This is a genomic window from Pseudomonas sp. NPDC086581 (assembly GCF_044746165.1).
GTDB lineage: Bacteria > Pseudomonadota > Gammaproteobacteria > Pseudomonadales > Pseudomonadaceae > Pseudomonas.
Genome location: NZ_JBIVBR010000002.1, coordinates 611,497 through 668,135, shown reverse-complemented (window position 1 = coordinate 668,135; position 56,639 = coordinate 611,497). Strand labels below are relative to the sequence as shown.

Genomic DNA, 56,639 nt, shown 5'->3' with positions numbered 1-56,639 from the left:
GCTGGAAGCCGAGCGCAACCGCTACAAATGGCTGTTCGAGCACGCCGTCCACGGCATCTTCCAGGCCAGCCTGAGCCAGGGCATGCGCGCCGCGAATCCGGCGCTGGCGCGGATGCTCGGCTACGACGATCCGCAACAGGTGCTGTGGAACCTGCAGGACATGGCCAGCCAGCTGTTCGTCGGCGGCGAGGCGGAGATGCGCCGCATCCGCGCGTTGCTGCGCGAGCGCGACGGCCTGTTCGGCTACGAGACGCGCCTGCGCCGCCGCGATGGCAGTCACGTCATCGTCCTCATGAACCTGCTGATCAAGCCCGATGAAGAAGGCCTGGTGGAAGGCTTCGTCGCCGACATCACCGAACGCGTTCAGGCCCAGCAGCGCCTGCAGAGCCTGAACGAAGAACTCGAGCAGCGCGTCGCCGAACGTACCCGCGAGCTGGAAGGGTTGAACCAGCAACTGCGCGAGGCCCGCGACGCCGCCGAGGCCGCCAACAATAGCAAGGACAAGTACCTGGCGGCCGCCAGTCACGACTTGCTGCAACCGCTAAATGCCGCGCGCCTGCTGGTTTCTACCCTGCGCGAACGCCAGTTGCCGAATGCCGAGCAGGTGCTGGTGGAGCGCACGCACCAGGCGCTGGAGGGCGCCGAGGACCTGCTCACCGACCTGCTGGAAATCGCCCGCCTGGACCAGAGCGCAATCCGCCCGGACCTGGAGGTGTACCCGCTGGACGAACTGCTCGGCCCGCTGGTCTCGGAGTTCGACGAAGTGGCCCGCGCCGCCGGGCTTCGCCTGCGCTCACGGATTCCCTCGCTGGCAGTGCGCACCGATCACCGCCTGCTGTCACGCATCCTGCGCAACTTCCTCAGCAATGCCTGTCGCTACACCGAGCGCGGCAGCGTGATGCTCGGTGCGCGCCGGCGCGGCGAGAACGTCAGGCTGGAAGTCTGGGACACCGGGCGCGGGATTCCGGCGGACCAGCTGGAAGCCATCTTCCTCGAGTTCAACCAGCTCGACGCCGGCCGCGCGTCCAATCGCCGGGGCGTCGGGTTGGGGCTGGCGATCGTCGACCGCATCGCCGGAATCCTCGGTTGCCGGGTGCAGGTGCGCTCGGCGCCGGGGCGTGGTTCTGTGTTTTCCCTCGAGGTGCCGCTGGTGCGCGACCTGCCGCAGCAAGCGTTGGCGGAAAACGGCCCGCGCCCGGTGACCGGCGACCCGCTGCCGGGCCGGCGCCTGTTGGTGATCGACAACGAGGAGGCGATCCTTGCCAGCATGGCGGCGCTACTTGGGCAATGGGGCTGCGAGGTACTGGTGGCGACCAGCTATGAGGAAGCGCTGCAGGCGCTGGACGGCAAGGCGCCGGAGGTGATCCTGGCCGACTACCACCTCGACCTTGGGCGCACGGGTTGCGAGGCGGTTCGCGGGCTGCGCGAGTATTTCCGCCGCGAGCTGCCGGCGCTGATGATCACCGCCGACCGCAGCGACGACTGCCGTCGCGCCCTGCAGCGGCTGGGGATGCCGCTGCTGAACAAACCGGTGAAGCCGGGCAAGCTGCGCGCGGCGCTGAGTGTGCTGCTGACCCATTGAGGGGGAGCGGTCAGTCGTCCTTGCGCCCGAGCATGCCGTTGACCTTGTCGCGCAGCGCGTCGATGGAGAAGGGCTTGGCGATCATCGACATGCGCGTGGCCAGCTCGCTGCCATCGATACGGACGATTTCGGCGAAGCCAGTGGCGAACAGGATCGGCAGTTCCGGCCGGGCTTCCCTGGCGGCCACTGCCAGTTCCTCGCCGTTCATACCCGGCAGGCCGACATCGGTGAGCAGCAGATGGATCGTGGTGTCTCCCTGCAGGATCGGCAGAGCCTCCTCCGCGTCCTCGGCTTGCAGCACCTGGTAGCCGATCTCCTCCAGCACTTCCACGGTGAGCATGCGCACCAGGTCGTTGTCCTCGACGACAAGGACGCACAGTTGCTGCCTGGCGGGTTGGTTGGGGGGGGTAGGGGTGTCGGGAATGCTGACCACTGAGTTGCCTCTCGGGAAATAGAGTGTGACGCAAGTGCCCTGGCCGGGCTCGCTGCGCAGGCGGATGTGCCCGCCGGATTGTTTGATGAAGCCGTAGACCATCGACAGGCCCAGCCCGCTGTTGGGGCCGATGCCCTTGGTGGTGAAGAAGGGGTCGAAGACGTGGGTCAGGGTGGTCTCGCTCATGCCCTGGCCGTTGTCCTGCAGAGAGAGAGCGAGGTAGTCGCCGGCCGGCAGGTCACGCTCGCTGCTGACGATCTCCTGGTGCTGCAGCCTGATCTCCAGGCGGCCGCCGCCGGGCATGGCGTCGCGGGCGTTTTCTACTAGGTGAAGTATGGCCTTGTGCAACTGGTCGCGGTCGGTCAGTACGCTCTGCGCGTCGTCCAGGGCAAGCGTCACGGCGACGTCCGGGCCGGCGCGTTCGGCCAGCTCGTCGTGCCAGTCGCGCAATTGCTGGGCAAGGTCCACCGGGTGCATGGCCAGCGCCTGGCGCCGGGCGAAGGCGAGCAGGTTGTGGGTCAGCTCGGCGGCGCGCTCGGTGGCCTGGGTGGCGGCCTGGAGGATATGGCTCAGCTCTGGCTGGGCGTTGGCCGGTGCGCGGCGGGTGATCAGGTCGAGGCTGAAGCGGATGCTCGCCAGCAGGTTGTTGAAGTCGTGGGCGATGCCGCCGGTGAGCTGGCCGACGGCTTCCATGCGCTGGGCATTGGCGAGGGCGGACTGCGCCTGCTCCAATAGCTCGGCGGCGCGCTTCTGTTCGCTGATATCGCGGCCGCAACCGTAGATCAAGCCGTTCTCCTCGGTGGCGTGCCAGGAAATCCAGCGGTAGCTGCCGTCGGCGTGGCGCATGCGGTTTTCGAAGTGCTGCAGGCGCTCGCCGCGGGCGAGGGTGGCGCGGGTGTCGATGCTCGGCCTCAGGTCGTCCGGGTGCACCAGCTCTTCACTGTTGCGGCCGCTGAGCTGTTCCTCGCTCCAGCCCAGCAGGTTGCCCCAGGCCGGGTTGAAGCTGCGCAGCACGCCCCGGTGATCGAGCACGCAAAGCAGGTCCTGGCTGACCGCCCAGACGCGGTCGCGCTCCAGGGTGCGCTGGCGGGCTTCTTCCTGCACAGCCTCTTTAAGCTGGCGCTCCTGTGTGCGAAGGCTGGCGGAGGCCAGGGCATGGCCGAGCAAGGTGGCCAGTTCGTTGAAAAAGGTCGCGTAATTCTCGTCCAGGCGTCGGCGCGGGCTGATGCCGAATACTGCCAGGCTGTCGGCATGGCCTTCCAGCGGGGTGGCGTACGTGCTGTCGAGCACCTCCGGCCAGGGCGCGAAGGCGCGCATGTACTGGCTGCCCAGAGGGGACTGGTGGGCTTTCTTGAGACCGTTGAACAGGTGCAACGGGTCATCGTCCGCGCTCAGCTGCGCCGGCGCAAAGCGGTCGCTGGCATCGGTACCACAGGCGCCGAGCAGGATGCCGGCGTGGTAGAGCAGGCAGAAGGGCACGTCGTGGCTGGCTTCGGCGAGCAGGGCGAAGGCCTGGGCGCAGATTTGCGCGCTGTCGTCAGCCTGCCCGAGGCGTTCCGCCATGCGTGTCAGCAGGTGCTGGCGGCGTTGCTGGATGACGTTGCCGGTGGTCTCCACGGCGGTGTTGAACAGGCCGATGGGCTTGCCGTCCTGGCCGAAGATCGGGCTGACGTTGTAGGTGAAGTAGGCTTCCTCGACGTAGCCGAAGCGCACCATGGGCAGCAGGCGGTCTTCCTCGTGGGCGGCCACGCCGGTCTGCAGGATGCCGTTGTACATGGGGTCGAGAATCGACCAGATCTCCGACCACGCTATATGTGCCGGCTGGCCCAGGCAGGCTGGATGCTTGTCGCCGGGAATGACGCTCCAGGCGTCGTTGTACAGCAGGATGAACTCCGGGCCCCAGTAGATGCACACCGGCAGGCGCGAGTTGAGGCCAACTTCGAGGATGCCCTTGAGTGTGACCGGCCATTGCTCCATCGGGCCGAGCGAGGTGGTCGCCCAGTCGTACTGGCGGATCAGCGGCGCCATGGCGCTACTGCTGTTGAGGAAGTCGCCCTGGCCCTGCACTGGTGAAAGGGAGGTATCCCCTGGGGAGCTTGGCATCGAGCAAACCCTGCGACCGATCGGTCTTTTATGTCTTGTCGAACGTTGGAAAGGCGCGCCGACAGATAATTCCACTTTTCTCCGGCCCAGGCCGTGAAAAGTTCGAACGTCCCACAAGAGTGGCTGTCAATTCGCCAGTCGGTGTGTAGCCTACAACGCTTAGCGGTATTATTTCTGCCGTTTTAAGAACGTTCTTACAATAACTTCAAATACTTACCTGGCTTCTGTCGCGATCTCCGTCATACCGGCGGGGTGCCTCCAGGGAAGAAAGACCATCAGGGAATCCGCAGATGAACCAGAAAGCCATCGCCGACGAAAGCGCCTTCCGCCGCATCCTCGCGCGCAACATGGCGCTGCCGCTGGGCATCTGCCTATTGGGTGCGGTGCTGTTCATCGGCCTGATCCTGTACATGCTTGACGTGCTGGGCTGGGTTGAGCACACCGATCGGGTGATCTCCAGCGCCAACGAGATGCAGCGCCTGAGCGTGGACCAGGAAAGCGGCCTGCGTGGCTTCCTGATCACCGGCGATCCGCGCTTCCTCGAACCGCTGGAGCAGGCGCGCCCGCGCATCAACTCCGGACTCAAGAGTCTCTCCGAGCTGGTGGCGGACAACCCTCCGCAGGTCGAGCGCGTGGGCCGCCTGACCTCGATGCAGGACGAGTGGATGACCTTCGCCCAGCAGATGATCGAGCAGCGTCGTCAGGGCCAGGATACCTCCGACGCCATAAAGGCCGGGCGCGGCAAGAGCATGATGGATGCCATCCGGGGCCAGTACTCCTCGCTGATCAACACTGAGCAGCAGTTGCGCCATGACCGAAACCAGTTCGCCTCCAGCCTGTCCGTGGGGGTGATCGTCCTCTATCTGGTCTTCAGCATCGTGGTCGGTACGCTGCTCGCGTATTTCGGCCGCCGGCAATTGGTCAGCCTGTCCGAGTCCTATGCCGAATCCCTGCGTCGTCAGGAGCAGCATAACGAAACGCTGGCGCGCCAGGCCTGGTTGCGCGATGGCCAGAGCCGCCTTGGCGAGCAGTTGATCGGCCAGCAATCGCTGTCGGCTCTGGGGCGCAGCCTGATGGAATTCCTCGGTGCGTTCGTTGCTTCCCCGGTGGGCGCGCTTTATGTGCGCGATGATCGGGGCGGCCTGCGCCTATCCGGCACCTTCGGCTTCGCCGCCAGTGCGCTGGGCGAGGACTACTTCGCCCCGGATGAAAGCCTCACCGCCCAGGCTGCCCGTCAGCGCAAGCTGCGCGTGGTCGACGGCCTGCCGCCGGATTACCTGAAGGTCAACTCGGCGCTGGGCAACGGCCAGCCGGTGAGCGTGGCGCTGCTGCCGCTGCTCAACGATGGCGGCGTGGTAGGCGTGCTGGAGCTGGGCTTTCTGCGCCAGCTGGAGGAACGCGACCAGGCCTTCCTGCAGAATGTCGCCGAAACGCTCGGCAGCGCGATTGCCGCCGCCCAGTACCGCCAGCGCCAACAGGACCTGCTGGCGGAGACCCAGCAGCTCAACGAAGAACTGCAGGTGCAGCAGGAGGAGCTGAAGACCGCCAACGAGGAGCTGGAGGAGCAGTCGCGGGTACTCAAGGAGTCCCAGGCGCATCTCGAGGCCCAGCAGGCGGAACTGGAGCAGACCAACGAGCGCCTCGCCGAGCAGGCCCAGGAACTGGCCGCCCAGCGCGACGATCTCGACGGCAAGAACACCGAGCTGAACCAGGCGCGCCTGGACCTGCAGGGACGCGCTGACGAGCTGCAGCGGGCCAGCCGCTACAAGTCCGAGTTCCTCGCCAACATGTCCCACGAGCTGCGCACGCCGCTCAACAGCTCGCTGATCCTCGCGCGCCTGCTGGCGGACAACGAGCAGGGCAATCTCGATGACGAGCAGGTCAAGTTCGCCGAGTCGATCTACGGCGCCGGCAACGACCTGCTCAACCTGATCAACGACATCCTCGACATCTCCAAGGTCGAGGCCGGAAAGCTGGAAGTGCGCCCGGAGAACGCCAGCGTACGTCGCCTGGTGGAAGCGGTGGAAGGACTGTTCCGCCCGCAGGCCGACAATAAGGGCCTGCGCTTCGTCGCCGAAGTCGCCGAGGACGCCCCCGCGCTGCTGTTCAGCGACCGCCAGCGGGTCGAGCAGATCCTCAAGAACCTGCTGTCCAACGCCTTCAAGTTCACCGACAGCGGGGAAGTCACCCTGCGCGTGAGCGCCGCGCCCGAGGGACTGCGCTTCGATGTTCGCGACAGCGGCATTGGTATCGCCGAAGACCAGCTGCAGCGCATCTTCGAAGCCTTCCAGCAGGCCGATGGTGCCACCAACCGCCGCTACGGCGGCACCGGCCTGGGTCTGTCGATTTCCCGCGACCTCGCGCACCTGCTGGGCGGCAGCATTATCGTCAGCAGCGAGCCGGGCAAGGGCAGCGTGTTCAGTTTGCTGCTACCGCTGAACTACCAGGCGCCCGCGGAGGACCAGGTGGTCAGCGCGCCCGCGCCGATTGTTGCGATTGCCCCGGCCGCCGCTGAACCCCCGGTGGTGCGTGCGCCGGCTGCCGCGGCTTTCGCCGATGACCGCGAACAGCTCAACGTCGGCCAACGCTGCGTGCTGGTGGTGGAAGACGAGCCGAAGTTCGCTCGCATCCTCTATGACCTGGCCCGCGAGCTGGGTTACCGCTGCCTGGTGGCCATGGGGGCCGAGGAAGGCCTGCGCCTGGCCGACGAGCACGGTCCGGACGCCATCCTGCTGGACATGCACCTGCCCGACGAATCCGGCCTTGCCGTCCTGGAGCGCCTGAAGGCCAATCCGCGCACCCGCCATGTGCCGGTGCACGTGGTCTCCGTGGAGGATCGCAGCGAAGCGGCCCTGCACCTGGGTGCCATCGGCTATGCCTTGAAACCCACCACCCGCGAGCAGCTGCGCGAGGTGTTCGGCAAGCTCGAAGCCAAGCTGACCCAGGAGGTCAAGCGCATCCTGCTGGTCGAGGATGACCCGCTGCAGCGCGACAGCGTAGCGCGCCTGATCGGTGACGATGACGTTGAGATCACCGCCGTGGAGCAGGGCGAACAGGCCCTGGAACTGCTGCGGCAGAACATCTACGACTGCATGATCATCGACCTCAAGCTGCCGGACATGCAGGGCAACGAACTGCTGCGGCGCATGGGCGAGGAGGATATCTGCTCGTTCCCGCCGGTGATCGTCTACACCGGCCGCAACCTCACCCGCGACGAAGAAGCCGAGCTGCTCAAGTACTCGCGCTCGATCATCATCAAGGGCGCGCGCTCGCCCGAGCGTCTGCTCGACGAGGTGACGCTGTTCCTGCACAAGGTCGAGTCGCAGCTCTCCAGCGAACGCCAGCGCATGCTGCGCACCTCGCGCAACCGCGACCGGGCTTTCGAGGAACGGCGCATCCTGCTGGTGGACGACGACGTGCGCAACATCTTCGCCCTCACCAGCGCCCTGGAACACAAGGGCGCCCGAGTGGAAGTCGCGCGTAACGGCCGCGAAGCCCTGGAGAAGCTCGACGAGGTCGGCGATATCGACCTGGTGCTGATGGACGTGATGATGCCGGAGATGGACGGCTACGAGGCGACCCGCCTGATCCGCCAGGACGCGCGCTGGAAGAAGCTGCCGATCCTCGCGGTGACCGCCAAGGCGATGAAGGACGACCACGAGCTGTGCCTGCGCGCCGGCGCAAACGACTACCTGGCCAAGCCCATCGACCTCGACCGCCTGTTCTCCCTGATCCGTGTATGGCTACCCAAGCTGGAGCGCATCTGACATGCCTGATCGCAGCCAGGACATCGAGCTGCGCCTCCTGATCGAGGCGATCTACCTGAAGTACAGCTACGACTTCCGCGACTACTCCGGCACTTCGCTCAAGCGCCGCGTGCTGCATGCCACCAAGCTGTTCGAGTGCCGCAGCATCTCGGCCCTGCAGGAGCGAATCCTGCACGATCCGCACGCCTTCCATGAGCTGCTGCAGTACCTCACCATCTCGGTGAGCGAGCTGTTCCGCGACCCCAGCTACTTCCTCGCGTTGCGCCAGGAAGTGGTGCCGGTTCTGCGCACCTATCCGTCGCTGCGCCTGTGGGTGGCTGGCTGCAGTACCGGCGAAGAAGTGCATTCGCTGGCCATCCTGTTGCATGAAGAAGGCCTGCTCGAACGCACGCTGATCTACGCTACCGACATCAATCCGCGCTCGCTGGAGCAGGCGCGGCGCGGCATCTATGCGGTGGACGACCTGGCCCAGGCCAGCGAGAACTACCGTGCCGCCGGCGGCAAGGGTTCGCTTTCGGACTACTACACGGCGGCCTACGACGGGGCGCTGTTCGACAAGATGCTGCGCGCCAATGTGACCTTCGCCGACCACAGTCTGGCTACCGACAGCGTGTTCTCCGAGACGCACCTGATCTCCTGCCGCAACGTGCTCATCTACTTCAACCGCCAGCTGCAGAACCGTGCCATCGGTCTGTTTCACGAGTCGCTGTGCCACCGGGGCTTCCTTGGTCTGGGCAGCAAGGAAAGCCTGGACTTCACCGACTTCGCCTCGGAGTTCGAGGTGGTGAATCGCCGTGAACGAGTGTTCCGCAAACGATGAGCGCGCAACGGAAGGTCCAGGCCGTGGTCATCGGCGCCTCCGCGGGCGGCGTGGACGCGCTGTTCCAGCTGTTCGGCGGATTGCCGGCGGACTTCGCTTTGCCCATGGTGGCGGTGCTGCACCTGCCGGAAAACCACGAGAGCCAGTTGGTCGACCTGTTCGCCCGGCGCCTGGCGATCCCCGTGGAGGAGGCCCGCGACAAGGCGCCGGTGGAGGCGGGCAGGCTGTATTTCGCCGCTGCCGGTTACCACCTGTCCATCGAGCAGGAGCGCACCTTCGCCCTTAGCCGCGAGGCACCACGGAATTTCTCCCGGCCGTCGATCGATATCCTTTTCGACTCGGCGTCCGACGCCTACCGCGAGGGGCTGGCGGGCATCCTGCTCACGGGCGCCAACCAGGACGGCGCCGAGGGGCTGGCGCGCATCCACCGCCGGGGCGGGCTGAGTATCGTCCAGGACCCGGCCGAAGCCGCCGTGTCCACCATGCCGGAGGCGGCTATTGCGCTGCACGCCCCGGACTACATTCTTCCGCTGCGTGAGATTCACGCGCTCCTGACCCGAATGGGTACCCAACATGCTGCGTAACCAGGGAAGCAAACTGCTGATCGTCGACGACCTGCCGGAGAACCTGCTGGCGCTGGAGGCGTTGATCAAGGGCGAAGGGCGCGAGGTGTTCAAGGCATCCTCGGCGGACGAGGCGCTGTCGCTGCTGCTGGAGCACGAATTCGCCCTGGCGCTGCTGGACGTGCAGATGCCGGGCATGGACGGTTTCGCCCTGGCCGAGCTGATGCGCGGCACCGAGCGCACCAGGAACATCCCCATCGTCTTCGTGACAGCCGCCGGGCGCGAGCTGAACTATGCCTTCAAGGGCTACGAGAGCGGCGCGGTGGACTTCCTCTACAAGCCGCTGGACAACCACGCGGTGCGCAGCAAGGTGAATGTCTTCGTCGACCTCTACCGTCAGCGCAAGGTGTTGGAACAGGCGCGCGCCGAGCAGGACGCGCTGCTCGCCGAGCTGCGCGAGACCCAGGTCGAATTGCAGCGCGCGGTGAAGATGCGCGACGACTTCATGTCCATCGTCTCCCACGAGCTGCGCACGCCGCTCAATGGCCTGATGCTGGATACCCAGTTGCGCCGGCTGCACCTGTCCAAGGGCAAGCTGGAACACTTCACTCAGGACCGCCTGGGCGTGCTGTTCGAGCGCGACGAACGCCAGCTCACCGGTTTGAATCGGTTAATCGAGGACATGCTCGACGTCTCGCGCATCCGCACCGGCAAGCTGTCGATCCGCCCGGAGCCGGCCAACCTGGCCGATATCGCCCGCCGCGTATTGAGCAACTTCGCCGTGCAGGCCCAGGCGGCTGGCTGCGAACTGAGCCTGGAGGCGCCCGAAGTGGTGGAGGGTGTGTGGGATGCCTATCGCCTGGAGCAGGTGATCAGCAACCTGGTCAGTAACGCCCTGCGTTACGGCCCCGGCCGGCCCGTGGAAGTCACCGTCGCGGTGGCGGATGGCCGCGCCAAACTCTGCGTGCGCGACCATGGTGACGGCATCAGTGTTGAGGAGCAGCGGCGCATCTTCCAGCAGTTCGAGCGTGGGGCCGGCGCGGCTCGCGTCGCCGGACTGGGCTTGGGCCTGTACATCTCCGAGCAGATCGTCCAGGCCCACGGCGGCAGTATCGAGGTGCGTAGCCAGCCGGGGCAAGGCGCGGCGTTCAGTCTTTATCTGCCGCTGGACTGACTTCTGCCGAGCGACTCCGGCAGAATCCGGGTTGCACCTTTTCCACCTCTGGCACGAACACTGCTTTCCTCCTGCCGTCCGGCCGACCCGTATGGGTTGCAGCCAGGCGCGCCTGTGGCCGTGCTCCGTTTGGTAGCGCCGTGTGTGGGAAATGTCACCGGTTGCACCGGTTTTGCGCGTACGACCAAAGGCTTGTTTTTATTGGGTTGCACCTGGTTGCACCTTGCGATTCGGCGGTATAACCTTGCGCCGTTTTCAGGCACACCTTCTAACAACAGGAAGCCCCATGGCCACCACCACCCTTGGCGTGAAGCTCGACGACGCCACCCGCGAGCGCCTCAAGCTGGCTGCCCAGCAACTCGACCGTACCCCGCACTGGCTGATCAAGCAGGCCATCTTCTCCTACCTGGAGCAGGTGGAAGGCGGTCTGACCCCGGCCGAGCAATCCGGCCTGGCGGCTGCAGCGGGCGAAGAGTCGCTGGATTCGCTGATCGAACAAGGGTTGCAGGTCTTCCTCGATTTCGCCGAAAGCATCCTGCCGCAGTCCGTGCTGCGCGCGGCCATCACCGCCGCCTACCGCCGCCCGGAAACCGAGGCGCTGCCGATGCTGCTGGACCTGGCCCGCCTGCCGAAAGAGCAGGCCGCCGCGGCCAGCAAGATGGCGCTGGGCATCGCCGAAAAGCTGCGCAACCAGAAGAACGCCGGTGGCCGCCAGGGCCTGGTGCAGGGCCTGCTGCAGGAGTTCTCCCTGTCGTCTCAGGAAGGCGTGGCGCTGATGTGCCTGGCTGAGGCGCTGCTGCGCATCCCGGACAAGGCCACCCGTGACGCGCTGATCCGCGACAAGATCAGCAACGGCAACTGGAGCCAGCACCTGGGCCAAAGCCCGTCGATGTTCGTCAACGCGGCCTCCTGGGGCCTGCTGATCACCGGCAAGCTGGTGGCGACCCACACCGAAGCCGGCATGTCCTCGTCGCTCAACCGCATCATCGGCAAGTCCGGCGAGCCGCTGATCCGCAAGGGCGTGGACATGGCCATGCGCCTGATGGGCGAGCAGTTCGTCACCGGCGAAACCATTGCCGAGGCCCTGGCCAATGCGGCGAACATGGAATCCCGCGGCTTCCGCTACTCCTACGACATGCTCGGCGAAGCCGCGCTGACCGAGGAGGACGCCAAGCGCTACCTGGCCTCCTACGAGCAGGCGATCCATGCCATCGGCAAGGCTTCCCATGGTCGAGGCATCTACGAAGGCCCGGGCATCTCGATCAAGCTTTCCGCGCTGCACCCGCGCTACAGCCGCGCGCAGTACGACCGCGTGATGGACGAGCTGTACCCGACCGTGCTCGGCCTGGTGAAGATGGCCCGTGACTATGACATCGGCATCAACATCGACGCCGAGGAAGCCGACCGCCTGGAAATCTCCCTCGACCTGCTCGAGCGCCTGTGCTTCGAGCCGTCGCTGGCCGGCTGGAACGGCATCGGCTTCGTCATCCAGGCCTACCAGAAGCGCTGCCCTTACGTGATCGATTACGTGATCGACCTGGCCAAGCGCAGCCGTCACCGCCTGATGATCCGCCTGGTGAAGGGCGCCTACTGGGACAGCGAGATCAAGCTGGCCCAGGTCAACGGCCTGGAAGGCTACCCGGTCTACACCCGCAAACCGTACACCGATGTTTCCTACCTGGCCTGTGCGCGCAAGCTGCTGGCGGTGCCGGAATCCATCTACCCGCAGTTCGCCACCCACAACGCCCACTCGCTGTCGGCCATCTACCAGCTGGCCGGGCAGAACTACTACCCGGGCCAGTACGAGTTCCAGTGCCTGCACGGCATGGGCGAGCCGCTGTACGAGCAGGTGGTGGGCAAGGTCGCCGACGGCAAGTTCAACCGTCCGTGCCGCATCTACGCCCCGGTGGGCAGTCATGAAACCCTGCTGGCGTATCTCGTTCGCCGCCTGCTGGAAAACGGCGCCAACACCTCCTTCGTCAACCGCATCGCCGACCACAGCATCTCCCTCCAGGACCTGGTGCTCGACCCGGTGCTGCAGGTCGAGCAGATGGCCGCACAGGAGGGCACCCTGGGCCTGCCGCACCCGCGCATCCCGCTGCCGCGTGACCTCTATGGCGATGCCCGGCTGAATTCCGCCGGCATCGACCTGGCCAACGAGCACCGCCTGGGTTCGCTGTCCTCGGCGCTGCTGTCGAGCACCAACACCGTCTACGTCGCCGAGCCGATGCTGGGCCTGGCCGATGCCGCTCCGGGCGAGCCGCAGCCGGTGCGCAACCCGGCTGACCACCGCGACGTGGTGGGCCATGTGCGTGAAGCCAGCGAAGCCGACGTGAACAACGCCATCCTCGGCGCGTTGTCCAGCGCGCAGATCTGGCAGTCCACCCAGCCGGCCGAGCGCGGCGCCATCCTGCAGCGCGCCGCTGACCTGATGGAGGCCGAGATCCAGTCGCTGATGGGCGTGCTGGTGCGCGAGTCGGGCAAGACCTTCGCCAATGCCATCGCCGAAGTGCGCGAGGCGGTGGACTTCCTGCGCTACTACGGCGCCCAGGCCAGCACCCACTTCGCCAACGACAGCCACCGCCCGCTGGGCCCGGTGGTCTGCATCAGCCCATGGAACTTCCCACTGGCGATCTTCAGTGGCCAGGTGGCCGCCGCCCTGGCCGCCGGCAACACCGTGCTGGCCAAGCCCGCCGAGCAGACTCCGCTGATCGCCGCGCAAGCCGTGCGCATCCTGCTGGAAGCCGGCGTACCCGCTGGTGCCGTGCAACTGCTGCCGGGCCGTGGTGAAACCGTCGGCGCGCGCCTTGTCGGAGACGAGCGGGTGCGTGGCGTGATGTTCACCGGCTCCACCGAAGTGGCCGGCATCCTCCAGCGCAACATCGCCGGCCGCCTCGACGCCCAGGGCCGCACCATCCCGCTGATCGCCGAGACCGGCGGCCTCAACGCGATGATCGTCGACTCCTCGGCGCTGGCCGAGCAGGTGGTGGTCGATGTGGTCAACTCCGCGTTCGACAGCGCCGGCCAGCGCTGCTCCGCGCTGCGCGTGCTGTGCGTGCAGGAAGATGCCGCCGACCGCGTGGTGCAGATGCTCAAGGGCGCCATGGCGGAATACCGTGTCGGTGCGCCGGAGCGCCTGCACACCGACATCGGCCCGGTGATCGACGAGGAAGCCAAGGGCAACATCGACAAGCACATCCAGACCATGCGCGACAAAGGCCGCAAGGTCTTCCAGAGCGCCCGCGTGGACGCCGAGGAAATCAAGCGCGGCACCTTCGTCGTGCCGACCCTGATCGAGCTGGACAGCTTCAGCGAACTCAAGCGCGAGATCTTCGGCCCGGTGCTGCACGTGGTGCGCTACCAGCGCGCCGAGCTGGACCAGTTGCTCGCGCAGATCAACGAATCCGGCTATGGCCTCACCCTGGGCGTGCATACCCGTATCGACGAGACCATTGCCCAGGTCGTCGGCACCGCCCATGTCGGCAACCTTTACGTGAACCGCAACGTGGTTGGCGCGGTGGTCGGCGTGCAGCCGTTCGGCGGTGAAGGCCTGTCCGGCACCGGTCCGAAAGCCGGCGGCCCGCTGTACCTGTACCGCCTGCTGTCGACCCGTCCGCAGGATGCGGTAGCCAACCAGCTCAAGGGCGACGGCGCCCAGGCGCTGCCGCGTCCGAAGGACGCCCAGCAGGCCCTGGACGCGCTGGCCAGGTGGGCAGGGCAGAAGGACGCCGCCCTGGCGAGCCTGCTCGGCGGCTACGGCGAGCTGGCGCAGAGCTTCACCCAGCAGGTACTCACCGGTCCGACCGGCGAGCGCAACACCTACACCCTGCTGCCGCGCGAGCACGTGCTGTGCCTGGCGGAAGACCGCGCCGACCTGCTGGCCCAGCTGGCTGCCGTGCTCAGCGTCGGCAGCCGTCCGCTGGTGGCCGAGTCCAATGCTGCCGTGATCAAGGAACTGCCGAAGGAAGTCGCCCAGCGTATCGAACTGGTCGCCGACTGGACCGCCACCGACAAGGTGTTCGACGCCATCCTCCACCACGGCGATTCCGACCAGCTGCGCGCGGTCTGCGAACAGGCGAGCCAGCGCAAGGGCGCCATCGTCGGCGTCACCGGGCTGAACCGCGGGGAAACCGACATCCCGCTGGAACGCCTGCTGATCGAACGTGCCCTGAGCGTCAACACCGCCGCTGCCGGCGGTAACGCCAGCCTGATGACCATCGGCTGACGACGGTGCCGCAAGCACCTTATCGGTGCTTGCGGCCAGCTTTACGGCTGCTTCTGCAGTCAACCGGCCTGCCAGCCCCAGGCGGAGCTACCCGCTCCCGGCAGGCCGTTTCCCTCGCGCTTGCTGCGCAATCCGTTCCGGGCGCCTTGTCCGGTACAACGGCGGGGCTATCCGCTCCGCCGATTCCCTTTCCTCCGCTTCAGACCGGCGCTGCGGTGCGGGTCAGCTGCTCCAGCAGTTCCAGGTCGGTGCTCATGCCCGAGGTCTCGCGGATACGCGCGAGGATTTCTTTTTTCAGGGCGATGAATTCGGGGGCCATCTTCATGTCCTGGTTGCGCTCGGCCGGCAGCGGCACCTCGTAGACGCTGTCGATGCGGCCGGGGCGCGGCGCCATCAGCACCACGCGGCCACCCAGGTAGATCGCCTCGTCGACATCGTGGGTAACGAACAGGATGGTGCTGTTCTCCAGGCGGTGCACGTGGCGGATCAGGTCGTGCATCACCTCGCGGGTCTGCGCGTCCAGCGCGCCGAAGGGTTCATCCATCAGCAGGATCTGCGGCTTGGGCATCAGCGCGCGGGCGATCGCCACCCGTTGCTGCATGCCACCGGAAAGCTGGCTGGGATAGGCCTGGGCAAAGGCCGACAGGCCCATCAGGTTGAGCAGCGCATCGGCGCGGCCGCTGGCGACTTCCACGTCGGCATCGCCGCGCACGGTGTCGGACACCACCTTGAGCCGGCGGCAGAACTTGATGTTCTCCATCACCCGCAGCCAGGGGTAGAGGCTGTAGTGCTGGAAGACCATGGCGCGGTCGATGCCGGGGCCGTCCACGGCGCGACCATCGACGAGGATTTCGCCGCCGCTGTGGCGCTCCAGCCCGCCGATGCTGCGCAGCAGGGTGGACTTGCCGCAGCCCGAGGCGCCGACGAAGGTGACGAATTCGTTGGCGCGAATCTCCAGGTTCACATCCTGCAGCGCCTGCACGTGCCGGCCCTGGCTGCTGAACACCTTGTCGACGTGGCGAATGGCGATCTTGTTCTGGCTCATCAGGCTTACCTCTTCATCCACGGGAAGGCGACCCGGCCAAGCCAGCGGAACGCCTGGTCGGTGAGCAGGCCAATGACGCCGATCAGCAGGATGCCGGCGAAGATCTTGTCGGTCTGCATGTAGCGCTGGGCGCGCAGGATGGCGTAGCCCAGGCCGGAGTTGGCGGCCACCAGTTCGGCCACCACCAGGTAGGTCCAGGCCCAGCCGCAGGTGATGCGCAGGGTGTCCAGCAGAGCCGGGCGTGCCGAGGGCAGCACCACCAGGCGGATGGTCTCGGCGCGGCTGGCGCCCATGGTCTGCGCCGCCTCGATCTGCGCCATGGGCACGCGGCGCACGTCCTCGGCGACCATCAGCACCATCTGGAAGAAGGTGCCGATGAAGATGATCAGCACCTTGGAGCCTTCGTCGATGCCGACCCAGAGCATCACCAGCGGGATGAACGCCACCGCCGGCATGTAGCGGATGAAGTCGGTGAGCGGTTCGAGAAAGGCCTGCACCGGGCGGTAGGTGCCGATGTACAGGCCCAGCGGCAGGGCGATCACCGCCGAGGCGAGGAAGCCGGCCATGACCCGGTAGACGCTGATCGCGATGTCACCCAGCAGGCCTTCGTCGCTCCACCAGTGGCCGATGCGCTTGAGCACGGCGTCCGGGCCGGGGAAGAACATCGGGTTGGCCAGGCCGGCGGCGCTGTAGGCCCACCAGAGCAGCAGCGGCAGCAGCAGGCCGGCGGCGGCGAGGGCCCAGATGGCGCTGCGCGGCAGCTCGCCACGGATCACCCACCAGCGCTGGCGGGCGGGTTGCGCCACGGGGCGCGGCAGGGGCTGGTGGGCGGTCATGGCGTCACCTCCTCATCGGGAAACAGGGGCAGCTCGCAGGGCTGCCAGCCGCCGGCGGGCTGCGTGGCGCCCAGGCCGTTGAGCCAGTGGGCGTCGTGCAGCAGTTCGGGGTGGTCAGGATCGGCTTCGGCGGGCAGCAGTCGCGCGCCGATGCGTGCCGGCAGCGTGCTCAGTTCGATATGCCAGGGGGCTACGCCGCCCTGGTGACGGCCGAAGCTCAGCTCGAAATCCAGCAGCTCGGGGTTGTCGTCGTCGAACAGCGCGGCAAGCGATGGCGCGTGCGGCAGCGGCAGGCGGCGCCCGGCGGCGAACAGGAAGCAGTCGCCAGCCAGCAGCAGGCAGCCCTGGCGGCCATCGGCGCCCAGCAGCCAGGTGCCACGATTGCGCCCAAGGGACTCGGGCAGGCGCTCCCAGACTTCGTGGTAGCTGCCGTCCAACCCGTCTTCCAGCACCTTTTCGCTGTCCACGAAATGCATGCGGCCGATGTCCTCGCCGCCATTGGGCGGCTGGAAGTCGATCACGCGGTGCCACTGGCAGATATCGCCGGTGATCTCGGTGAGGCCGGCGAACCCGGCCTGGGTGGCAAGCTGTTCAGGCGTCTCGGGTGCCGGCAGCGGAATGCGCAGATCGGCGAACAGGCGCTCGGTCTGCAGCCAGTAGACGCGGGTGCTGGTGTCGTGCGTCCCGCCGGTAGTGGTCAGCAGGGTGCGCTGCCAGACGCCGAGGTAGGCGGACGGTACCGCGGGAATGTTCAGGCCAGGCATGCATTTTCCTCCCATTCGGCGAGCACGGAACGGCTGTCCAGCACGCGGCCGAACAGCCCGCCTTCCACCTCGACCATGGCCAGGGCGGCGGCGTGCAGCTCGGCGCTCGGCGAGCCGCAGGCATCGCTCACCAGCGTACAGGCGTAGCCCAATTCCACCGCCGCGCGCTGGGTGGAAGAAACGCATACTTCGGTGGTCACGCCGCAGAGCACCAGGTGGTCGATTCCGCGCCGACGCAGCAGCAGGTCCAGGTCGGTGTAAGCGAAGGCGCTGTAGCCCGGTTTGTCGATCACCGGCTCGTCGGCCAGCGGGCGCAGCTCGTCGATCAGGTCGTGGCCATACTCGCCGCGCACCAGCAAGCGTCCCAACGGGCCGCGTGCGCCGATGGGCGCGCCGGCGTGTTCGGCGCGGCGACGCTTGCTCTCGTGCAGGTCGGTGAGGTCGGGGCGGTGCCCTTCGCGGGTATGTACCACCAGCAGGCCCAGGGCTCGGGCGCTGTCCAGCAGGCGCGAGATGGCCGGGATCGGCGCGCGCAGGCGGCCGATCTCCAGCCCGGCCTGGTCGGCGTAGCCGCCGGGGGCGCAGAAGTCGCGCTGCATGTCGATGACGATCAGCGCGACGCTCACAGCCCGAACTCCTTGCGTACCGCAGCGGCGATGCCTTTTACGATGTCCTTTGCCATGCGCAGGCCCTTGTCGGCGCTGGAGCCGCGCGCCGAGGACAGCACTCCCGAGGGCGGCACCCACTCGGTTCGGCTGGGGTACATGTCGTAGGGCGGGAAGTCGGCCGGGCCGTCGTCGGGGATCAGGTCCAGGCGCACCAGGCTGGGCAGGTAGTGCAGCATCAGCGAGGTTTCGATCACTGCCGCGTGCTCCAGGGCGAAGCCGGGGAAGCCGTCGGGGAATACGTCGTTCAGTGTCGCCTCGCTGCAGAAGTCCCAGTGCTCCAGACGCATCACTTCCAGCGGGCTGGAAGACCCGAGCTCACGCAGCGCGAGCTGGATGCCCTCGGTGACGAACCACTGGTTCTCGTAGTGCCCGTCCACCAGTACCAGGCGGGTGACGCCATGGCGGGCGAACTCGCGCACGGCGTCGCGCACCAGGGCGATCAGGGTCTGCCCGTCGAGGCTGGTGGTGCCGCAGAAGTGCTGGCCGCCGCCGCACTTGGGCTGCGACTTGTAGCCGTAGGAGAGGGCGGGCGCGACCAGGCCGTCGACCTGGCGGGCCACGTCCTCGCACAGCGCGCTGGCCAGCAGCGCGTCGGTGCCCAGCGGCAGGTGCGGGCCGTGCTGCTCGGTGGCGCCACAGGGCAGGAAGACCACGGGGGATTGCTCGCGCACCCGGCGCGCGTATTCGACCCAGCTGAGCTGGTCCATGCGGACAGTCATGTTTCGGCCTCGCAGAGAGTGGGGGAAAAGTCAGGAGAAGGGCGCGCGGCGATCAGCGCCGCTGCCAGAACCAGGGAGCCGCCGAGCCATTCGCGCAGGCCCAGCTCGCGGTCGCCGAACCAGGCGGCGGTGAGCACGGCGACCAGCAGTTCGATCACCACCAGCACCGCGGCGCGGCTCGCTTCGACGTGGCTGAAGCCGTATTGCGCGGCGCCCATGGCGGCCAGCCAGAACAGACCGAAACCGGCCAGTTGCAGCCATTGATTGGCGTCGACCGTGGGCAGCGGCGTGCCTTGCAGCACGCAGAACAGCCCTCCCAGGGCGGCGCTGCCGATGAAGCCGACCACTGCCTTGCTGGCCAGTGGCACCTGCTCGGCGGCGCGGGTGGCGAGGTTGTTGAGGGCGAAGGCGAAGCCGGCGGAGAGCGCCAGCCAGTCGCTGGCGGCCAGCGGGCGGAAGGTTTCGTGGCTGATGCCCAGGGTCAGGGCGATGCCGAGCATGGCCAACGCCAGGGCGCCGAGCCGCGCAGGCGTCAGACGCTCGCCGAACAGCAGCCGGCCGCCGAGCAGGCCCCAGACCGGCGCCAGGTAGAACAGCAGCGTGGCGCGCACCACGTCGCCTTCGGACAGCGCCGCCACCAGCCCGGCCGTGGCCCAGCCACCGAACACGCCGATGGCCAGCAGGGCGCCGCGTTGCGCCCACCACTGCCGGCGCTGGCTCAGTACCAGCGGCACGGCCAGCGTGCAGAGCAGCCCGTAAGTGCAGAGCACCAGCGGCATGCCGGCGAGGCCCTGGCCGGCGAAGTGCGCCAGGGGCATCCATCCCAGGCCCCAGATGGCGGCGCCCAGCAGCAGGACGATTTCCGCGCGCATCAGGCGCCCATCCAGGCGCCGCCATTGGCGCCGATCACTTGCCCATGGAAGAAGCTCGCGCCGGGCGAGACGAGGAACAGCACCGCTGCGGCGATCTCCTCCGGCTGGCCGAGGCGGCCGGCGGGGATGGCGGTTTCGCGGGCGATCATCGCCTCGCTCATGTGCTCCACCGAGACCATCGGCGTCTCAACCGGGCCCGGCGCCACGCCGTTGATGCGGATGTGCGGGGCGAACTCCCGAGCCAGCGCCTTGGTCAGGCCGATAACTCCGGCCTTGGCGGCGCAGTACGCGGCGTAGCGTTCGCGGCCGAGCTGACCCAGCTCCGAGGCGATGTTGACGATGCTGCCGCTGCCGCGCGCCTGCATGTGCGTCAGGGCATGGCGACAGCAGCGGTAGACGGCGTGCAGGTCGACGCCCAGCAGCGTCGCCCAGTCGTCTTCGCTGGTGTCGAGAAACGGCTTTTCCAGGATGATCCCGGCGTTGTTCACCAGGATGTCCAGCTCACCTTCGGCGAGCACGCGGGCAAACATCTCGGCGACCTGCTCCGGCACCGCAACGTCGGCCTGCACGGCATGGGCGCAGCCGCCGCGGGAGGCGATGCGCGCCACCAGCGCGGTGGCCGCTTCCGCTTGGTCGAGGTGGTTGATCCACACCTGCGCGCCGGCCTCCGCCAGCGCCAGGGCGATGGCCCGGCCAATGCCCTGGGTGGCGCCGGTGACCAGAGCGGTCTGTCCTGCGAGCGGTTTCATCAGTGCATCACCTCGCCGTGGCTGACCGACAGCGCCTGGCCGGTCATGGCGGCGGCCAGCGGGCTGCCGAGGAACAGGAAGGTGCCAGCGAGATCGGCCGGCGTGAGCAGCTCCGGCACCGCCTGGGCGGCGAGGATCTGAGCCAGTTCGTCGTCCTCGCTGCGGCCGTTGGCTTGCGCCATTACCCGCAGCGAGCGCATGGCCGCTTCGGTAGCGATCCAGCCGGGGCACACGGCATTGACGCGGATGCGCCGTGGTCCCAGCTCCCACGCCAGCGAGCGGGTCAGGCCGATCACCGCGTGCTTGCTGGCGACATAGGCGGAGAAGCCCGGCACGCCCTTCAGGCCCCAGATCGACGCCTGGTTGATCACGCTGCTGCCGGCGTGCAGTTGCGGCAGCAGGGCGCGGGTGAGGCGCAGCATCGAGGCGACGTTGTTGTCCAGCAGCGCCTGCCAGCGCTGGTCGGTCTCGGCGTTGCCGCCTTCCAGCGGCGTGGCGTACTCGACGCCGGCGTTGTTGATCAGCACGTCCAGCGCAGCGCCCTGGCGGCTGTCGGCGAAGGCGGCGATGGCATCGCTGTCGCCCAGGTCGAGGGTGGTGCTGTGCACGTCGCACAGGGCCGCCAGCTCGTCCGTCACGCCTTGCAGCGCCTCGGCGTTGCGGTCGATTAGCTCCAGCGCCGCGCCCTGTTCGGCGAACGCCCGCGCCAGGCCCTTGCCGATGCCGCTGGCGGCGCCGCTGATGAGGACGCGTTTGCCCCGGTAGTCGATCATGCTCAGACCGCCGTCAGGAAGGAGACGCCCACGGCGCCATAGAAGCCGTCGGCGCGGTCCTTGCCTTCGGGCGCGACCTCGCCGTAGTGATCGTCCACCACGCGGCGCAGGCGGTGCTGGTGGAAGCCCTTGAACAGCAGGTGCATCGGCAGCACCTGGGCGTAGCCCTCGCCGTACAGCTCGTGGTGCAGCTTGCGCAGGCGGTACCAGGGCGCCACCGGCTTCTCGTGGTGGGCGTTGTGGTAGGCGAAGTTGAGCAGCAGCAGGTCGAGCACCGGCCAGCGCACCGAGACCACGTTGGAGTAGGTGTTCATCTGCTCGTAGGTGCGGTCGCGGGCCTTGTCGTCGGGAATCTTGCCGCCGTCTTCCAATACCGCGAAGGCGTCGTAGGTGTGCTGGTAGGCGTCGGTGAAACGCAGCACGATGATCATCAGCGTCCAGGCGACGAAGTAGAGCAGCAGCGCCTTGAGCGACACCGCCGCCACCAGGCCGAACAGCGCGCCGCGCACCAGCAGGGTCAGCGCCACGCGGCGGCGGTTGGCGCGGTGGCGCGGGTTGTCGGTGATGAAGGGCAGGAGGATCACGTAGTAATGCATGATCAGCTCGATCGCCGGCACGTAGGCCCACTCGGCGGCCAGCACCAGGTTGCGCACCCAGCGCGGGCTGTGGGCGAGGAAGACCTTGGTGTCGAAGGTGATCACGTCGGCGCGGTCGACGTGGTGGCGCATGTGCTTGCGGCGCAGGTCCTGGAAGCCCGCGTAGCAGCTGCCGCACAGCCAGCTGCAGGCCTCGCCGGCCCAGGTGTTGTGCTCGGGCCTGGCGAAGATGGTGCCATGGGCGAATTCGTGGATCAGGTACGCCGCGACGATCATCGCGTGGCCCAGCAGCAGGGTGCCGGCGGCGTTGAGCAGCCAGCTATCGGCGAACAGCAGGGCGAAGCCGGCAGCGTAGCCACCGAAGGCATAGGCCAGTGCCAGGCTGTTGGGCAGCCGGCCATCGGCGTAGCGGTACAGGGACGCGGACATGAAGAACCTCCTTAAGCGCTCCCGCCCTCCTGGCGGGAGCGGTGGGTGGGCGCCTTACTGGGCGAGGGCCTGGACGAACTGCGCGTCGAAGGTCTGGGCGAGGTCGGGGATCGCCGGGATCTGGCTGTTGTCCTTGAGCAGCTGGGCGATCACCGCGCCGCTGCCGAAGAACGAGCTGGTGGCGTCGGATTTCTCGAAGTTTTTGCTCATCTCCGCCAGCGGGATGTTGTAGACCCCGGCCATCTGCTCCTTGGCCTCGGCGGCGCTGACGCCCAGCACCTTGCCGATGATCTGGGCGGATTCGTCCGGGTGCGCCTTCATGTAGGCCAGGCCGTCGGCGTAGCCCTGGATCATCGCGCTGATCGCCTTCTGGCGCTTGCCGATGACCTCCTGGTTGAACACCAGCACGTCGGTGATCAGCCCCGGCGCGTCCTTGGAGGAATACACGACGTGGAACTTGTCGCCGGGCATGCCGAGAATCTGCGAGACGTTGGGCTCGTAGGTCACGCCCACCGGCAGGCTGCCCGAAGCCATGGCGCCGGGGATGCCCTCGGGCGTCATGTTCACCGGGCTGATGTCCTTGTCGCTCAGGCCGTGGCTCTTGAGCGCGTAGGCGAGCAGGAAATCGGACGGCGAGAGCGGGTTGAAGCCGATCTTCTTGCCCTTGAAGTCGGCGACCGACTGGATCGACTTGTCGGCGACGATGGCGTCACCGCCGTTGGAGAAGTCGATGGGCATCACCACGCGGTAGGGCTGGCCCTTGGCGACACCGCCGACGACCTGGTCGTAGGTGAGCATGCCGCCGTCGAGGGCGCCGCCGGTCATGGCCGTGGGGATCAGCGCCGGGTCGTTGAAGAACTGCAGCTCCACCTTCAGGCCGTGGGGCTTGTAGAGGTCGAGCTTGTCGGCGACGTAGAAGGGCGCGTAACCGGCCCAGACGACGGTGCCGATCTTGAGCTTCTCGGCGGCCTGGAGCGTCAGCGGCACGACCCCGGCGGCAGCAAGCAGACAGGCACCGAGCAGGGTCTTGCGCAGGGAACGCAGGGAAAGCGGCATGGTCATGGCATTGCTCCTAACGGTTGGAAATCGGCACGGGATGACATCACGTCTCCCGGGCTTTTCTCCCGCCGTGTAGCCCTGTCCCTAGGGCCGGAAAACTCTCGGACCAGACGCCCTTCTCGCAAAGGACCGGAACCCTAGTTCGCCTGTGGTGCAACTCCACTGTGTGCCTTGCAGCGTTCGCCCACCCGGTGGCTGCCTTGCCGTGGGTGATGCATCCCGTTGCAGGGGACAGAGCAATTGAAATGCCAGTTTTCCCGACGCGGAAAAACCACCGGGGATTTCAACCGCTTAGCTGAAATCCCCGGTTTGGAACGATGGCCGGGATCGGACGTGCCGGCACCAACTCGATGCGCCTTGCCTTCTATTGAGGCATCAGGCGGTGCGCACGGCGCTGCGGTGCAGCGAGGCGGCTGCGGTGGCCACGAACAGCCCGGCGGCGAGCGCCAGGGCCACCGGCACGCCCTGCGGGCCGAGGTCCATCAGGCTGCCGCTGAGCAGCGGCCCGAGCAGGCTGCCGACGCCCCAGAGCATACCGGCGGCGGCGTTGGCGGTGACCAGGTCGCGGCCGCGGAAGCGCTGGCCGATCAGCACCAGCGCCAGGGTGTAGACGCCCCCGGCCACGGCACCCAGCAGCATCAGCGCCGGCCACAGCAGCGAAGGCTGGCTGATCAGCCAGGGCAGGCCGAGTCCGATCAGCATGGCGCCGACCCCGCAGCACAGGTGCAGGGTCGAGCGGTCGAGACGGTCGGAGAGCCAGCCCAGTGGTAGCTGGAAGAGCATGTCGCCGAGCAGGATCACCGTCGCCATGAACGCGGCGATGCCCACCGCGTAGCCGTGGCTGGAGGCGTAGACCGGGAAGAGCGAGAGCACCACGCTGTCGAAGAAGGAGAAGAACAGCACGCCCATGCACAGCGCCGGCGCAACCCGCAGGAAGCCGGCCAGGGAGAAGCTGCGCGGCTCCTCGACGTGTTCATGGAGGCCTTCCTCGGGCATGGCGAAGGCCACGGTGGCCAGGGCAACCAGGTGCCCGGCGCTGACCAGCAGCACCACCCACGGCGTCTGTGCGCCGAGCAGCGCTACCAGGGTCGGGCCTAGCAGCTGGAAGGCAGTGAAGCTGGTGGCATAGAGGGCGACGATGGTGCCGCGATTGTTCTCGCCGCACAGCTCGTTGACCCAGGCCTCGCCGAGGATGATCGCAATGCCCATGCCGACACCCAGTGCCAGGCGCGCCACCGCCAGCAGCCAGAGCGAGTGGCTGCTGAAGTCGATGGCGGCGGTGCTCGCGGTGCACAGCACGAAGCACAGCAGGTACAGGCGGCGCCGGCTCATCAGCTGGCAGGCGCGGTCCACCAGGGTGGCGGCGAGAATCATGCCGGCCGCCGGTACTGCCGAGAGGATGCCGATCTGCAGCGCGCTGGCGCCGTTGTCCAGCAGGCGCAGCGCCACCAGCGGCAGCGTCGCGCCCAGGCTCAGACCGACGATGGAGACGGCGAACAGCAGCACCGCCAGCAATGTTTTGTTGAGGGTGGTCGGGGTATTCATGGAAACCTTCTCTTGCCCGGCGCTCCAGCGCCAGGCGTACCAATGCAGACGAGCCCGCCGGTGGCGACCGGTGGGCGAAATCGGAATGCGGAATTGCCGGCGCGAGGGCGCGGCGTCCGGCTCAGCAGCCGGCGGGCGGGGAGAAGGTGAAGGCGAACAGCACGCTGCGGCGACGGCGCAGCACCGTATCGATCTTGCGTACGCGCGGTGGCTCTTGCAGCAGGGCGAGGCTCGGGTCGGCGAAGCGGTAGAGCGGAGTCATGGTGCAGGTATTACGGGGGCTGGCGGAAACCGCGCACTCTAGTGAGTGCGCGGCGGGGCGTCAATCTCGGCCAGCTGCACGGTAGGCCAGCCTGCTCACCACCAGGAAGCCTCTGCATAGGATGGCGTGGAGCGCAGCGATACCCATCCATTCCCGCGCGCAGGCAGCATGGGTATCGCTGCGCTCCACCCATCCTACAAGAGCTTGCTAGAGGCCAATTTAGCCCGCGATTGCCGGCAAGGCCGGCGTCAAGAGGGTTCGCGAGCAAACGCGGAACCTACCGGTTAAATGCCGGTGCCCCCGCAGCCACCTCCTGCGGCCGGCTCAGCACATCCCGCCCCGGCAGGAACCGGCCGAATCCACGCTCCTTGCCCAATGCCTCCGGGAAGCCGCTCTCGCGCCGATAAGCCACGCGCCCGTTGATCAGGGTCGCCTCCACCGCAGCATCGTTGCGCTTCACCAGTCGCGTCAGGCCGATGATCTCCATGGGCGCTTCGCAGACCTCATCCAACTCGTCGGTCAGGCCCGCCGGGTTGACCACCACCAGGTCGGCGCGGTCGCCGACACGGATGTAGCCGGCGTCGATCCCGGCGAAGTCCGCCAGCTCGCCGGTCAGGCGGTGGATCGCACGACCGGTATCCATGAAGCTCTGTCCGGCCAGCTCGGCATCGCGCACGTACTTGAGCATGCGCAGCGGGAAGTTGTACTGCGCGTGGGACGCCAGGTGCGCGCCGGAGTCGGCGAAGCCCGGCTGGGTCCAGGGGCTGGCCAGCAGCTTGCCCATGATTTCCGGGCGGTGGTTGCCGTAGCAGGTGGTCCACTTGAGGTCATTGCGGTACTGGCCGGCCAGCTCGAAGAAGGCGTCCACCGGGTCCAGCCCGCGTTCGCGGCCGATGTCCTCGAAGTTGCGCCTGACCAGCGTTGCGTCCGGGCATTCGCGCACCCAGCAGTCGGATAGGTTGCGGTGCCACAGGCCGAGACTGAGGGTGGCCTTAATGTCCTTCTTGAAGCGCTCGCGGAAGGTCGGGTCCTGGATGCGCGTGTAGAGCTCTTCCGGGTCCTTGATGTCGCGCAGCACTTCGCCGGCACCGAATTCCTCGAAGCCGTTCATGTTCAGCCCCTCGATGCGCACCACGAAGGGCGCGGGCAGGGTCTGCCAGCGGTAGCGGCCACGCAGCAGGCGGTTGGCGACCCAGCCAGAGGCGCGGGTAATGCGGTGCATGAAGGGCTGGGACTTGAGGTCCAGCGCGGTGAGCATCGAGCACTTGAGCGGGCGGCGGAACCAACCGTGGGCCTGGTAGAGGAAGGCGAACACGTTGATCTTGGTGACCGCATTCGGCGCGCCCTGCATCAGCGCGTTGCGCCGGCGCAGCACGGCGAACAGGCGGGAGAATTCCTTCCAGCTGGCGAAGGTGGAGGGCAGCGGGCTGGACCAGGCGCGGTCGCCGTCCATCTTGTCCAGGCGCGTGGTCATCACCGAGAGGCCGAAGCAGCCGGCGTCAAGCGCCTGTTCAAGCAGTTCTTCCATGCGTTGCAGCTCGGCTTCGGTGGGCTTGGCGCCGCTGATCGCGCGCTCCAGACCCATCACGGTGACGCGTAGCTCGGAGTGGCCAAGGAAGGAGCAGAGGTTCGGCCCCAGCGGTTGCTGGTCGTAGAAGGCGCGGTAGCCCTTGGCGTCCTTCCAGGTCCGCTTGTCGCGCAGGATTGGCAGCACCTGCTCGCGCGGCACGGCTTCGACGCGGGTGAACAGGTCCGAGCAGTCCTCGGCCTCGCCCAGCACCATGCTGATGGAGCAGGAGCCCACCGACACGGTGGTCACGCCATGGCGCACCGACTCCTTCAGTGCCGGCGCGGCGATGGCTTCGGCATCGTAGTGCGAGTGGATTTCCAGGAAGCCGGGAGTGACCCACTTGCCGGCGGCGTCGATGATCTGCGTGCAGCCGCTTTCGTCCAGCGGACTGACGCTCAGGGTGTCGATGCGGCCATCCTTGATGCCGACGTGGCGCAGGCTGCCGGGGGCATCGCTGCCGTCGAAGTACAGGCCGTTCTTGATGATGATGTCGTAGCTCACAGGAGGCTCCAGGGCGACAGCAGCAGGACGCCGCTGACCAGCAGCAGGCAGTGGATGGCGAGGCGGAAGTGGTGTTCCTCGAAGCGGTGGTGCAGGCGTTCGCCCAGCCATACGCCGAGCAGCAGCAGGGGCGCGTAGGCGAGCACCTGGGGCAGCGCCGGGCGCAGGCGGCCGTCGAGGAGGAAGGCAAGGGTCAGCAGGCCGTTGAGGGTGAACCAGACGCAGACCAGGGTGGCGCGCAGGCGGGTCTTGTCCAGCGGGCGGGTCGAGAGCGCGTAGACCAGCAGTGGCCCGCCGGAAGCGAACAGGCCATGGCAGACCCCGGCGGCGCCGGTGGCCAGGCGCACCACCCAGTTGGGCGTTCTGCCGCGCTCCGGGGCACTGGCGCGCAGGCGCCACAACTCACGGCCGGCGAACCAGAGGATCAGCACGCCAAGGCCGCGCTTGAGCGGTTGCGGGTCCAGGTGCGGCAACAGCAGGTAGCCGATCAGCATGCCGATGAGCATCCCCGGCAGCACGGTGCGCAGCAGCAGGCGCGTGTCGATCAGGCGGCGGTGGCGCCAGCACAGGTAGCCGGTCATGCCGATGTTCAGCGGCACGAGGATCGGCAGCAGCGTCTCGATGGGCATCAGCAGCGCGCCGAGTGACAGGGCGATCACCACACTGCCGAAGCCGGTGATGGCTTCCAGGGTGTAGGCCAGCAGGATGAAGCCGCCGAGGGCGAGGGCGGGCGCGTTCACGACGCGGTCACCGCGGTGGCGCGGGGTGCGCGACGCGCCCAGAGTTGCGCCAGCACCAGCCCGGAAAACAGCTGCCAGCAGCCCCAGAATGCCGCGATCAGCAGCATGCCGCCGGCCTGCGGGAAGAATGTGAGGATCAGCGCCATGCCCAGCGCGGAGTTGTGGATGCCGCTCTCCAGGGTCACCGCCCGCACGTCTGCGTCCGGCAGCTTCCACAGCCGCGCGCAGGTGTAGCCCAGCAGCAGCGCCGTGCCGTTGAGCAGCAGCACCAGCCAGAAGAACAGATGGAAGTAGGCCATGAACTGCTGGAAGTTCTTGGCGAAGGCCATGCCGACGAAGCCGAGCATCACCAGCAGCGACAACTGCCGCAGCGGCTTCTCCAGGCGCTGCGCGAGCTGCGGCTTGTGCCGGCCCAGCGCCATGCCCAGCAGCATCGGCAGGATCAGCACCAGCACCACTACGCCCACCAGTTCCAGTGGATCGATGTGGATCTGCGTGAGGCGGTCGCGGGTCGCCGGGTTCAATCCGGCATAGAGGGCGAAGTTCAGTGGCGTGAAGATGCCCGCGCTCAAGCCGGAGACGGCGGTGACGCTGGCCGAGACCGCGACGTTGCCACGGGCCATCCAGGTCATGATGTTGGAGAAGGTGCCACTGGGGCAGGTGGCCACCAGGATCATCCCGAGTGCCAGTTCCGGGTCGATGGGCAGGACGATGGTCAGCAGGCAGGTGGCGGCGGGCAGCAGCAGGAACTGCACCAGCATGCCGATCACCGGGGCCTTGGGCTGGCGCAGGATGCGGGTGAAGTCGTCGCGGCGCAGTTCCAGCGACACGCCGAACATCATCAGGGCGATGATGGCATTCAGCGCGATCATCGAAGCGCCGGAGAATTCGAGATGGACTTCAGGCATCGCCGTTCTCCCGCAGCGGAAGGGCGGGGAATGGCGGGCGGGCGGGAGCCGGCGGCATGGGCGCGGCTTCGGTTTCAATCAGCATGCAAGGCGACTCTTGTTTGTATTTATCGTTGTAATTGGCAAGCATAGGGGAGCGTTACCGCTCGGTAACGGCTCAATCGGGACCTTTGCCGGTTAATTCGGGACCATGCCGCACACCATTACCGTTCATTACGCCCAGGGCATCCTGCAGGCAGCCCAGCGCCTGGGGCTGCCGGTGCCTGCCGATCTGCACGCCGCCAGCCTCGAACCGCGTATCCCCCTGCAGCGCCAGGACGCTTTCTGGGAAGCCCTATGCGCCACTTCGGGCGATCCGCTGCTGGGCCTGCGACTGGGCAGCGCCCTGCAGGTCGGGCACCTGGACATGGTCGGCGCGCTCCTGATGAGCTGCGAGCATTACGGCGAGGCGCTGGACGCCTTGCTCGAGTACTACCCGATCATTGCCGAGGGCAGCGAGTTCCAGCGCGAGCAGGACGCGATGCAAGTGCGGCTGGTCTATCGGCCGAGCTATGTCGTGCGTCGCGAGGAGCGTGTGGAGGCTGCGCTGGCGAGCCTGGTGCACCTGACCCGCTGGATCACCGGGGACCGTGTCGGGCCGCAACGCCTGGCGTTGAGCCATGCCGCACGGGGTGAGCCTTCACGTTACGTTGAGTTGCTGGCGTGCCCGGTGGATTTCGCCTGCGCCGAGAACTCGCTGAGCTTTGCCGTAGCCGATCTCGATGTTCCGCTGATCCAGGCCAATGCGCTGATGCGTGAGCATTTGCGTGCGCTGGCCGATGCGCAGTTGGAACGCCTGGGGGCGCAGAGCCTCGCCGCGCGCGTGCAGCAACTGCTGCGGCAGAACCCGCGCTGGGGCAAGGAGAAGGTGGCCGATCAACTGGAACTCAGCGGGCGCCATCTCAACCGCAAGCTGGCCGACGAGGGCACCAGCTTCAAGCTGCTGCGTGAGCAAGTGTTGCATGGTATGGCCGAGCAGATGCTGCGCGAACCATCACGGCTGGGCGAGGTGGCCGAGCGTTTGGGCTTCTCGGATGAGAGCGCCTTCGCCAAGGCTTTCCGCCGTTGGAGCGGGATGACGCCTAGGCAGTTCCGCCAGGGCCATTGAATCGCTTACTGGCGGTTGTGGTTCACCGCTGCCAGCGCCTGGGTGGCCGCCAGGTCGACGCGCTGGGGAACGCCGCGATGTTCGATGACGCCAGTGCCCGGTAGTTTCGACACGAAGAATTGATCGACACCGAAGAACAGCAGGATCAGGGCGATGGCGCCGATCCAGCAGAGCACGTCGTAGTCCGGCGGCCAGCCGCGGTGCTGGCGCTGGGAGCGAAGGGGAGGCTGGTTGTTCTTCATGGCGGTCACCGCGTTCGGGTTGAGGGTCAGCGAAGCCAGAGGGCCTGGATTCGCTGACCATTGTCCGAGCAGCGGTGATGCCGATGATTCAGGGAGCTCTGTAGGGCGTGTAGGAATTGCCTCTACTTTCCTACGTGACGCTTACACCCCTGGCAGTGTCTTGTCCTTCGGCCACAGCAGCCACAGCTGGCCGTCCTGTTTCATGTGCCCGGCCAGCTCGCCGGCAGCGTCGCCAGTGCCCCAGAACAGGTCCGCACGCACTTCGCCGACGATGGCGCCGCCGGTGTCCTGGGCAGCTACCGGGCGCACGACTGGCGCGCCGTCCGGGCGAGTGGTGGAAAGCCACATCAGGCTGCCCAGCGGGATCACCTTGCGGTCGATGGCCACGCTGTAGCCCGGTGTCAGCGGAACGTTCAGCGAGCCGCGCGGGCCTTCGTTACTGTCCGGGCGCTGGCTGAAGAACACGTAGCTGGGGTTGCTCGCCAGCAACTCGTCTACGCGCTGCGGGTGGGCGCGGGCCCAGTCGCGGATGCGCGCCATGCTGACTTCTTCCTTGCTCAGTTCACCCTGTTCCACCAGCCAGCGGCCCACCGGCTTGTATGGGCGGCCATTCTGCTCGGCATAGCCCAGGCGCAACTGTCGACCGGAGGCGAGCTCCACACGGCCGGAGCCCTGGATCTGCAGGAACTGCAGGTCCATCGGGTCGGGTAGCCAGGCGAGGACGGGGGCATTGACCCCATCGCGGCGGATGCCGGCGGCGTCGGCGTAGGGGACCAGAGTGTTGCCTTCGAGTTTGCCGCGCAGGCGCTTGCCCTTGAGTTCCGGGTAGACGCTGTCCAGCGCCACGGTTATCAGGTCCTTCGGTACGCCGTAGACCGGCACGGTGTGCTTGGCATCGCGCTGCTGGCTGCCGCGGTAGACGGGCTCGTAGTAGCCGGTGATCAGGCCATTCTTGCTGCCTTCGCCCGAGCGCAGCTGGTAGGGCTGCAGATGGGCCAGCATGAACTGGCGGATCGCCGGGGCGGAGGCTGGCACGCTGGCGGCGTCGGCGCAGGTCGTGGCCCAGATATCATCCTTTTTCAGGCGCACTGCGCAGGCCGAGCGCCAGGCGCTGAAGCCTTGCAGCACATCGGTGTCGGCGGTCTGCGGCAGGTCCGACCAGTCGGCCTTGGAATAGGTGGGCGCCTGGGCTTCTTCGGGCTTTTTGCCGAACAGGCCGCAGCCGGATAGCAGCGTGGTGAAGCACAGGGTGGCGAGGAGAGGGCGGGTCCAGTGGCGGGACAAATCGGTCACGGGCGAGTCCTGGCAGGCAAACGAAAGCCCGCTAGCTTGGGCAGACGCGGGGCGTGCGTCAAACGCATCGGTCGGATTTACACGCCTTGCAACGAATCCGCGGGCGGACCGGTAGAATGTCGGCATGAATCGACAGACGGGTGGTTAGAGCGTGGAGGCAAGGCAGGGTTTCGTCCTGACGCGACATTGGCGGGATACGCCCGAAGGCACCGAGGTGGGCTTCTGGCTGGCTACCGATGAAGGGCCCCGGCATGTGCTGCTGCCACCGCAGACTTCGGTGGCCTTCGTGCCCGCAGAACAGCGCGCCCGCGCCGAGAAGCTGCTGGCCGGTGAGCGCGGCGCCGAACTGCGCCCGCTGGGTCTGCGCGACTTCCAGCAACGCCCGGTACTGGGTCTCTACTGCCAGCAGCATCGCCAGCTGATGAACCTGGAAAAGCGCCTGCGCGAGGCTGGCGTCGAGGTGTTCGAAGCGGACATCCGCCCGCCGGAGCGCTACCTGATGGAGCGCTTCATCACCGCCCCGGTCACCTTCAGCGGCGAGCCGGGCGAGGGCGGCAGCACCGTCACCGCGCAACTGCGGCCGGCGCCGGAGTACCGGCCAAAGCTGAAGCTGGCCTCGCTGGACATCGAAACCAACATCCGTGGCGACCTCTATTCCATCGCCGTGGAAGGCTGCGGCCAGCGCCAGGTGTACATGCTCGGCCCGGCCAATGGCGTCGATGGCGAGCGCGATTTCGAGCTGGAGTACTGCGACAGCCGCGCGCAGCTGCTGGAGCGCCTGAACCAGTGGCTGGCGGAGCACGACCCCGATGCGATCATCGGCTGGAACCTGGTGCAGTTCGACCTGCGGGTGCTGCAGGAGCACGCCAAGCGCCTGGAGATTCCCCTGCGCCTGGGGCGCGGTGGCGACGAGATGGGCTGGCGGCAGCACGCCTCCAGCAACCACTACTTCGCTGCGGCGGCGGGGCGGCTGATCATCGACGGCATCGAGGCGCTGCGCTCGGCGTTCTGGAGCTTCCCGTCGTTCAGCCTGGAGAGCGTCTCGCAGCAGCTTCTGGGCGAGGGCAAGTCCATCGACAACCCCTACGACCGCATGGCCGAGATCGACCGCCGCTTCGCCGAGGACAAGCCGGCACTGGCGAAATACAACCTCAAGGACTGCGAGCTGGTCACACGTATCTTCGAGAAGACCCGCATCCTCGACTTCCTGCTCGAGCGCGCCAGCGTCACCGGGCTGCCGGCGGACCGCAGCGGCGGCTCGGTGGCAGCCTTCACCCACCTGTACCTGCCGCCGATGCACCGGCTGGGCTATGTCGCACCAAACCTCGGCGGCAAGGCACCGGAAGCCAGCCCCGGCGGCTTCGTCATGGATTCGCGACCGGGGCTCTACGAGTCGGTGCTGGTGCTGGACTACAAGAGCCTGTACCCGTCGATCATCCGCACTTTCCTGATTGACCCGGTGGGGTTGGTGGAGGGCCTGAGCGACCCGACGGACGAGGCGTCGATTCCCGGTTTCCGTGGCGGGCGCTTCTCGCGCACGCAGCACTGTCTGCCGGCCATTGTCGAGCGCGTCTGGCAGGGTCGTGACGCCGCCAAGCGTGACGGCAATGCGCCGCTGTCCCAGGCCCTGAAGATCATCATGAACGCCTTCTACGGCGTGCTCGGCTCTAGCGGCTGCCGCTTCTTCGACCCGCGCCTGGCATCCTCTATCACCATGCGTGGCCACGAAATCATGCGCCGCACCCGCGAGTTGATCGAAGGGCAAGGTCACCGGGTGATCTACGGCGACACCGACTCCACCTTTGTCTGGCTCGGCCGCGCCCATGACGAGGAAGCTGCTGCCGAGATCGGCCATGCGCTGGTGCGCCACGTTAACCAGTGGTGGGGTGAGCACCTGCGCGAGGAGTACGGGCTGGAGAGCGCGCTGGAAATCCAGTTCGAGCGGCACTTCCGGCGTTTCCTGATGCCAACCATCCGTGGCGCCGAAGAGGGCAGCAAGAAGCGCTACGCCGGCCTGGTGCGGCGTGATGATGGCAGCGACGAGATGGTCTTCAAGGGCCTGGAAACCGTACGCACCGACTGGTCGCCATTGGCCCAGCAGTTCCAGCAGGAGCTTTACCTGCGTATCTTCCAGCGCCAGCCATACCGGGACTACGTGCGCGACTACGTGAACCGCACGGTGGCCGGCGAACAGGACGACCTGCTGATCTTCCGCAAGCGCCTGCGCCGCCAGCTCGGCGACTACGAACGCAACGTGCCGCCCCACGTCCGCGCCGCGCGCATCGCCGACGACTACAACGAGCGCCAGGGCCGCCCGCGTCAGTACCAGCGCGGTGGCTGGATCAGCTACGTGATTACGGTCAACGGCCCGGAGCCGCTCGAAACGCTCAGCTCACCCATCGACTACGACCATTACGTCAGCCGGCAACTACGGCCCATCGCCGACGCCATCCTGCCCTTCGTGGACGATGACTTCAGTGCGCTGGTCGATAAGCAGATGGGGTTGTTCTGAGCCTGACGCCGGCATGAAAAAGCCGGCAATCGCCGGCTTTTTCATGGCTTGCAGCGCATCAGTCGCCGCGGTACTCGCAACCGCTGGTGCAGGTCTCGTGCACGCGGACCTTGGACAGCTCCGGCAGCAGCGGCTTGAGCTGTTGCCAGATCCAGCGGCAGAGGTTCTCGCTGGTGGGGTTTTCCAGGCCGGGGATGTCGTTCAGGTAGTTGTGGTCGAGCTGGTCGTAGATCGGCTTGAAGATCTGCTTGATCTCGGCGAAATCGCGAATCCAGCCGGTATGCGGATCGACCTCGCCCTCGATGTAGATGGCGGCCCGGAAGGAGTGGCCATGCAGGCGTCCGCACTGGTGCCCGGCGGGAACATGGGGCAGGCGGTGGGCGGACTCGAAGGTGAACTCTTTGAACAATTCCACGTGGTGCGCTCTGTGACGATCGCCGGCCCTGGAACGGGCCGGCCGGAAAATGGGCGCATAGTCTATCACCATCGCACCTGCCGAGCCGGCCGATCCGGCCAGCGGCTCACTTGATCGCCAGGCGCTTCGCGAGGCGATTGAGGTTGGCGCGGTCCAGGCCCATCTCGCGGGCCACGGCCGCCCAGTTGCCTTCGTGCCGTTCCAGGCTCTGGCTGATCACGCGGCGCTGGAAGGCGTCCGTCGCCGTGCGAAGTTCACCCACCGGTTCGGAGTCCTCGGGAGCCCGTTCGGCGCTGCTGGAAGCCTCTGCCTTGCTCTTGTGCAGGGCATTCAATGAGAGGTCGTCGACGCCCAGGCTGAGGATGCGCGAGCGCTGCGAGTGATTCGCCAGGGCCTTGAGGGAGGCGCGACCGATCAGGTGCTCCAGCTCGCGCACGTTGCCCGGCCAGGAGTAATCGACCAGCGCAGCCTGGGCTTCGCGGGTCAGGCGCAGACTGCGCAGGCCCAGGCGCGGGCGGTTCTGTTCGAGGAAGTAGCCGGCCAGCAGCAACACATCGTTGCCGCGCTCGCGCAGGGGCGGCACGCGCAGCGGGTAGACGCTCAGGCGGTGGTAGAGGTCGGCGCGGAAACGGCCAGCGCGGACCTCCTCGGCGAGGTCGCGGTTGGTAGCGGCGATCAGGCGCACGTCCACACGGTGTTCGCGATCCGAACCCAGGCGCTGCAGCTGGCCGCTCTGCAGTACGCGCAGCAGCTTGGCCTGGATCGCCAGCGGCAGCTCGCCCACTTCGTCGAGGAACAGGGTGCCGCTATCGGCCAGTTCGAACTTGCCGCGCCTTTCGCCCACCGCGCCAGAGAAGGCGCCACGAACGTGGCCGAAGAGCTCGCTTTCCACCAGGGTTTCCGGCAGGGCTGCGCAATTCAGGCTGATCAGCGGCTGGGTGCGGCGCAGCGAATTGGCGTGGATCGACTGCGCCACCAGCTCCTTGCCGACCCCGGTTTCCCCGGTGATCAGCACGCTCAGGTCACTGCCGGCCACCACCTGGATTTCATTCATCAGCGCCTGATGCGGCTTGCTCTGGCCGATCAGCTCCCTGGGCTGGTCGCCGGACGCGCGCTGGTAGGCGTCGGCGCGCTGCTGCTCGTGGTCGGCGCGCTGGGCCAGGTCGGTCATGCGCTGATTGGCCTTTACCGTGGCGGAGGCGAGGCTGGCGAAGGCTTGCAGGTTGTCCAGGTCGGCGGTGGAGAAGCGTTCGGGGTCCAGTGCGTCCAGGGTCAGCAGGCCCCAGGGCTGCTCGTCCACCAGCAGCGGGCAGCCCAGGCAGTCGTGGACCTCCAGATGGCCGTGCAGGCCTTCCACCAGCCCGTCATAGGGGTCCGGAAGGCCACAGTCGGCGGCGAAATGCGTCGGGCCGGGATGCTCGATGAGGGCACGCAGGCGGGGATGCTCGCTGATCTTGAAGCGGCGCCCGAGGGTGTCCTGGCTCAGGCCATCGACGGCCAGCGGCACCAGTTGGTCGCCTTCCAGGCGCAGCAGGGCGGTGGCATCGCAGGGCAGCAGGCCGCGCAGGGCTTCCAGCAGGCGGCGATAACGTTCGCTTTCCGGCAGCTCGCGGGACAGGTCGGCGACCAGCGGGAGGAGGGTGGCGAGTAGAGGGTTTCGAGTCATATTGACCTCTTGGGAGTCGTTATGACTCGGTTGGCATGCGGTCATTATGACTCATGTGCGGCTGGCGTGCCCGTGATTACAGGGCTGTTCGCTTGGCACGCTTCCTGAAATGTCTCTCGCAGAAGGCGCAGGCGCCCACTCACTGCCTGGCCCACGCGAGGAGAACCCCATGCTGTCCAACGAACACCGTACCCTGGTCAAGGCCACCGTTCCGCTGCTGGAGACCGGCGGAGAGACGCTGACCCAGCACTTCTACAAGATGATGCTCAGCGAGTACCCGGAAGTTCGTCCGCTGTTCAACCAGGCGCACCAGGCCTCCGGCGACCAGCCCCGGGCGCTGGCCAATGGCGTGCTGATGTACGCCCGCCATATCGATGAACTGGAGCAGCTCGGCCCGCTGGTGGCGAGGATCGTCAACAAGCACGTTGCCCTGCAGATCCAGCCGGAACACTACCCGATCGTCGGCAGCTGCCTGCTGCGGGCGATCCGCGAGGTCCTTGGCGAGGAGATCGCCACCCAGGCAGTGCTCGACGCCTGGGCTGCCGCCTACGGCCAACTGGCCGACATCCTGATCGGCGCCGAGGAGTCGGTGTACCAGCAGAACGCCGAGCAACACGGCGGCTGGCGTGGCGCGCGGCGCTTCCGCATTGCCCGCAAGGAGGCCGAGAGCGAGGAAATCACCTCCTTCTACTTCCAGGCGCTGGATGGCGAGCCGCTGCTGGACTTCCAGCCCGGCCAGTACATCGGCCTGTCCCTGGAGATCGATGGCGAGGAAATGCGTCGCACCTACTCGCTGTCCGACGCGCCCAACGGCCGTGAGTACCGCATCAGCGTGAAGCGTGAACCCGAAGGCAAGGCATCCAACTACCTGCACGATCGCCTGAACGTGGGCGACGAGTTGGACCTGTTCCCGCCGGCGGGCGATTTCGTCCTGCGCGGTGGCGACAAGCCGCTGGCGCTTATCACTGCCGGTGTCGGCATCACCCCGGCACTGGCCATGCTCAAGCCGGCTCTTGAGTCCGGTCGGGAAGTTCACTTCATCCACTGCGCTCGCCACGGTGGTGTCCATGCGTTCCGCGAGTGGGTCGAGGCGCAGTCCGACGCGCATCCGCAGCTCAAGCATTACTTCTGCTACAGCGAGCCGCGCGCGCAGGACGCGTCCCACGTCGAAGGCTTCCTCAATCGCGAGCTGCTGGCGGACTGGCTGCCGGAAGACCGCGACCTGGACGCCTACTTCCTCGGTCCCAAGCCGTTCATGGCGCAGGTGAAGCGTTACCTGCGCGAGATCGGTGTGCCCGAGAAACAGTCCCACTACGAGTTCTTCGGCCCGGCCAGCGCGCTGGAGGCCTGAACCTGAGCGCCGGCCCGATGGCGGGCCGGCGCAACCCGAGGAGGTGTGTGATGGAAAGTCTGTTCGCCTGCCCGCAACGCAATCTGTCGATGTCCTGGTCACTGCTGACCGGCGGGCTCGTACTACTGCTGCTGGGAGTCGTGGGAGCCTATTTCGTCGATGGCCATCTGAACCTGCAAAGCATTGTCGCAGCGCATGCCTTCACCATCCTCGGCCCGACACTATTGAAGCTGGGCTACGTGCTGCGGCTGGTGGCCCAACATCAGATGCGCAAGGAAGGCTGGGAGGCTTGTTGTGTTACTGGTTGATCGAAAGGCTCTGCTGACCATACCGCCCCTGTGGCGCCTGGGTTTTCGCCCGTTCTTCCTCGGCGGCGCGGTCTTCGCGCTGATCGCCATTGCGGCGTGGGCGGCGGTGCTGCTCGGCATGCTGCCGGCCTGGCAACCACTGGGCGGCTGGCTGGCCTGGCACCGCCATGAAATGCTCTTCGGCTTCGCGGCGGCGATCATCGCCGGCTTCCTGCTGACCGCGGTGCAGACCTGGACCGGCCGCCCCGGCGTCAGCGGCAAGCCGCTGATGGTGCTGTCGCTGGTCTGGCTCGCGGCGCGGGGAGGCTGGCTCGTGGGTGCTCCGCTGTGGCTGGTCACCGTGCTGGAGCTAGCGTTCATGCCGGCGCTGGCCTTCTTCATCGGCCGCAGTCTGTGGCAGGTCCGGCAGAAGCGTAACTACCCGATCATCGCCGTGCTGAGCCTGCTGACACTCGCCGATGCGCTGGTGATGGCCGGTGTCTGGACCGGCAACGATGCCTGGCAGCGCGGTGGCGCGCTGGGGGCGCTGTGGCTGGTTGCGGCGCTGATGGGCCTGATCGGCGGGCGGGTAATTCCGTTCTTTACCCAGCGCGGGTTGGGCCGTGCTGCCCAGGTGCCGGCCTGGAATTGGCTGGACCATTCGCTGCTGGGCGGCACATTGCTGGTGGCGGTGCTGAGCGCTGTCGGCATCGGCCTGACGCCGCACCCGCTGGTGGGCCTGCTGTTCGCCGCGCTGGCGGTGGGGCACCTGGTCCGTCTGTGGCGCTGGTACGACAAGGACTACTGGGGCGTGCCGCTGCTCTGGTCGCTGCACCTGGCCTATCTGTGGATGATGCTCGCCCCGGCGGGCATGGCGCTGTGGAATTTCTCGCCGACCTTCAACGTGAGCCTGGCGATCCACGCGCTCACCGTGGGTGGCGTCGGCGGGCTGATCCTGGCGATGGTCGCGCGGGTCAGCCTGGGCCACACCGGCCGGCCGCTGCAGCCGCCGAAGGCGATGTCCTGGGCCTTCGCGCTGCTTAACCTGGGTGTCGTCGCGCGGGTGCTGCTGGTGATGTGGTGGCCACTGGAGGGCCTGAGCATCGCGGCGGCGTGCTGGGTGGTGGCTTTCCTGTTGTTCGCCTGGTACTACGGCCCGATGTTTTGGAAGCCGCGGCTGGATGGGCAGCCGGGGTAGGGTGGTTCGCGAGCAAGCTCCCAAACGCACCGGCTTGGATCGTAGGGCGGATAACGCGCCAGCGTTATCCGCCATGAGGCAATCGGCGGATACCCCGTTCCGGGTTATGCGCCCTACGTTCCTCTTACGAATTTGCGGGAAAGCCTTAGTGGGGCTGACGCAGCCGCTTGAGCTCGTCGCCCAGCCAGGCACTGGCGTCCTGCTTGCCCGCCGGGCAATCCACCTGATAGCGCTGGCCGCTCATGCTGCTCTTGGTCGCGGCGCGCTCGATGAAGTCTTCCGCGCTGCTCACCATGTCCTTGTTTTCCAGGTAGTCCAGCTTCTTCAGCAGGTGCGCGCGCGCCTCAGCGGCCGGGTACTCGCTGCCGTTACGGATGAACTGGCAGCCGCTGTGCTCGACGAAGTCCAGCAACTGGCTGATCTCCTGCTGCGCCTTGGCGTCCATGGCTGCCTGCGCGCTCGTGCCGACAAGCAGGAGAATGACCAGAAGCGAGCGAAGCTTTCGGGAGTGAGACATAGCGATTCCTTGCCGTAGGCGTGAAGCCGCCGATTATGTCAGCGGCTGCAGGCGTTCGCCGAGACGGCCGCTGTCTACCAGTTCAAGGAACTCGTCGCCCATCCGCCGGCTTTCGTCCATCGCCTTGCGCCAGTAACGCTCGCGGCCGGCGTCGTCGCCGAGGTAGCGGTGGAAGTCCTTGCGGTCCGGCAGCTTGCTGTGTGGCAGGAGTGCGAGGTAGTCCTTCGACGGTGCAAGCAGCAGCACGTCCTGCAGGCGGCCGGCATCGCCACGTCGCCAGGGCAGGCCCTTGTCGAACCAGCCGGGGATGACCTTGTCGGTGAAGTGCGGGTAGAGCACCACGCCCTCGGGCTGATAGGGCAGGTCCAGGTGGTAGTCCAGCAGCCCGCCGTCGCGGTAGGTGCCGGGGCCGGCGCCGGGGATGTCGCGCACGCCTTCCATGACCATGGGGATGGATCCGGAGGCGAGCAGGGCGTGGCGCAGGTTGGCCAGGTCCAGGTGCAGGTAGCGCGACGGGAAGTCCGACAGCGCCTCCAGCGGCGGTGCGCGGCGGGCGTCGTGGATGATCAGCCGCTCGAAGTGCCGGTGCAGGTGGCGGCGGCCGACGAGGTTGTCGCGGATCACCGCGCCCAGGCCCAGGCCCAGGTTGGCCTTGCCGTCCTGCGCGAGGCGGCCGTGGCTCTTCACCACTACGACGTTGAGGCGGTACCAGGGGTTGTCCAGCACGCTGGCATCGTGGCCATCGAGCAGGTCGTCGAGCATCTTCGCGCAGCTTTTCGATACGTCGCTGATGCTCGCGTTGCGGGCGAAACGCTGCTGGGTGTAGAGCTCGCCGAGGCGGCGGATGCCGGCGGCCGGGTCGGGCAGGCAGGCGCTGGCGAAGCGCCAGGACCCGATGGAGGCGCCGATCAGCGAGCGCTCGCGCGGTGCGCGCGGCAGCCATTCACCGAACAGGGCGAGGTCCAGGCCCTGGATGCCCAGCGCCTTCGGGCCGCCAGCGGCGCCGGGGATGATGCCGACGTCGGCGGGGGCCAGCCCCTGTTCGCGGATGCGCTGGAGCGCGCGGCTTCCGGCCTTGAGGGTGAGGGCGGGGGTCTTGATCTGGATGGCGGTCATGCGGGCCTCGCTTTGGCAGGCCGCGATTATAGAGCCTGTACGCAGGCAGCAAGGATACTTCACGGGGTGAATGATCCTTGCCGATTCAGCTTGAATTAAGTCCTTCACCTTAATCTGAAGGTAAGAAGATTCTGACGAGGTACGCTCATGAAATGGCTGCTGATCCTGATCGCGCTCTCCGCCCTGCTGCTGGGCGCAGGCGTTGCCACGGCCCACGACATCGGCCCGGACGAGGCGCTGCGCCTGCGCGATGCCGGCACCATCCGCAACTTCGAGGAGCTCAACCGCACCGCGCTGGCCAAGCATGCCGGCGGTTCGGTGTACGATAGCGAGCTCGAGCTGGAACATGGCCGCTATCTCTACAAGGTCGACCTCAAGGACGCTCAGGGCGTGAAGTGGGATGTCGAGCTGGATGCGGTCACCGGCGAAGTCCTCACCGATCACCAGGATGACTGATGAAGACCGTTCTGCCGCGCGTGGCGCTGCTCGGCCTGGCGCTTGCCGCCATTGCTGGCGTTGCGCAGGCCCATGACCTGAGCCAGGACGAAGCCCTGCGCCTGAGCAAGGAAGGGGTGATCCGCCCCTTCGAGGAAATCCTCCCCGCCGCGCTGAGTCGCTACCCCGGCTCGCGCCTGCTCGAAGCCGAGCTGGAGAAGGAGCACGACACCTATATCTACGAGGTGGAACTGCTGACCACCGAAGGCGTGGTGCGCGAACTGGAACTGGATGCCCGCGACGGCCGCATCCTCAAGGATAAGGAAGACGACTGATGCGCCTGCTGCTGGTGGAAGACAACGTACCCCTGGCCGATGAGCTGCTGGCGACCCTGACCCGCCAGGGCTATGCCGTTGACTGGCTGGCCGACGGCCGCGACGCCGCCGTGCAGGGTGCCAGCGAGCCCTACGACCTGGTGATCCTCGATCTCGGCCTGCCGGGTCGTCCCGGCCTGGAAGTGCTCCAGGAGTGGCGCGGCATGGGGCTCTCGATACCGGTTCTGATCCTCACCGCGCGTGGTTCCTGGGCCGAGCGCATCGACGGCCTGAAGGCCGGCGCCGACGATTACCTGACCAAGCCTTTCCATCCCGAAGAACTGTTGCTGCGCATCCAGGCGCTGTTGCGCCGTGCCCGCGGGCTGGCCAACCAGAGCCAGCTGGAAGTCGCCGGCCTGAGCCTGGACGAGTCGCGCCAGTGCGTGCAGCAGGGCGGCAAGGAGGTCGACCTGACGTCCGCCGAGTTCCGCTTGCTGCGCTACTTCATGCTGCACCCCGGCCAGCTGCTGTCGAAATCGCACCTGGCCGAGCACCTGTACGACGGCGAGAGCGAGCGCGATTCCAACGTCATCGAGGTGCATATCAACCACCTGCGCCGCAAGCTCGGCCGCGAGATCATCGAGACCCGCCGTGGCCAGGGTTACCGCTTCACCGGCAACGGTGTCGGCCGTTGATGTCGATCCAGCGCCGGCTCGGACTCGGGCTTGGCGTGGTGCTTGTGGTGGTCGGCCTGGTGCTGGCCCAGGCGGGTCTCTGGCTGTTCGACCAGGGCTTGCGCCGCTACCTGGTGAACGGCCTGCAGGACGAGGCGGAAAGCCTGCTGGTGGGCATCACCCGTGGGCCGGCCGGATTGCAGCTGGACGGCCAACGGGTCGACGCGGCCTATGAGCGGCTGTTCTCCGGCCGCTATTTCGTGATCCGCTTCGATGACCAGACCTGGCGTTCGCGTTCGCTGTGGGACAACGAGCTGAAACAACCCTCGCACAAGGGGTTGGCCAGCAAGCTGGAAAAGGGCCCCGAGGGCCAGCGCCTGCTGGTCTTTCGCGGCGACTACAAGCGTTATGGCAAGCACCTGAGCATCGTCGTCGCGCAGGACTACACGCCTGTCCTCAAGAGTTTCAATCGTTTGCGCAATATCGGCCTGGGCGCGGGTGCGCTGGCCCTGTTGCTGGTGTTGGTGTTTCAGGGTTTTATCGTCCGCCGCTCCCTGCGCCCGCTGGAGCGGGTACGCCAGCAGATCGCGCAGTTGCAGGAAGGCCAGCGCAGCCAGCTGGACCGCCAGGTGCCGCGCGAGCTGGAGCCGCTGGTGGAGCAGACCAACCATCTGTTGCAGCACACCGAGGACACCTTGCGCCGCTCACGCAATGCGCTGGGCAATCTCGGCCATGCCTTGAAGACGCCGCTGGCCGTGCTGATCAGCCTTGCCGATCGCGAGGAACTACGCGAGCACCCCGAGCTACGGCGCGTGTTACAGGAGCAACTTGAGCAGATCGAACAGCGCCTGGCCCGCGAGTTGGGGCGCGCACGGCTGGTGGGCGAAGCATTGCCCGGTGCGCACTTCGATTGCGATGCGGAGCTGCCGAGCCTGTGCGACATGCTCAAGCTCATTCACGGCGACCACCTCGCGATCGACTGGCAGGCGCCGCCCGCTACGCGCCTGCCATATGACCGGGAGGACCTGCTGGAGATGCTCGGCAATCTGCTGGACAACGCCTGCAAATGGGCTGATGCCCAGGTGCGGCTGACGGTGGAGAAGGGCGCTGACGCCTATCGTCTGAGCGTGAACGACGACGGCCCCGGCATTGCCGAGGATCAGCGTGACAGCGTGCTCGAGCGTGGCACGCGGCTGGATGAGCAGGTGGCCGGGCATGGCCTGGGCCTGGGCATCGCGCGGGATATCGCGGCGGCCTGTGGCGGACGGCTGAAGCTGGAAAGCAGCGAGCTGGGTGGATTGCGGGTGGTGGTGGAGCTGCCGCGTCGGGCGGCTTGATCCAGCTCCTGGAAGTAGGTGCTCGCGAACCGTCTGAGCGCCGCGTGACCGGCTGGCGCCGGGGGATTCTGCATCTGGGCGGGCCCTCTCCCCAGCCCTCTCCCTGAAGGTAGAGGGAGCCATATGGTGCGAGGGGAAAGCACAGTGTCAGGCGGAAAACGATCGGAGCAGGAAGAGCGCCTGACTTCCCGGCGACTCCGAACCGGCCCCTCTCCCTTCAGGGAGAGGGGCTTTCGACGGTTGCCGGATTTCAGACCCGGAACTGATCCATCAACCCCTGCTGGTGGTTCGCCAGCTTGTTCAGCGACTGGCTGACCTGCGCCGATTCCTGCGCCTGGCTGGACAGCGATTCGGTGACGTCGCGGATGCCGGCGACGTTACGGTTGATCTCCTCGGCCACCGCGCTCTGTTCCTCGGCGGCGCTGGCGATCTGCAGGTTCATGTCGGTGATCACGCCCACCGCGTCACCGATGCGCTTCAGCGCGGCCACGGCCTGCTCGACCTGACTCACGCTGTCCTGCGCCTGGCGATGGCTGTTGCTCATCGCGCCGACCACGTCGCGGGTGCCGTTCTGCAGGCCTTCGATGACCTGGCGGATTTCCTCCACCGAATCCTGGGTGCGCTTGGCGAGGTTGCGCACCTCGTCGGCGACCACCGCGAAGCCGCGACCGGCCTCACCAGCGCGGGCCGCCTCAATGGCGGCGTTGAGCGCCAGCAGGTTGGTCTGCTCGGCGATGCCGCGGATCACTTCCAGCACCGAGCCGATCTGCTCGCTGCTCTGTGCTAACCCTTCCACCTGGCTCATGGCGCTGCTCATGTCGCTGGCCAGTTCGTCGATCAGGCGGGTGGTGTTGTCGATCACGCTCAGGCCATCGCGGGTCGCACCGTCGGCGCCGCGTGCAGCATCGGCGGCCATGGCGGCGCTGTTGGCGACGTCGTGGGCGGTGGCGCTCATTTCCTGCGAGGCAGTGGCCACCTGGTCGACTTCGCGGAATTGCTGCTGCATGCCGGCGCTGGTCTGGCTGGCGATTTCCGAAGACTGGTCGGCAGTGGCGCGGGCGTCCTGCACCGAGGACTTCACGTCGCGGATGATCGGCTGCAGCTTGTCGAGGAAACGGTTGAACCAGCCGGCCAATTCGCCCAGTTCGTCCTTGCCGCTGTAGTCCAGACGCTTGGTCAGGTCGCCTTCGCCGCTGGCGATGTTGCGCAGCATGGCGGCGACGCCCAGGATCGGACGGGTCACGCCGCGGGCGGTGAGCCACATGGCGAACAGGCCGATCAGGATGGCGATCAGGCCGAAGCCGAGTTGCGAGACAGTGCCTTGCACTCGTTGGTCATCCAGCTCGTTCTGCAGTTCGATGGCCGGACCAAGCAGCACGTTTTGAGGAACTTCCAGCAGAACGCCCCAGGGCTTGGAACCGGGGATCGGTTGCAGCGGCTCAACCACGCGCAGTTGGTCATCCTGGCGGAAAACCTGCTCATGGTTGCTGGCAATTGCCTGCAGCAGTTCGGCGCCCTGGTCGGGATAGACCTCCTTGAGGTTCTTGCTCAGCCTGGAGGCATCGGCGCTGTGCCCGGCGAGCAGGCCGGCGGCGCTGACGATGCTGACGCGGCCCTGGCCGTCGTACAGTTCCCGGCTACCTTCGACGGCGATTTCCTGGAGCTTCTCCATGCTGATGTCCAGGCCCATGACGCCGATGACCTTGCCGTCCAGCTCCAGCGGGAAGGCGATGCTGGTCATCAGCATCTTCTTCTTGCCCACTTCGTCGAAGTACGGGTCGAGCACGCAGGGCTGGCCGGTGGTCTTGGGGCAGGTGAACCAGGCGTTGTAGGCGCTGCCGCTCGGTCCGGGGCTGGTGTCCTGCAGCAGCGACTCGGCCATGGCTTCGGATTCCAGGTGGCCCGGGGTGGCCTGCGACCAGTAGATGGAGAAGCGACCGGTGTCGTTGCTGCCCAGTTCGCCCTGGCCGGCGAAGAGTTTGTCCTTGCCATCCAGCGCGTCGGGCTCGAAGGCGACGTAGAGGCCCAGCAGTTCCGAGTTACCCTCCAGCGCGGTCTTCACTTGGCGGGTCAGGTCTTCGCGCAGGTCGTAAGCGTCGAGGAAACGCTTCTGGGCCTGATCGCGCAGGAACAGCACTTGCCGCGAGAAACCCTTGCCGTACTGGTAGGCATCCATGATGTAGCGCTGGATACGCATGGCCTGGACTTCACCGCGCGATTGCAGGCGGGCCTTGGCCGCTTCATCGAGCATTTCGGTGCTCGATTGCTTGACCAGCGCGGTGCTGGTTTGCGTGCGGTAGACGGACAGGCCGGAGAGCAGCGAGACGACGCCGAGCAGGCACAGCCCGGCAAGCAACGTGATCTTCCACTGGATGGAGAGACGGCGCAGCAGCATGGAGGGGAATCCTTGTTTGAACTAAGCCCTGGGATGCCCGATATATCGGCCTTTCCCGTATCTTCTTGACCCGTGACGGGGCAGAACGCCAGAAAACAGGCGATTCTGGCGTGCCGTTACGACAGGCGGCAGAAAGCCAGGCAAAAAGCGTGCGCAGCGCGGTGAAAATGCCGTCAGCCGATTTCAGAAACGTCTTGATTCGACACAGATTTTGACACCCAACATGGGGTTTGGCAGAGTGCGCGCCTTTTGCCCACGTCCGGCCGTGGCAACCCTTGAGAGGAGTGGTGAAGATGAATGCGGTGCTGATCGCCATTGGCCTGATGCTGATGCTGAGCCTGTGTCGCGTGCACGTGGTGGTCGCACTGATCACTGGCGCGGTGGCCGGTGGTTTGCTTGGCGGCCTGGGCATGGACGGCACGCTCAAGGCGTTCAACGAGGGGCTGGGCGCTGGTGCGACGGTGGCGCTGTCCTATGCCATGCTTGGCGCCTTTGCTGTAGCCATTGCACGCTCCGGAATGGCGCATGCGCTCGCCGATCGCGCCCTGGCGATGCTCAGCCGACACGACGCGAACGGCTCCAATGGCTTCAAGTGGATGATGGTCGGCCTACTGCTGGTGGTGGCGATCTCCTCGCAGAACATCCTGCCGATCCATATTGCCTTCATCCCGCTGCTGGTGCCGCCGCTGCTCTATGTGCTGACGCGCCTGCAGATCGACCGCCGGCTGATTGCCTGCGTTATCACCTTCGGTCTGATCACTCCGTACATGTTCCTGCCGGTGGGTTTCGGCAACATTTTCCTGAACCAGATCCTGCTGGCCAACGTGGCCCGCGCGGGCGTCGATGTGCAGGGCGTCGATGTCACCCACGCCATGCTGATCCCGGCGCTGGGCATGGTCTGCGGCCTGCTGATCGCGGTGCTCTTCAGCTACCGGCGTAAGCGTGACTACGACCTTGAACGTATCGAGCAGGCCGAGCGGGTCGATACCCCGTACAGCAGGATGAGCCTGGTGGTAGCGGGCGTCGCGGTCGCGGCGGCCTTTGCTGTGCAACTGCTGCTGGACTCGATGATCCTCGGCGCGCTGGTGGGTTTTCTGGTGTTTTCGCTGTCCGGGGTGGTGCGCTGGAAGGAAGCGGACGACCTGTTCACCGAAGGCATGAAGATGATGGCCATGATCGGCTTCATCATGATTGCCGCCCAGGGCTTTGCCGCGGTGATGACCGCCACCGGGCAGGTTGCCAGTCTGGTGGACAGCGCTGCCGGCTGGATCGGCAGCAGCAAGGCCTTGGGGGCCTTCATGATGCTGCTGGTGGGCCTGCTGGTGACCATGGGTATCGGCTCGTCGTTCTCCACGGTGCCGATCATCGCCGCGATCTTCGTGCCGTTGGCGGTGCATCTGGGCTTCAGCCCGCTGGCTATTGTCAGCATCGTGGGGACTGCAGGGGCGCTGGGCGACGCGGGCTCGCCGGCGTCGGACTCCACTCTCGGGCCGACCTCCGGCCTGAACGTGGACGGCCAGCACAATCACATCTGGGACACCGTGGTGCCCACCTTCCTGCATTACAACCTGCCGCTGCTGGCATTCGGCTGGGTGGCCGCAATGGTGCTCTAGAGCGCTCGCGCGCACGTTACGCACACTGAAAGTTGCACTTGGCTGGGCAACTGCTGACTAATGAGCAGGTTTTATCCATCCATGGACCCGCTCATGTTCGAATCGAAACTGGAATACCGGACGTTCCTCGCCCTGCTGCTGGTGGTGACGCTTGCCTTCGGCTGGATCCTGCTGCCGTTTTACGGAGCGGTCTTCTGGGGCACCATCCTGGCGATCATCTTCGCGCCCCTGCAGCGCCGCCTGCGGGTAAAGCTCAACGGCCGCAATAACCTCGCCGCGCTGCTATCCCTCGCCGTGTGCTTCCTGATAGTGATCCTGCCGGTGACCTTCATCGCCGGGGCGTTGGTGCAGGAGGGCGCCACCGTCTACCAGCGACTGAAATCCGGTGAGCTGAACTTCATCGTCTACTATCAGCAGGCGGTTGCCGCGCTGCCGGGCTGGGCGCACCAGTTGCTGGAGCGCTTCGACCTGGCGGACCTGTCCAGCCTGCAGGAAAAGCTCTCGGCGGGGGCGATGCAGGCGAGCCAACTGGTCGCCACCAAGGCCTTCAGCATCGGCCAGAACACCTTCGAGTTCGTCATCAGCTTCGGCATCATGCTGTACCTGCTGTTCTTCCTCCTGCGCGATGGCCCCACGCTGGGGCGTCGCATCAAGCAGGCGGTACCGCTGAGCGTGGAGCACAAGCAGCATCTGTTCGCCAAGTTCACCACGGTGATCCGCGCCACGGTGAAGGGCAACATCGCCGTCGCCGCGACACAGGGCGCGTTGGGAGGGCTGATCTTCTGGTTCCTCGGCATCCAGGGCTCGCTGCTCTGGGGCACGCTGATGGCCTTCCTCTCGCTGCTGCCGGCGATTGGAGCGGGGCTGATCTGGGTGCCGGTGGCGGCTTATTTCCTGCTCACCGGAGCGATCTGGCAGGGCGTGGTGCTGACGCTGTTCTGCGTGGTGGTGATCGGCCTGGTTGACAACATCCTGCGCCCGATTCTGGTGGGCAAGGACACCAAGATGCCCGACTACGTGGTGCTGATCTCCACCCTCGGCGGCATGTCGCTGTTCGGCCTCAACGGCTTTGTCATCGGCCCGCTGATCGCCGCGCTGTTCATGGCCTCATGGGACCTGTTCACCGGCCGCGAAGGCGAAGTAGCCAAGCCGGCAGAGTAGGGCGGAGCACCTGTAGGAGCGAGCTTGCTCGCGAAACTTGCCTCACAGCGGGGTCTGTTCGCGAGCAAGCTCGCTCCTACGAGAAGCCGCAAAGCCTCACGACAGGAATCCCGCCCAATAAAAAACCCCGCCTAAGCGGGGTTTTTTGTTGCCTGTCGACCTTAGCCGGCGATGGCTACCAGGCCGCTGTGCTGGAGGATGTCCAGCAGCGGTTGCGGGTAGACGCCGAGGAAGAAGGCGAGCAGGGCGATGGCTACCAGCATGATGCCGCCGGCGCGCTGGGCCCAGTCCAGGGGAGCGTCGTGGCGCTTCATGTTCGGCTCGACCAGGAACATGGTGACCATGACGCGCAGGTAGTAGAACAGGCCGATGGCGCTGCCCAGTACCAGGGAGCCGACCAGCCACCAGTGCTGGGACTCGACGCCGGTGGCGACGATGTAGAACTTGCCGATGAAGCCGGCGGTCAGCGGGATGCCGGCCAGGGACAGCATCATCACGGTCATCACGGCGGTCAGCACCGGACGGCGCCAGAACAGGCCGCGGTACTCGAACAGCGCGTCGGCGTCGCGGCCGCTGTACGGGGTGGACATCAGGGTGACCACGCCGAAGGCGCCCAGGGTGGTGACGACGTAGGTGGTCAGGTAGACGCCGACTGCTTCCACGGCCAGGCCCTTGCTCGCCACCAGGGCGATCAGCAGGTAGCCGAAGTGGGCGATGGACGAGTAGCCCAGCAGGCGCTTGATGTTGCTCTGGGTCAGCGCCAGCAGGTTGCCGATCAGGATCGAGGCGATGGCGATGACCGCGATGGCGTCATGCAGGAGGCCGTTGTTCAGGGCCGCCGGAGCGATCTGGAAAAGGCGCAGCAGCACGGCGAACACGGCGACCTTGGCGGTGGTGGCCAGGAAGGTGGCGACCGGGGCCGGGGCGCCTTCGTAGACGTCCGGGGTCCACAGGTGGAACGGCGCCAGGGACAGCTTGAAGCCCAGGCCGACGACCATCATGCCGACGCCGATGGCCAGCAGCGGACCGTGGCTGGTGCCTTCGGCCAGCGAGGCACCGATGGCGGAGAAGCCCAAGTTGCCGGACTCGGCGTAGAGCAGGGCCATGCCGAACAGCAGGAACGCGGAGCCGGCGGCGGACAGTACGGTGTACTTGATGCCCGCTTCCAGGGTGCGCTTGTTGAAGAAGGCGTAGGCCACCATGCCGTAGACCGGAACCGACAGCAGCTCCAGACCGATGAACAGGCCGGCCAGGTTCTGCGCGCTGACCAGTACCAGGCCACCTGCGGTGGAGAGCAGGAGCAGCAGGTACAGTTCCTCGCGGTTGCCCGGGAAGCTTTCCATGTAGGCGTGGGCGAGGGTGGTGCAGGCCAGGGCGCCGATCAGGATCAGGGCCATGTAGAAGCAGGCGAAGTTGTCGACCACCATGAGCGGGGTGACTTCGATCGGGGTGACTTTCAGCACCGGGATGATCGACAGCAGGGCCAGGTTCAGACCGATCACCGAGAGGGTGGCGGCCATCGAGTGGTTACGCTTCCAGGCTACCGCGAGCATCACCACCACCAGGGTGGCGCTGGTGATGAGCAGTGGCAGGAGCGCGATGAAGTGTTGAATCGTGAAGGTCATTTCGCGCTTACCGTGCTGCCAGAGTGGAGAGGGCGGCACCCAGCCATTGCTGGACGCCGTGCATGGTTGCCGCGGAGGTGTCGAGGACCGGCTGCGGGTAGACGCCGAGCACGATCAGCAGCACCGCCAGGCCGAGCACCATGGAGAGCTCGCGGAAGTTCAGACCGGCGATGGCGGTGTCGGACTTGGCCGGGCCGAAGTAGGCGCGGTGGATCATGATCAACGAGTAGACCGAGCCGAATACCAGGCCGAAGGTGGCGATCACGGTGATCACCGGAACGACCTTGAAGCTGCCCAGCAGGATCAGGAATTCGCCGACGAAGTTACCGGTGCCCGGCAGACCCAGCGAGGCGGTGGCGAAGAACAGGGCCACGGCCGGCAGGTACGGGATGCGCGACCACAGGCCGCCCATCTTGCGCATGTCACGGGTGTGCAGGCGCTCGTACAGCTGGCCACACAGGATGAACAGCGCGGCGGCGGAGAGGCCGTGGGCGATCATCTGCACGACGACACCTTGCAGTGCCTGGGGGCTGCCGGAGTAGATGCCGATCATCACGAAGCCCATGTGCGACACGGAGGAGTACGCCACCAGGCGCTTGATGTCGGTCTGTGCGAACGACAGGAAGGCGCCGTAGAAGATGCCGATCAGACCCAGGGTCATGGCAATCGGGGCGAACTCGGCCGAGGCGTTGGGGAACAGCGGCAGGGCGAAGCGGATCAGGCCGTAGGCGGCGGTCTTCAGCAGGATGCCGGCCAGGTCCACGGAACCGGCGGTCGGCGCCTGTGCGTGGGCGTCCGGCAGCCAGGAATGCACCGGCACCACCGGCATCTTCACCGCGAAGGCGACGAAGAAGCCGAGCATCAGCAGCCATTCGGTGTGTGGCGGCAGCTGGGTCTTCAGCAGGTCGGCGTAGTTGAAGGTCAGCACGCCGGTGCTGTTGTAGTGCACGAACACCAGGCCCAGGATCGCCACCAGCATCACCAGGCCGCTGGCCTGGGTGAAGATGAAGAACTTGGTGGCGGCGTAGATGCGGGTCTTCTTGCCGTCGTCCGAGCTATGACCCCAGAGCGCGATGAGGAAGTACATCGGCACCAGCATCATTTCCCAGAAGAAGAAGAACAGGAACAGGTCGACGGCCAGGAACACGCCGATCACACCGCCCAGAATCCACAGCAGGTTCAGGTGGAAGAAGCCGATGCGACGCTGAATCTCGTTCCACGAGCAGAGGACGGATAGCACGCCGAGCAGGCCGGTCAGCGCGACCATCAGCAGGGACAGGCCGTCCATTGCCAGGTGCACGCTGATGCCGAAGCGCTCGATCCAGGGTACCTGGAACTGCAGGGTCCACTGCGGCTCGCCACCCGGCGCCGGGGCCAGCTGGAAGTCACCGGTGTGCCACACCCACAGGCTCAGGGCCAGGGTGAGGACCATCGATCCCAGGGCGACCCAGCGGGGCAGGGTCTTGCTGGTGTACTCGGCGATCCAGCAAAGGAAGCCGCCGATGAAGGGGATCAGGATTAGCCAGGGCAGAATCATGTCGGGCTCAATCTCTTTCGTGAATTCATTAAGCCAGCAGCAGCGCGCCGAGGAGCAGCGCGGCGCCACCCACCAAGGAAGCGGCGTACCAACGCAGGCGGCCGTTCTCGGTGAGGCTGAGGAGTTTGTGACCACCGCGGGCGGTGAGCGGGACCAGGACCAGGGTCTTGTCGATCGGGTCCGCGGCCAGCAGGCGGCAGATCAGCAGATAGGGTTTCACGAACAGCTTGTCGTACAGCCAGTCGAAGCCCCAGGCGTGCAGCCACCAGGTGCCGAAGAAGCGGCCCGGTGCGCTCTGGGCGACGGCGGTGACGAAGCGGCGCTTGCCGAGGAACAGCAGGCCTGCCAGCAGGATACCGGCGATGGCGATGGCGCCCGAGGCGATTTCCAGGCTGTGCTTGGCTTCACCACCGGCGTGACCGGCGCTTTCCGGCAGGACGCCGGCCAGCGGCGGCGTGATCAGCGCGCCGATGAAGGTGGAGAGCACGATCAGGACACCCAGCGGCAGCCAGTGGCTGATGCCATGGCCGGCGTGCGCTTCGGTCTTCGCTTCGCCGTGGAAGGCGATGAAGATCAGGCGGAAGGTGTACAGCGAGGTCATGAACGCACCGACGAGCCCTGCGATCAGCAGGTTCGGGTGACCGCTGGCGAAGGCTTCCCAGAGGATCTCGTCCTTGGAGTAGAAGCCGGCGGTCAGGAAGGGCAGGGCGGACAGCGCAGCACCACCGACCACGAAGCTTGCGTAGGCCAGCGGCAGCTTCTTCCACAGACCACCCATCTTGAAGATGTTCTGCTCGTGGTGGCAGGCGACGATCACCGCACCCGAAGCAAGGAACAGCAGGGCCTTGAAGAAGGCGTGGGTCATCAGGTGGAAGATCGCGCCACCCCAGGCGCCAACGCCCAGGGCCAGGAACATGTAGCCGATCTGGCTCATGGTCGAGTAGGCGAGGATACGCTTGATGTCGGTCTGCACCAGGGCAGCGAAGCCGGCCAGGACCAGGGTCACGGCGCCAATGATGCCGACCAGCTCCAGGACGTTCGGAGCGAGCTCGAACAGGCCATGGCAACGGGCGATCAGGTAGACGCCCGCGGTCACCATGGTGGCGGCGTGGATCAGCGCGGAGACCGGAGTCGGGCCTGCCATCGCGTCGGCCAGCCAGGTCTGTAGCGGCAGCTGGGCGGACTTGCCGACGGCGCCGCCGAGCAGCATCAGGGTCGCCAGGTTGATCCACAGGTCGCCCTTGGCGAAGTGCTGCGGGGCCAGGACCAGCAGTTCCTGGATGTTCAGCGTGCCCAGGTGCTGGAACAGGATGAACATGCCGATGGCGAAGAACACGTCACCCACGCGGGTCACGATGAAGGCCTTCAGCGCTGCGTTGCCGTTGGGTACGTGGTTGTAATAGAAACCGATCAGCAGGTAGGAGCAGAGACCCACGCCTTCCCAGCCGAAGTACATGAACAGCAGGTTATCGCCCAGCACCAGGAACAGCATGCTGGCGATGAACAGGTTGGTGTAGGCGAAGAAACGCGAGTAACCGGTTTCACCGCGCATGTACCAAGAGGCGAACAGGTGGATCAGGAAGCCGACGCCGGTGACCACGCCGAGCATGGTGACCGACAGGCCGTCCAGGTACAGGGTGAAGTTGGTCTTGAAGTCGCCAACGCTCATCCATTGCCACAGCACCAGGCTGTAGGCGCCACCTTCGGGCGGGTTGCTGTGGAAGCTCCAGATCGCCCAGAAGGCGGAGAGGGCCGCCAGGCCCACGGAGCCGACACCCACCAGTGCCGAGAGATTTTCCGACCACTTGCCACGGGAGAACGAGAGCAGCAGGAAGCCGACCAGGGGGAACAGGAAAGTAAGGGGCAGCAGGTTCATCCGCGCATCTCGCTGGCAGCGTCGATATCGAGGGTATGGAAGCGGCGATACAGCTGGAGCAGGATCGCCAGGCCGATGCTGGCCTCGGCCGCAGCCAGGCTGAGCACCAGGATGAACATCACCTGGCCGTCAGGCTGGCCCCAGCGGGCGCCACCGACCACGAAGGCCAGAGCGGCGGCGTTCATCATCACTTCCAGGCTCATCAGTACGAACAGGATGTTGCGTCGTACCATCAGGCCCACCAGGCCGAAGCAGAACAGCACACCGGCGAGCGCCAGTCCGTGTTCGAGAGGGATTGCATTCATGGTGTTAGTCCTTCGCTTCGTGGCGGCCGAGGTGGTAGGCGGCGACCAGTGCCGCCAGCAGCAGCATCGAGGCCAGTTCGACGACCAGCAGGTACGGGCCGAACAGGCTGATGCCCACGGCCTTGGCGTCCACGGTGGTGTGGCCAATGCCGATGCCGCTCGGAGTGCGCGAGAGCATCCACAGCAGTTCAACCAGCAGCACGGCAGCCAGGGCGCCGGGGCCGAACCAGACGCCGGGCTTGAGCCACTTGCGCTCCTGCTCGGCAATCGCCGGGCCGAGGTTGAGCATCATGACCACGAAGACGAACAGCACCATGATCGCGCCAGCGTAGACGATGATTTCCAGGGCACCGGCGAACGGGGCGCCGAGGCTGAAGAAGGTCATCGAAACTGCGAGCAGCGAAATGATGAGGTAGAGCAGGGCATGCACCGGATTGCTGTTGGTGATGACCCGGAAGGTTGCCAGCACGGCGACGCCGGCGGCGAAGTAGAAAGCGAATTCCACGCGACGTCTCCTTACGGCAGCAAGCTCTTGACGTTGATCGGTTCGGCTTCGTTCTGCGCGGCGCCTTTCGGCTTGCCGGCGATGGCCATGCCGGCAACGCGGTAGAAGTTGTAGTCCGGGTTCTTGCCGGGGCCGGAGATCAGCAGGTCTTCCTTCTCGTAGACCAGGTCCTGGCGCTTGAACTCGCCCATCTCGAAATCCGGCGTCAGCTGGATCGCGGTGGTCGGGCAGGCTTCTTCGCACAGGCCGCAGAAGATGCAGCGGGAGAAGTTGATGCGGAAGAACTCGGGGTACCAGCGACCGTCGTCGGTCTCGGCCTTCTGCAGGGAGATGCAGCCGACCGGGCAGGCCACGGCGCACAGGTTGCACGCAACGCAGCGCTCCTCGCCGTCGGGGTCGCGGGTGAGCACGATGCGGCCACGGTAGCGCGGCGGCAGGTACACGGGCTCTTCCGGGTACTGCAGGGTGTCACGCTTGCGGAAGGCGTGACCGAAGATCATCACCAGGCTGCGCAGCTGGGTGTAGGTGCCGTGCACCACGTCGAAAATGTACTTGATCATGGTCCTACTCCTTACTGGCTGGCCAGCACGACAGCGCCGGTCACCAGCAGGTTGATCAGGGTCAGCGGGAGGCAGAACTTCCAGCTGAAGGCCATCACCTGGTCATAGCGCGGGCGTGGGATGGAGGCCCGCAGCAAAATGAACATCATGATGAAGAAGCCGGTTTTCAGGGCGAACCAGATGAACGGGATCTGCGGCAGGATGCCGAAGGGACCGTGCCAGCCGCCGAAGAACAGGGTCGCCAGCAGCGCGGACACCAGCACGATGCCGATGTACTCGCCGACGAAGAACATGCCCCATTTCATGCCGGCGTACTCGATGTGGTAACCGTCGGCCAGTTCCTGCTCGGCTTCGGGCTGGTCGAACGGGTGACGGTGAGTCACGGCGACGCCGGCGACGAAGAAGGTCATGAAGCCGAAGAACTGCGGAATGATGAACCACACGTGCTGGGCCTGGTATTCGACGATGTCGCGCAGGCTGAACGAACCGACCTGGGCGACGATACCCATCAGCGACAGGGCCAGGAACACCTCGTAGGAGATGGTCTGGGCCGAGGCGCGCAGGCTGCCGAGGAGGGCGAACTTGTTGTTGCTCGACCAGCCGGCGAACAGCACCGCGTAAACGGTCAGGCCAGCCATGGCGAAGAAGAACAGGATGCCGATGTTCAGGTCCGCCACGCCCCAGTTCGGGGTGATCGGGATGACCGCGAACGCCACCAGCAGCGCACCCATGGCGATCATGGGGGCGAGGGTGAAGATCATCTTGTCGGCGAACGGCGGGGTCCAGTCTTCCTTGAAGAACATCTTCAGCATGTCGGCGCCGAGCTGGAAGGCACCGAAGGGGCCAACCCGGTTCGGACCGTAGCGGTCCTGCCAGAGGCCGAGCAGACGACGCTCGACCCAGCTAAGCAGCGCGCCGCAGACGACCACGGCGAGCAGGATGACGATGGCCTTGATGACCTCGATCAGGATGTCGACGATGGCAGGTGTCAGCCAACTCATTGCGCAGCCTCCTGCAGACCTTCAGCGACAGCGCCGATGACACCGGCAGGAATGCCTTGCAGACCGATCGGCAGGGCAACCAGGCCGGCGCCGAGCTCTTCGCTCACGCGCAGCGGCAGGCGCAGTTCCTGGCCCTTGACGGTCAGGCGGATGATCGCGCCTTCGTTCACGCCCAGACGGTCAGCTTCGGCCTTGGCCAGGGTGACGTAGGTCTGCGGGATGCGTTCCTGCACCGGGGCGGCTTTCGAGGAGTTCTCCTCGCTGCCGAACAGGTGATAGAAGGGCACCACCTTGAACTGGCTGGCGGCGGTGTGGAACGGCGCAGGAATTTCGCTGAACCACAGGGCATCGCCCTTGGCCTCGATCAGGCGCACGCCCGGATCGCCGGCGCGCAGGTGACCACCGACTTCGTCCTGGAACTTGTTCCAGGCTTGCGGGGAGTTCCAGCCCGGGGACCAGGCGAACGGAATCTGCTGACGCGGTTCGGCGCTGCCGGCGTAGCCTTCCATGGAGAACGCGAACGCGGAGTCGATGTCCTGCGGCTGACGCGGCTCGCTGACATTGATGTTGGCGCGCATGGCAGTACGGCCGGAGTAGCGGTGCGGCTCGCGCGCCAGCTTCAGACCCTTGATGCGGAACGCGGCGTTCGGTGCGGCTTCGCGGATGCCGGCCAGTTGCGGCTTGGCAGCGACGACGGCGTCAATCACGTGGTCCAGTTGGGTCCAGTCGACGCGCTTGCCTTCGAGGGTGCTGTGCAGGGCGTGCAGCCAGCGCCAGCCTTCGCGAACCAGGTTGTCGGCGTTGTAGTAGGTCGGATCGAAGACCTGGAAGAAGCGCTGGGCGCGGCCTTCCTG

Annotated in this window: 47 protein-coding genes, 2 pseudogenes and 1 riboswitch (2 of these 50 only partly in view); of the genes and pseudogenes, 17 read left to right on the top strand and 32 right to left on the bottom strand. The window is 66.4% G+C overall.

All coding sequences use genetic code 11. The annotated features are described in order from the left end of the window. Positions 1 to 1,582, top strand: partial view of a NahK/ErcS family hybrid sensor histidine kinase/response regulator gene (locus ACIPK7_RS07280; protein ID WP_401086850.1) — the 3' portion only. The gene continues 113 nt to the left of window position 1, outside the view; only the last 1,582 of its 1,695 coding nucleotides appear in the window; its start codon lies off the left edge, out of view; its stop codon occupies positions 1,580 to 1,582. Positions 1,583 to 1,592: 10 nt separating this feature from the next. Here ACIPK7_RS07280 and ACIPK7_RS07275 read toward each other — a convergent pair whose 3' ends face one another. Further along, a complete protein-coding gene (locus ACIPK7_RS07275) occupies positions 1,593 to 4,118 on the bottom strand; it encodes an ATP-binding protein (protein ID WP_401086848.1) in 2,526 nt (841 codons plus the stop codon). A 290-nt stretch (positions 4,119 to 4,408) separates the two neighbouring features. Between ACIPK7_RS07275 and ACIPK7_RS07270 the strand changes: the two genes are divergently transcribed. The 5 genes from ACIPK7_RS07270 (at position 4,409) to putA (ending at position 14,667) form a co-directional block, all read left to right on the top strand. Further along, complete coding sequence (locus ACIPK7_RS07270) at positions 4,409 to 7,885, top strand: response regulator (RefSeq protein WP_192431060.1); 3,477 nt, start codon at positions 4,409 to 4,411, stop codon at positions 7,883 to 7,885. 1 nt (position 7,886) lies between these two features. After that, positions 7,887 to 8,705 carry a protein-glutamate O-methyltransferase CheR gene (locus ACIPK7_RS07265; RefSeq protein ID WP_054910236.1) on the top strand — a complete coding sequence of 273 codons (819 nt, stop codon included), beginning with the start codon at positions 7,887 to 7,889 and terminating at the stop codon, positions 8,703 to 8,705. Continuing rightward, positions 8,702 to 9,289 carry a chemotaxis protein CheB gene (locus ACIPK7_RS07260; protein WP_192431061.1) on the top strand — a complete coding sequence of 196 codons (588 nt, stop codon included), beginning with the start codon at positions 8,702 to 8,704 and terminating at the stop codon, positions 9,287 to 9,289. The genes ACIPK7_RS07265 and ACIPK7_RS07260 overlap by 4 nt, the downstream gene beginning before the upstream one ends. Then, positions 9,279 to 10,442, top strand: coding sequence for an ATP-binding protein (locus tag ACIPK7_RS07255; protein WP_401086845.1), 1,164 nt, complete (start codon positions 9,279 to 9,281; stop codon positions 10,440 to 10,442). The genes ACIPK7_RS07260 and ACIPK7_RS07255 overlap by 11 nt, the downstream gene beginning before the upstream one ends. A 286-nt stretch (positions 10,443 to 10,728) precedes the next feature. Beyond that, on the top strand, positions 10,729 to 14,667 hold the full coding sequence (gene putA / locus ACIPK7_RS07250; protein ID WP_401086843.1) for a trifunctional transcriptional regulator/proline dehydrogenase/L-glutamate gamma-semialdehyde dehydrogenase: 3,939 nt from the start codon (positions 10,729 to 10,731) through the stop codon (positions 14,665 to 14,667). A 199-nt stretch (positions 14,668 to 14,866) separates the two neighbouring features. On the opposite strand, the gene ACIPK7_RS07245 is transcribed toward putA, so the two are convergent. From ACIPK7_RS07245 to ACIPK7_RS07175, 15 genes are all read right to left on the bottom strand, one after another. Then, a complete protein-coding gene (locus ACIPK7_RS07245) occupies positions 14,867 to 15,712 on the bottom strand; it encodes an ABC transporter ATP-binding protein (protein ID WP_192223633.1) in 846 nt (281 codons plus the stop codon). Between the two features lie 5 nt (positions 15,713 to 15,717). Continuing rightward, a complete protein-coding gene (locus ACIPK7_RS07240) occupies positions 15,718 to 16,548 on the bottom strand; it encodes an ABC transporter permease (protein ID WP_401086841.1) in 831 nt (276 codons plus the stop codon). Continuing rightward, positions 16,545 to 17,312 (bottom strand): hypothetical protein, encoded by a 768-nt coding sequence (locus ACIPK7_RS07235; RefSeq protein ID WP_401086839.1) that lies wholly within the window; start codon positions 17,310 to 17,312, stop codon positions 16,545 to 16,547. The genes ACIPK7_RS07240 and ACIPK7_RS07235 overlap by 4 nt, the downstream gene beginning before the upstream one ends. Continuing rightward, positions 17,300 to 17,938 (bottom strand): cysteine hydrolase family protein, encoded by a 639-nt coding sequence (locus tag ACIPK7_RS07230; protein ID WP_401086837.1) that lies wholly within the window; start codon positions 17,936 to 17,938, stop codon positions 17,300 to 17,302. Before ACIPK7_RS07230 ends, ACIPK7_RS07235 begins: the two co-directional genes overlap by 13 nt. Further along, positions 17,935 to 18,699, bottom strand: coding sequence for a creatininase (locus ACIPK7_RS07225; protein WP_401086835.1), 765 nt, complete (start codon positions 18,697 to 18,699; stop codon positions 17,935 to 17,937). Before ACIPK7_RS07225 ends, ACIPK7_RS07230 begins: the two co-directional genes overlap by 4 nt. Beyond that, positions 18,696 to 19,571 carry a DMT family transporter gene (locus ACIPK7_RS07220; protein WP_401086833.1) on the bottom strand — a complete coding sequence of 292 codons (876 nt, stop codon included), beginning with the start codon at positions 19,569 to 19,571 and terminating at the stop codon, positions 18,696 to 18,698. The genes ACIPK7_RS07225 and ACIPK7_RS07220 overlap by 4 nt, the downstream gene beginning before the upstream one ends. Further along, entirely contained in the window at positions 19,571 to 20,320 is a 750-nt protein-coding gene (locus ACIPK7_RS07215) for an SDR family NAD(P)-dependent oxidoreductase (RefSeq protein WP_401086831.1), read from the bottom strand. Before ACIPK7_RS07215 ends, ACIPK7_RS07220 begins: the two co-directional genes overlap by 1 nt. Beyond that, positions 20,320 to 21,093, bottom strand: a complete 774-nt coding sequence (locus ACIPK7_RS07210; protein WP_192431070.1) for an SDR family NAD(P)-dependent oxidoreductase — start codon at positions 21,091 to 21,093, stop codon at positions 20,320 to 20,322. The genes ACIPK7_RS07215 and ACIPK7_RS07210 overlap by 1 nt, the downstream gene beginning before the upstream one ends. A gap of 2 nt (positions 21,094 to 21,095) precedes the next feature. Continuing rightward, the gene (locus tag ACIPK7_RS07205) at positions 21,096 to 22,118 is read right to left on the bottom strand and encodes a fatty acid desaturase family protein (protein WP_401086829.1); all 1,023 of its coding nucleotides are present in this window, start codon (positions 22,116 to 22,118) and stop codon (positions 21,096 to 21,098) included. Between the two features lie 54 nt (positions 22,119 to 22,172). Beyond that, on the bottom strand, positions 22,173 to 23,180 hold the full coding sequence (locus tag ACIPK7_RS07200; RefSeq protein WP_401086827.1) for an ABC transporter substrate-binding protein: 1,008 nt from the start codon (positions 23,178 to 23,180) through the stop codon (positions 22,173 to 22,175). 44 nt (positions 23,181 to 23,224) lie between these two features. Continuing rightward, positions 23,225 to 23,329, bottom strand: a riboswitch (guanidine-I (ykkC/yxkD leader). Positions 23,330 to 23,552: 223 nt separating this feature from the next. Then, positions 23,553 to 24,722 carry an MFS transporter gene (locus ACIPK7_RS07195; RefSeq protein ID WP_401086825.1) on the bottom strand — a complete coding sequence of 390 codons (1,170 nt, stop codon included), beginning with the start codon at positions 24,720 to 24,722 and terminating at the stop codon, positions 23,553 to 23,555. A gap of 121 nt (positions 24,723 to 24,843) precedes the next feature. Continuing rightward, the gene (locus ACIPK7_RS07190; RefSeq protein WP_401086823.1) at positions 24,844 to 24,984 is read right to left on the bottom strand and encodes a hypothetical protein; all 141 of its coding nucleotides are present in this window, start codon (positions 24,982 to 24,984) and stop codon (positions 24,844 to 24,846) included. 277 nt (positions 24,985 to 25,261) lie between these two features. After that, positions 25,262 to 27,055: an amidohydrolase family protein gene (locus tag ACIPK7_RS07185; protein WP_401086821.1), complete on the bottom strand. Its 1,794-nt coding sequence runs from the start codon at positions 27,053 to 27,055 to the stop codon at positions 25,262 to 25,264. Further along, positions 27,052 to 27,795, bottom strand: coding sequence for a sulfite exporter TauE/SafE family protein (locus ACIPK7_RS07180; protein ID WP_081520512.1), 744 nt, complete (start codon positions 27,793 to 27,795; stop codon positions 27,052 to 27,054). The genes ACIPK7_RS07185 and ACIPK7_RS07180 overlap by 4 nt, the downstream gene beginning before the upstream one ends. Next, entirely contained in the window at positions 27,792 to 28,703 is a 912-nt protein-coding gene (locus tag ACIPK7_RS07175; RefSeq protein ID WP_192431074.1) for a bile acid:sodium symporter family protein, read from the bottom strand. Before ACIPK7_RS07175 ends, ACIPK7_RS07180 begins: the two co-directional genes overlap by 4 nt. A gap of 190 nt (positions 28,704 to 28,893) precedes the next feature. Here ACIPK7_RS07175 and ACIPK7_RS07170 point away from each other — a divergent pair, with 190 nt between their 5' ends. Further along, positions 28,894 to 29,850 carry an AraC family transcriptional regulator gene (locus ACIPK7_RS07170; protein ID WP_192431075.1) on the top strand — a complete coding sequence of 319 codons (957 nt, stop codon included), beginning with the start codon at positions 28,894 to 28,896 and terminating at the stop codon, positions 29,848 to 29,850. 5 nt (positions 29,851 to 29,855) lie between these two features. Here ACIPK7_RS07170 and ACIPK7_RS07165 read toward each other — a convergent pair whose 3' ends face one another. Both ACIPK7_RS07165 and ACIPK7_RS07160 read right to left on the bottom strand, forming a co-directional pair. Beyond that, positions 29,856 to 30,092: a hypothetical protein gene (locus ACIPK7_RS07165; RefSeq protein WP_192431076.1), complete on the bottom strand. Its 237-nt coding sequence runs from the start codon at positions 30,090 to 30,092 to the stop codon at positions 29,856 to 29,858. A gap of 141 nt (positions 30,093 to 30,233) precedes the next feature. After that, entirely contained in the window at positions 30,234 to 31,385 is a 1,152-nt protein-coding gene (locus tag ACIPK7_RS07160) for a murein transglycosylase A (RefSeq protein WP_192431077.1), read from the bottom strand. A gap of 151 nt (positions 31,386 to 31,536) precedes the next feature. Here ACIPK7_RS07160 and ACIPK7_RS07155 point away from each other — a divergent pair, with 151 nt between their 5' ends. Then, a complete protein-coding gene (locus ACIPK7_RS07155) occupies positions 31,537 to 33,897 on the top strand; it encodes a DNA polymerase II (RefSeq protein ID WP_401086818.1) in 2,361 nt (786 codons plus the stop codon). A 58-nt stretch (positions 33,898 to 33,955) separates the two neighbouring features. Here ACIPK7_RS07155 and queD read toward each other — a convergent pair whose 3' ends face one another. Continuing rightward, a complete protein-coding gene (gene queD / locus ACIPK7_RS07150) occupies positions 33,956 to 34,312 on the bottom strand; it encodes a 6-carboxytetrahydropterin synthase QueD (RefSeq protein ID WP_017516521.1) in 357 nt (118 codons plus the stop codon). A gap of 106 nt (positions 34,313 to 34,418) precedes the next feature. Continuing rightward, positions 34,419 to 35,978 (bottom strand): nitric oxide reductase transcriptional regulator NorR, encoded by a 1,560-nt coding sequence (gene norR / locus ACIPK7_RS07145; protein ID WP_401086816.1) that lies wholly within the window; start codon positions 35,976 to 35,978, stop codon positions 34,419 to 34,421. Positions 35,979 to 36,147: 169 nt separating this feature from the next. On the opposite strand from norR, the gene hmpA reads away from it, so the two are divergent. Genes hmpA through ACIPK7_RS07130 form a run of 3 tightly spaced genes read left to right on the top strand, consistent with a single transcriptional unit; the run spans position 36,148 to position 38,814 of the window. Continuing rightward, the gene (hmpA, locus tag ACIPK7_RS07140) at positions 36,148 to 37,329 is read left to right on the top strand and encodes an NO-inducible flavohemoprotein (RefSeq protein WP_192431080.1); all 1,182 of its coding nucleotides are present in this window, start codon (positions 36,148 to 36,150) and stop codon (positions 37,327 to 37,329) included. 50 nt (positions 37,330 to 37,379) lie between these two features. Beyond that, positions 37,380 to 37,637 (top strand): transmembrane sensor/regulator PpyR, encoded by a 258-nt coding sequence (locus ACIPK7_RS07135; protein WP_138214299.1) that lies wholly within the window; start codon positions 37,380 to 37,382, stop codon positions 37,635 to 37,637. Next, a complete protein-coding gene (locus ACIPK7_RS07130) occupies positions 37,624 to 38,814 on the top strand; it encodes an NnrS family protein (protein WP_192431081.1) in 1,191 nt (396 codons plus the stop codon). Before ACIPK7_RS07135 ends, ACIPK7_RS07130 begins: the two co-directional genes overlap by 14 nt. 145 nt (positions 38,815 to 38,959) lie before the next feature. Here the strand turns inward: ACIPK7_RS07130 and ACIPK7_RS07125 are convergent, their stop codons facing one another. Then, complete coding sequence (locus ACIPK7_RS07125; protein WP_192431082.1) at positions 38,960 to 39,331, bottom strand: DUF5329 domain-containing protein; 372 nt, start codon at positions 39,329 to 39,331, stop codon at positions 38,960 to 38,962. A gap of 33 nt (positions 39,332 to 39,364) precedes the next feature. After that, a complete protein-coding gene (locus ACIPK7_RS07120) occupies positions 39,365 to 40,447 on the bottom strand; it encodes a patatin-like phospholipase family protein (RefSeq protein WP_192431083.1) in 1,083 nt (360 codons plus the stop codon). Positions 40,448 to 40,594: 147 nt separating this feature from the next. Here ACIPK7_RS07120 and ACIPK7_RS07115 point away from each other — a divergent pair, with 147 nt between their 5' ends. The 4 genes from ACIPK7_RS07115 to ACIPK7_RS07100 are packed head-to-tail and all read left to right on the top strand — an operon-like array spanning position 40,595 to position 43,207. Continuing rightward, the gene (locus ACIPK7_RS07115; protein ID WP_192431084.1) at positions 40,595 to 40,903 is read left to right on the top strand and encodes a PepSY domain-containing protein; all 309 of its coding nucleotides are present in this window, start codon (positions 40,595 to 40,597) and stop codon (positions 40,901 to 40,903) included. Next, complete coding sequence (locus ACIPK7_RS07110; RefSeq protein ID WP_081520499.1) at positions 40,903 to 41,217, top strand: PepSY domain-containing protein; 315 nt, start codon at positions 40,903 to 40,905, stop codon at positions 41,215 to 41,217. Before ACIPK7_RS07115 ends, ACIPK7_RS07110 begins: the two co-directional genes overlap by 1 nt. Next, positions 41,217 to 41,891 (top strand): response regulator transcription factor, encoded by a 675-nt coding sequence (locus ACIPK7_RS07105; RefSeq protein WP_192431085.1) that lies wholly within the window; start codon positions 41,217 to 41,219, stop codon positions 41,889 to 41,891. The genes ACIPK7_RS07110 and ACIPK7_RS07105 overlap by 1 nt, the downstream gene beginning before the upstream one ends. Next, a complete protein-coding gene (locus ACIPK7_RS07100) occupies positions 41,888 to 43,207 on the top strand; it encodes a sensor histidine kinase (RefSeq protein ID WP_401086812.1) in 1,320 nt (439 codons plus the stop codon). The genes ACIPK7_RS07105 and ACIPK7_RS07100 overlap by 4 nt, the downstream gene beginning before the upstream one ends. A gap of 250 nt (positions 43,208 to 43,457) precedes the next feature. Here ACIPK7_RS07100 and ACIPK7_RS07095 read toward each other — a convergent pair. Together ACIPK7_RS07095 and ACIPK7_RS07090 are read right to left on the bottom strand one after the other, a co-directional pair. Continuing rightward, positions 43,458 to 43,970: pseudogene (locus tag ACIPK7_RS07095) on the bottom strand (methyl-accepting chemotaxis protein); the annotation flags it as partial. Positions 43,971 to 44,315: 345 nt separating this feature from the next. Further along, positions 44,316 to 45,383 (bottom strand): annotated as a pseudogene (locus ACIPK7_RS07090) (HAMP domain-containing protein); the annotation flags it as partial. A 512-nt stretch (positions 45,384 to 45,895) separates the two neighbouring features. On the opposite strand from ACIPK7_RS07090, the gene ACIPK7_RS07085 reads away from it, so the two are divergent. Together ACIPK7_RS07085 and ACIPK7_RS07080 are read left to right on the top strand one after the other, a co-directional pair. Then, positions 45,896 to 47,215, top strand: coding sequence for a Na+/H+ antiporter family protein (locus ACIPK7_RS07085; protein ID WP_192431088.1), 1,320 nt, complete (start codon positions 45,896 to 45,898; stop codon positions 47,213 to 47,215). 93 nt (positions 47,216 to 47,308) lie between these two features. Next, the gene (locus tag ACIPK7_RS07080) at positions 47,309 to 48,376 is read left to right on the top strand and encodes an AI-2E family transporter (protein WP_192431089.1); all 1,068 of its coding nucleotides are present in this window, start codon (positions 47,309 to 47,311) and stop codon (positions 48,374 to 48,376) included. 161 nt (positions 48,377 to 48,537) lie between these two features. Here the strand turns inward: ACIPK7_RS07080 and nuoN are convergent, their stop codons facing one another. The 8 genes in view from nuoN to nuoG are tightly spaced (at most 28 nt apart) and all read right to left on the bottom strand, a layout consistent with a single transcriptional unit that may run on beyond the window. Then, positions 48,538 to 50,001, bottom strand: coding sequence for an NADH-quinone oxidoreductase subunit NuoN (gene nuoN / locus ACIPK7_RS07075; protein WP_192431090.1), 1,464 nt, complete (start codon positions 49,999 to 50,001; stop codon positions 48,538 to 48,540). Between the two features lie 7 nt (positions 50,002 to 50,008). Then, the gene (nuoM, locus tag ACIPK7_RS07070; RefSeq protein ID WP_081520494.1) at positions 50,009 to 51,538 is read right to left on the bottom strand and encodes an NADH-quinone oxidoreductase subunit M; all 1,530 of its coding nucleotides are present in this window, start codon (positions 51,536 to 51,538) and stop codon (positions 50,009 to 50,011) included. Between the two features lie 28 nt (positions 51,539 to 51,566). Then, entirely contained in the window at positions 51,567 to 53,414 is a 1,848-nt protein-coding gene (gene nuoL, locus ACIPK7_RS07065) for an NADH-quinone oxidoreductase subunit L (RefSeq protein WP_401086808.1), read from the bottom strand. Further along, positions 53,411 to 53,719, bottom strand: coding sequence for an NADH-quinone oxidoreductase subunit NuoK (nuoK, locus tag ACIPK7_RS07060; protein WP_017517116.1), 309 nt, complete (start codon positions 53,717 to 53,719; stop codon positions 53,411 to 53,413). The genes nuoL and nuoK overlap by 4 nt, the downstream gene beginning before the upstream one ends. Positions 53,720 to 53,723: 4 nt before the next feature. Then, a complete protein-coding gene (gene nuoJ / locus ACIPK7_RS07055; protein ID WP_192431092.1) occupies positions 53,724 to 54,224 on the bottom strand; it encodes an NADH-quinone oxidoreductase subunit J in 501 nt (166 codons plus the stop codon). 11 nt (positions 54,225 to 54,235) lie between these two features. Further along, positions 54,236 to 54,784, bottom strand: coding sequence for an NADH-quinone oxidoreductase subunit NuoI (gene nuoI, locus ACIPK7_RS07050; protein WP_015477483.1), 549 nt, complete (start codon positions 54,782 to 54,784; stop codon positions 54,236 to 54,238). Between the two features lie 11 nt (positions 54,785 to 54,795). After that, positions 54,796 to 55,785: an NADH-quinone oxidoreductase subunit NuoH gene (gene nuoH / locus ACIPK7_RS07045; RefSeq protein WP_192431093.1), complete on the bottom strand. Its 990-nt coding sequence runs from the start codon at positions 55,783 to 55,785 to the stop codon at positions 54,796 to 54,798. Continuing rightward, on the bottom strand, positions 55,782 to 56,639 hold the 3' end of the coding sequence (gene nuoG / locus ACIPK7_RS07040; RefSeq protein WP_192431094.1) for an NADH-quinone oxidoreductase subunit NuoG. It continues 1,857 nt past the right edge of the window; only the last 858 of its 2,715 coding nucleotides appear in the window; its start codon lies off the right edge, out of view; it ends in the stop codon at positions 55,782 to 55,784. The genes nuoH and nuoG overlap by 4 nt, the downstream gene beginning before the upstream one ends.

Coding starts and splice junctions, on each gene's coding strand:
- ACIPK7_RS07210 (WP_192431070.1), bottom strand. CDS start 21,093: ATGATCGACTACCGGGGCAAACGCGTCCTCATCAGCGGCGCCGCCAGC.
- norR (WP_401086816.1), bottom strand. CDS start 35,978: ATGACTCGAAACCCTCTACTCGCCACCCTCCTCCCGCTGGTCGCCGAC.
- nuoH (WP_192431093.1), bottom strand. CDS start 55,785: ATGAGTTGGCTGACACCTGCCATCGTCGACATCCTGATCGAGGTCATC.
- ACIPK7_RS07225 (WP_401086835.1), bottom strand. CDS start 18,699: ATGACTGTCCGCATGGACCAGCTCAGCTGGGTCGAATACGCGCGCCGG.
- nuoK (WP_017517116.1), bottom strand. CDS start 53,719: ATGAATGCAATCCCTCTCGAACACGGACTGGCGCTCGCCGGTGTGCTG.
- ACIPK7_RS07245 (WP_192223633.1), bottom strand. CDS start 15,712: ATGAGCCAGAACAAGATCGCCATTCGCCACGTCGACAAGGTGTTCAGC.
- ACIPK7_RS07235 (WP_401086839.1), bottom strand. CDS start 17,312: ATGCCTGGCCTGAACATTCCCGCGGTACCGTCCGCCTACCTCGGCGTC.
- ACIPK7_RS07105 (WP_192431085.1), top strand. CDS start 41,217: ATGCGCCTGCTGCTGGTGGAAGACAACGTACCCCTGGCCGATGAGCTG.
- ACIPK7_RS07115 (WP_192431084.1), top strand. CDS start 40,595: ATGAAATGGCTGCTGATCCTGATCGCGCTCTCCGCCCTGCTGCTGGGC.
- ACIPK7_RS07275 (WP_401086848.1), bottom strand. CDS start 4,118: ATGCCAAGCTCCCCAGGGGATACCTCCCTTTCACCAGTGCAGGGCCAG.
- ACIPK7_RS07260 (WP_192431061.1), top strand. CDS start 8,702: ATGAGCGCGCAACGGAAGGTCCAGGCCGTGGTCATCGGCGCCTCCGCG.
- ACIPK7_RS07265 (WP_054910236.1), top strand. CDS start 7,887: ATGCCTGATCGCAGCCAGGACATCGAGCTGCGCCTCCTGATCGAGGCG.
- ACIPK7_RS07120 (WP_192431083.1), bottom strand. CDS start 40,447: ATGACCGCCATCCAGATCAAGACCCCCGCCCTCACCCTCAAGGCCGGA.
- ACIPK7_RS07085 (WP_192431088.1), top strand. CDS start 45,896: ATGAATGCGGTGCTGATCGCCATTGGCCTGATGCTGATGCTGAGCCTG.
- ACIPK7_RS07170 (WP_192431075.1), top strand. CDS start 28,894: ATGCCGCACACCATTACCGTTCATTACGCCCAGGGCATCCTGCAGGCA.
- ACIPK7_RS07110 (WP_081520499.1), top strand. CDS start 40,903: ATGAAGACCGTTCTGCCGCGCGTGGCGCTGCTCGGCCTGGCGCTTGCC.
- ACIPK7_RS07195 (WP_401086825.1), bottom strand. CDS start 24,722: ATGAATACCCCGACCACCCTCAACAAAACATTGCTGGCGGTGCTGCTG.
- ACIPK7_RS07240 (WP_401086841.1), bottom strand. CDS start 16,548: ATGACCGCCCACCAGCCCCTGCCGCGCCCCGTGGCGCAACCCGCCCGC.
- nuoI (WP_015477483.1), bottom strand. CDS start 54,784: ATGATCAAGTACATTTTCGACGTGGTGCACGGCACCTACACCCAGCTG.
- nuoM (WP_081520494.1), bottom strand. CDS start 51,538: ATGATTCTGCCCTGGCTAATCCTGATCCCCTTCATCGGCGGCTTCCTT.
- ACIPK7_RS07220 (WP_401086833.1), bottom strand. CDS start 19,571: ATGCGCGCGGAAATCGTCCTGCTGCTGGGCGCCGCCATCTGGGGCCTG.
- ACIPK7_RS07255 (WP_401086845.1), top strand. CDS start 9,279: ATGCTGCGTAACCAGGGAAGCAAACTGCTGATCGTCGACGACCTGCCG.
- ACIPK7_RS07135 (WP_138214299.1), top strand. CDS start 37,380: ATGGAAAGTCTGTTCGCCTGCCCGCAACGCAATCTGTCGATGTCCTGG.
- ACIPK7_RS07270 (WP_192431060.1), top strand. CDS start 4,409: ATGAACCAGAAAGCCATCGCCGACGAAAGCGCCTTCCGCCGCATCCTC.
- nuoL (WP_401086808.1), bottom strand. CDS start 53,414: ATGAACCTGCTGCCCCTTACTTTCCTGTTCCCCCTGGTCGGCTTCCTG.
- nuoN (WP_192431090.1), bottom strand. CDS start 50,001: ATGACCTTCACGATTCAACACTTCATCGCGCTCCTGCCACTGCTCATC.
- ACIPK7_RS07215 (WP_401086831.1), bottom strand. CDS start 20,320: ATGAAACCGCTCGCAGGACAGACCGCTCTGGTCACCGGCGCCACCCAG.
- ACIPK7_RS07165 (WP_192431076.1), bottom strand. CDS start 30,092: ATGAAGAACAACCAGCCTCCCCTTCGCTCCCAGCGCCAGCACCGCGGC.
- hmpA (WP_192431080.1), top strand. CDS start 36,148: ATGCTGTCCAACGAACACCGTACCCTGGTCAAGGCCACCGTTCCGCTG.
- ACIPK7_RS07190 (WP_401086823.1), bottom strand. CDS start 24,984: ATGACTCCGCTCTACCGCTTCGCCGACCCGAGCCTCGCCCTGCTGCAA.
- putA (WP_401086843.1), top strand. CDS start 10,729: ATGGCCACCACCACCCTTGGCGTGAAGCTCGACGACGCCACCCGCGAG.
- ACIPK7_RS07125 (WP_192431082.1), bottom strand. CDS start 39,331: ATGTCTCACTCCCGAAAGCTTCGCTCGCTTCTGGTCATTCTCCTGCTT.
- ACIPK7_RS07080 (WP_192431089.1), top strand. CDS start 47,309: ATGTTCGAATCGAAACTGGAATACCGGACGTTCCTCGCCCTGCTGCTG.
- ACIPK7_RS07175 (WP_192431074.1), bottom strand. CDS start 28,703: ATGCCTGAAGTCCATCTCGAATTCTCCGGCGCTTCGATGATCGCGCTG.
- ACIPK7_RS07200 (WP_401086827.1), bottom strand. CDS start 23,180: ATGACCATGCCGCTTTCCCTGCGTTCCCTGCGCAAGACCCTGCTCGGT.
- ACIPK7_RS07205 (WP_401086829.1), bottom strand. CDS start 22,118: ATGTCCGCGTCCCTGTACCGCTACGCCGATGGCCGGCTGCCCAACAGC.